The organism is Halomonas citrativorans, assembly GCF_014898005.1.
Taxonomy (GTDB): domain Bacteria; phylum Pseudomonadota; class Gammaproteobacteria; order Pseudomonadales; family Halomonadaceae; genus Vreelandella; species Vreelandella citrativorans.
In genome coordinates, this window is the sequence record NZ_JABUYX010000019.1 from 1 (window position 1) to 57,671 (window position 57,671).

The window sequence follows — 57,671 nt, forward strand, 5'->3', positions numbered from 1 at the left end:
GGACCGGTAGTTCAGTTGGTTAGAATGCCGGCCTGTCACGCCGGAGGTCGCGAGTTCGAGTCTCGTCCGGTCCGCCATTAAGCACCTTCAGTTTATACCGAACGAATTCTAAAACCCCGGATCAATGATCCGGGGTTTTTCGTATGTGCGCTGGTTGGTTACGCCAGTCAGGCAACCGCGCTAACACCTGCCTTGGCAATCTGGACGTCCTGCTCAGGTTTTACACCGGAAATACCTACCGCGCCGATCACTTGCCCATCGACGATCACTGGAACGCCACCAGACAATAAGCCAGGGAAAGGCGCGGAAACAAATGCAGTGCGGCCACCGTTAATCATCTCTTCAAACACCTGCGTTTCCTTGCGGCCAATAGCGGCATTACGCGCTTTATGAGAGGCGATCTCCGCGCTAAAGGGCGCGGCTCCATCCAGGCGACGTAGCGCCAGCAGGTGGCCGCCATCGTCAGTGACCACAATCGTCACCGGCCAGCGGTTGTTGTCCGCTTCTTGTTGCGCGGCATCAAGTATCTTGTTGATATCGGTCAGCGTCAGTACGGCTTTGGTTTGCATGGTATTTCCTGTTGGTTGGTTAATGGATGTTATTGAGCGAGTGCGGCGTCTACCACTTCGACCCAGTGACGAACCGGCGTCCGGTTCGCGCCTGCCAGGTGCGTTTGGCAGCCAATATTAGCCGTTACGATAAGCGCTGGGTTGCCTGCCTCCAGGGCATTGAGCTTATTGTCGCGCAGCTGTGTGGCCAGTTCCGGCTGGGTGACCGAGTAGGTGCCCGCTGAACCGCAGCAGAGATGAGCATCCTGCACCGGGGTCAGCGTAAACCCTAGCGTGGTTAATACGCCTTCAACCGCGCCGTTAAGCTTCTGGGCGTGTTGTAGCGTGCAGGGGCAGTGAAAGGCCAGTCGCTGAGTCTCTTTTACCTGAAGGGCGTCCAGGGGTTCCTCGCGAAGTATCTCAACAATGTCTTTTGCCAGCGCACTGACTCTCTGGGCCTTTTCAGCATAGCGCGGGTCATCCTTGAGCATATAGCCATACTCTTTGATAAATGCCCCGCAGCCACTGGCCGTTTGAACAATGGCTTCCGCTCCTTGCTCAATATGTGGCCACCAGGCATCAATGTTGGCGCGCATGCGTGCTCGTCCGTCATCCTGGGCATTAAGGTGAAAGTCAATGGCCCCGCAGCAGCCCGCTTCTGTGACGGGCGTTAAGCTAATATCCAGTCGGTCCAGCAGCCGCGCTGTGGCGGCGTTGGTATTGGGTGATAATCCAGGCTGCACGCATCCCTCTAGCATCAGCATTTTCCGAGTATGCTGCGTACTGCCCGGCCGTTTTCCGGCATCAACGGGCGCGGCTGGCATTTTATTGCGCAGTTTGCCTGGCACCAGCGGCTTGAAGGTTTGTCCCAGTTTAAGCAGCGCCTTGAAGCGCGTTGGCTCCACCATCATTTTACGCAGCGCGTAGCGCTGGGCACGCTCGGCTGGCGGGCGCGGTACTCGACGCTCAACTTCAGCGCGGCCGATATTTAACAGCTTGTGATACTCGACCCCGGAAGGGCAGGTCGTTTCACAGTTCTGGCAAGTCAGGCAGCGGTCCAGATGCAGCCGGGTTTCCGCGGTGACCTGGTCATCGTCGTCGCGGCTTTCCAGCAGCTCCTTCATCAGGTAGATGCGCCCGCGGGGGCCGTCACGTTCATCGCCCAGCAACTGGTAAGTGGGGCAGGTCGCGTTACAGAAACCGCAGTGTACGCAGGTGCGCAAAATGCGCTCCGCCTCCTGGATATGCGGCTTTTGAAGATCCGCATCGGTAAAATGCGTTTGCATATCAGTTCTCCTGATTAAAGCGCCGCATAAAGACGACCGGGATTAAAAATAGCGTGAGTATCCAGCTCCGCTTTCAGCCTACGGTGATACTTTTCAACCACGCTGTTTAATGGCGTAAAGGGCTCAGCGGCTCCACCTCGCGCCTGCGGGGTGTAGCAGGTAGCGTGCCCGCCGGCGGCCTGGCATGCCTTGCGTAACGTTGTTGCATCCAGTGAGGTTTTTACCCAGCGCTGGCTGCCGCCCCAGTCGTAAAAGATATCTTGCTGGGGAATATCCAACGCAAGCGGGGCAGTGTTCGGAGGGAGTGAAAGGCGCCACAGCGGTGGGTCATCGCGGTACTTAAAGAAGTCATGGGTATGATCACGCAGCGAGGCCCAAAAGCTGGCCTCCAGTGGTTCGCCCCCCAGGCGCTCACGGGTGGCTTTTACCGAGCTTTCGCCCCCCTCCAGGCGAATAAATAACTCGCCTGCGTGCCAGGCGGCGGCAGTGATGGGTAGCGGCTCGCGGCCAAGTTCAGCCAGTTTGTGTAAGGCCTCTTCAAGGCTTAGTGACAGGCGCAGACAGTGGCTTGCGGTGGGAACAGGCAGCACCTTAAAGGAGATATCGGCCAGTACGCCAAGCGTGCCTTGGGCACCGGTCATTAAGCGGGAAAGATCATACCCCGCCACGTTTTTCATCACCTCGCCACCAAAGCGCAGCAGTTTGCCCTCTTGGGTAATAATGCGTGTGCCGAGCACAAAGTCGCGTGCGGCGCCCGCCCAGGGGCGCCGGGGGCCAGAAAGCCCGGTCGCCACAGCGCCGCCAATGGTGCTGTTCTCACCAAAAGAGGGCGGCTCAAAGGGGAGCATTTGATGGTGTTCGGCAAGCGCTGCCTGAAGCACGCTTAATCGTGTGCCCGCCCGCACGGTGACCACCAGCTCTACGGGGTCGTAAGAGACAATTCCGCTGTGCTCTGCCATGTGCAGCGGCTGGCCTTCCACAGGGCGGCCATAAAACGCACGGGTGTTCCCCCCTGCAATACGCAGTGGCGTGCGCGTTTCATACGCGTTACGCACCTGGTCACACAGGCGCTCAGAGATATCGCGGTCTGCGGCGTTAATCGCTAGATCGGTCATGAGTGTTCCTTATGCCATCAAAACCGCGGAAGCTCCGGGTGCGGCAATTCATTGTTATGCACATGCATGGCGCCAAATTCGGCACAGCGAGCAAGCGTAGGGATGTTTTTACCGGGGTTGAGCAGGCGCTTTGCATCAAACGCGGCTTTTAGCGCATGAAAAATGCGGATCTCATCGGCCTGGAACTGGCTGCACATCTGATTGATTTTTTCGCGCCCCACGCCGTGCTCGCCGGTAATGGACCCGCCCGCTTCCACGCAAAGCTCCAGAATCTTGCCGCCAACGTCCTCGGCAAGCGCAAGCTGCCCCTCTTTGTTGGCATCAAACAGAATCAGCGGGTGCATGTTGCCATCGCCTGCGTGAAACACGTTGGCCACGTCCAGGCCACTCTGTTCAGAAAGTGCGGCGATACCCTTGAGTACGCGCGGCAATTCGCGGCGCGGGATCGTACCGTCCATGCAGTAGTAGTCTGGCGACATACGGCCAACCGCAGGGAAGGCATTTTTACGTCCGGCCCAAAACATGGCTCGCTCAGCCTCATCGCGGGCCTGCTGAATCTGTGTGGCGCCTGCCTTTTCGAGTACCCGACGTACCGTTTCACAGTCGTCATCTACATCTGCCTCAACGCCATCCAGCTCACACAGCAAAATGGCTTCAGCATCCATGGGGTAGCCCGCTTTAACAAAATCTTCAGCCGCTTTAATGGCTAGCCTGTCCATCATTTCCAGCCCGCCTGGAATGATGCCTGCGGCAATAATATCGCCCACCGCTCGGCCCGCTTTTTCAATATCGTTGAAGCTTGCCATCAAGACCTTGGCGGTTTCCGGCTTGGGCAACAGCTTAACGGTAATTTCAGTCACCACACCGAGCATGCCCTCTGAACCATTCATCAGTGCTAGAAGATCAAACCCCGGCGCATCCAGCGACTCGGCGCCCAGCGTCATGTGCTCGCCTTCAATAGTAAGCACATCAACACGAAGTACGTTATGCACCGTGAGCCCGTACTTTAAACAGTGCACGCCGCCTGCGTTTTCTGCCACGTTGCCACCAATTGAGCAGGCGATTTGAGATGACGGGTCAGGGGCGTAGTAAAGCCCGTAAGGCGCGGCCGCTTCAGAAATAGCCAGGTTGCGTACCCCCGGCTGCACACGCGCCAGGCGGGCGTCCGGGTCAACGCTTAAAATACGATTAAAACGCGACATTACCAGCAGCACACCTTGTTCCAGCGGAAGTGCGCCGCCGGAAAGGCCGGTGCCCGCACCGCGCGTCACTACGGGTACATCAAGTGCGTGGCAGCGCTTTAGCAGGGCTTCAACCTGCTCAAGGTTCTCAGGCAGCGCCACCAGCATGGGTAGCACCCGGTACGCCGCCAAGCCATCGCACTCAAAAGGGCGCAGGTCTTCTTCCCGGTGCAGCAGGGTCATGGAGGGCACTGCCTGCTGTATATCGCTTAAAACCTCGGCTTTATCGCGGTGGACCAGCTCGCCGTCAAGGCGCTCATCAAAGAGAATATTCATCACAACTTCTCTGGTTTTTTTATCGTTAAAGGTAACCGCACGGTCAATTCGCTATGGCATCAATCTGAGCTTTTTTTGTGCGGCTGTCCAGGGTGTGGTGCAATGGTCAGACCAGTAATTAGTCGATGTTGAAACGCGCTGCCGCCTGCTTGCCAACGGGTAAATCTTACCTTGCCATGGGCGACCAACCAGCGCCTGGATGAGAGAAAACAGATGTCCTTTTCCAATCAAGAACCTGTACTTGGCCTGCGTACGCCTGACCATGTTGCCGCCCGTTTGGAGCGCTTGATTCTGGATGGCGTCTTTCGGCCTGGCCAACTGCTGCCTTCTGAACGGCGCCTCTGCGAGCGGCTTAAAGTATCCAGAGCCTCGCTGCGTGAAGGCCTGCGCATTCTACGTAGCAGAGGCGTGATTGAAACTCGCCAAGGGCATGGCTCAACCGTGGCATCGCTTCTCCCCATGCAGGATAAAAGCCCGTTGATGCACCTGTTCCATGATCACCCGCGCACGCTGTTTGATCTGCTCGAAGTGCGCGCTCTGCTGGAAGGAGAGTCGGCTTTTTTGGCGGCGACGAGAGGTACCTCCATGGACCGCGTGTTGATTACCCGGCGCTACCAGGAGCTGGCGGATTATGCCGAGCACGCCGAGAGCATTGACGTTGAGCGGCTGGCGCGGCTTGACCACGCCTTTCATCTCGCCGTCTCCCAGGCATCGCACAACCCGGTGCTGGTACATACACTGCAAAGCCTGACCGACCTGCTGCTAAGTTCGGTATTTGCCTCGGTTAAGCATCTTTACCACCGTACGGGCCCGCGTGAAATGATCAACCGCCAGCATGCCCGGCTGCATGATGCGGTTGTCGCAGGCGACGCCGAACAGGCCAGGCAGGTGGCGCTGGAGCATCTCACCAGCATTACCGAGCTGCTACGGGAGCTGGAAGTAGAGAGCGAACGTCTGGAGCGCTCAGCCATGCGTATGGAGCCGTGGTAATGCTTTGCTGATGAAAATGCCTGGTTGATGAAAATGCTGGCTTGATAAAGTACCTGGCTAAAAGATTCACGTTGCTCAGCGGCTGACACAGACGCTAGCCTAGGCGATGACAATAATCAAAGGAGAGCGATGTGGCTATTTACCAGTTCGGTGAGCACCAGCCTGATATTCATGACGACGTGTACGTTGCTGAAACCGCAGACGTGATAGGGCAGGTAACCTTAAAAGCACGCTCCAGCGTCTGGTATCAAGCGGTGTTGCGCGGTGACAGCGACCTTTTGGAAATAGGCGAAGAGAGCAATATTCAGGATGGCGCGGTATTGCATGCCGACCCAGGATATCCGCTCAAAGTGGGGCGCGGTGTCACGGTGGGCCACCAGGCCATGCTGCATGGTTGTAGCGTAGGCGATGGCTGTTTGATCGGTATTCAAGCCGTGGTGCTTAACGGCGCGGTGATCGGCGAAAATAGCCTAGTAGGTGCGGGGGCATTTATTAAAGAGGGCGCTGTGTTTCCGCCCAACTCGCTGATTGTGGGCTCACCTGCGCGGGTAGTACGCACGCTTTCTGCTGATGCCATAGAAGGGCTTAAGCTGAACGCGCAAAGCTATGTCATACGCGGCCAGCAGCATGCCACCTCGCTAAAACGCATCGATTAGCACGTCAACTATTACATTAGCGATCACATCAACGAATGCGCGGCTTTCTAACGACGTTCCTTGCGTTTAAAGCACGACACCCCAAGGCAGGCTTGGGGTGTCGTAAAGGGTGACGCTAGTCAGATGTTCTACATAAGTGGGTCCGTAACGCCAAGCACATAGAACGCTACCATCGCAATAATGCCCGCGAAGACAAGATAGTAGATGGTGGGGATAATAGTCTTACGAATGGTCGTACCTTCACGGCCCAACAGGCCAACGGTCGCAGAAGCCGCCACAACATTGTGAATCGCAATCATGTTACCCGCAGCGGCACCGACTGCCTGCAGAGCCACCATCATGGCAGTTGAAACACCCAGCGTTTGGGCGACGTTAAATTGGAACTCTGCCAGCATCAGGTTAGAAACCGCATTGGAACCTGCAATAAAGGCACCCATGGCGCCCACAGTGGGGGCGAAGAAGGGATAAATGTTGCCCATGCCATGAGCAACTGCCTGCGCCATCATTACCGGCATTGACACCAGGTCCGCCCCGTTAACCCCTGAATTGATCAAAATACGTACCATGGGTACGGTGAAAATCAATACAAAGCCTGCGCCCAATATCGTTTTGGTGGATTCTGATACCGCCGCGCTTATTTTGCTCGGATTCATCTTGTGCAGGAAGTAGGTCACGATCACTACCGCCAAAATAATCCCGCCTGGCAGGTAAAGCGGCTGTACACCCCCGCTAACGCCCGTTTCGCCTAGAATATTGTTCCAGTCCAGACTGATAGAGGTGAGCGCCACCCGCAGCGGTTCAATGGTTCGTGAGGCTACCAGGAACAGCGCAAGCAATACGTAGGGAACCCAACCCATAAAGGTAGACATCGGGGCTTTTCCGGCCACATCTTCAAGCTTGATTTGCAGGTTGCCAATCCACTCATCCGGCCAAGAGGTTGATTCTGGAAAGTCCCAGGTATCTTTGGGAAGCAAAAAGCCTTTACGCGCTGCCGGTACAACAATTGCCAAGCCGACCATGGCGCCAATCATGGAGGGAAATTCTGGGCCCAGAAAAACGCCCACCAACATATAAGGAATCACAAACGAAATGCCGGTGAAAAGGGCAAACGGTACAATCGAAAGCCCCTCTTTCCAGGAGCGGTTGGCGCCGAAGAAACGCACCATCACCAGTACCAAAATCAGCGGCATGCAGATGCCGATGATGCCATGCGTAATAGCCACTTCGCTGGTGATCAGTTGGAAAAATGTGCCCCAAGTGGAGCCATCCGCTTCCAATTGTGCCGTTATGCCCGCGCGGTCCAGCCCGCTGCCCACGCCCACGATAATAGGCGTGCCCACGGCGCCGAACGACACCGGGGTAGATTGGATCATCATGCCCACCACGACAGCGGCAAGTGCCGGGAAGCCCAAGGCAACCATTAGCGGTGCGGCCACGGCAGCGGGGGTGCCGAAGCCAGAAGCGCCTTCAATAAAGCAACCAAACAGCCAGGCAACGATCAGTGCCTGAACGCGACGGTCTGGACTGATGCCTGAAAAACCATTGCGAATAGCGGTAATGCCCCCTGAATGCTTCAAGGTGTTGAGCAGCAAAATGGCGCCAAAAATAATCCACAGCAGGCCTGCTGTTTGGATAAGGCCTTGGATAGTCGAGGCGGCCACGCGGCTAAATGACATATCCCAAACCGTCAGCCCAATAGTGGCTGCGGTGAGGAATACAATCGGCATCGCTATTTTGGCCGGTATTTTAAAACCAACGAGTAAAATACCTGCCAGCAGTAATGGCAAAAAAGCCAGAAGAGCAAGTGTTGTTTCGTTCATAAGAAAACTGCCTTTTTATTTATGGGTATGCGCTATCTCTGTCTAATGGTTTAAGTGCTAAGAAGCCTCTGATTAACTATTGCGCTTGGTCATACTGCGTTAAAAATCATCTTAAAATGCTCATTTACAAATTGTAAATTCCGCTTTTTCGTTGATTTTTGCCTTGTCTGACCTGTGCTCATTACGTTAATCAGAGGCTTCCTAAGCGCAACATTGAAAAGATACGGCTCAGAGCAAATAATAACACTATTACGAAACAGGTCTTGCCAAAAGGGGCAAGTTTGTAAGGTCTATATAAGCCCTTGCGTGAATTATAAATGATTGTTTTATATGTGTTGTTAATTGTTTTTAAGCTTCATTGAAGAGGGTCGTTATTAGACTAAAAGACAGTGCTGAGACTCGCTACTTCTCCAGCCAGTGCTTTAAGCTCAATGGCGATGAATGCGCCATTTTTAAATTTCCTCTTTTCATTAACGGTAAGGGCAAAAACATGACACGTACGCTCTATGACCTGTGTGGCCGTGACGAACGACTGCGTTTTTCTCCCTATTGCTGGCGTGTGCGTATGGCGCTTGCTCATAAAGGTCTGGCCTATAACACCATCGCTTGGCGGTTTGAGGACAAGCAGGCGCTGGCGTTCGCCGACTACGATAAAGTCCCGGTGCTGTGCGATGGGGGTCAGGTCATTACCGATAGTTTTAAGATAATGCGCTACCTGGATAAAGCCTATCCCGATGCCCCTGTTTTGGGTGAAGGAGTGGCGTACCAACGCGCGCTGTTTTTTAAATACTATGTCGAGCGCAGCGTAACGCCTGCCCTGTTTCGTAGCGTTGCACTGGATTTATTGGCCGCCATTCACCCTGATGACCGTGATTACTTTCGTAAAACCCGTGAAGCGCGCTTTGGGGCACGCCTGGAAGATGTGCATAACCCCGAGCAGGGCAAGCAGCAGCTTTACCAAGTGCTGGCGCCGGTACGTGAGCAGTTACATGGCAGTCCTTTTCTGGATGGCGAAACACCCAGCGGTATCGATTACTTACTGTTTGGAAGCATGATGTGGGCACACACCGTCTCGCTCGAGCCGATGACCGAACCCGATGATCCGGTCACCGAGTGGTTTACGCGTATGTTGGATGCTCATAATGGGGTTGCGCGCCAGGCAATCACGATTCGTGATTTAAATTAAAAATCGAATAACCTGCTGATTTAAAATCATATTGAGAGCTGTAGAGGCATGTGGCGCACGAGAATATAAAAAACCATGTTGCGATGCACAAAAGGCGCTGCTAGGTTTACGTACAGCAGCGGCAAATGCCAACGCATCAGCAGCGCCTCCACGACTAACGGGCGGCGGCCTGCTAGCTAACTCAAGGAGATGTCGTTATGATGAAGACTGCAGAGAATAACACCCAACAGTTCGAGTCTGCCTTTGTATCACCCATGCGTTCTTACACGCATGCAGCGCTTGATTACTATGAAAAGCTGATGGGTGCTCAACTTGATGCTGCCCGCGCTTACTCAGATATGACCATTTCCCAAGCACGCACCTGGCTGGAAGTTAAAGATGCCGATGGCTTTAAGAAAGCCATGGAAAGCCAGCAGCGCGTTGCCAGTGACTTCATGGAGCGGGTGAAAGGGGATTCTGAAAAAGTCACCTCTATCAGCCAGAGCTTTATGCAGGACAGCGCCAAAATGGCCGAAGAAAATGTCCAGAAGGCGAGCAATACCACGCAGAAAGCGGCTGATAACGTTCAGAAGTCAGCAGAGTCGGCAAAAAAGTAGATCCCTGTTAAGCCATTTGCATGGCGCTGAAAGCGCTGCGGTCCTCTGGACGCAGCGCTTTTTTATTGCTCATCATTAGCCGAACGTCATGTAATATCGCCCACCCAGGCAAGGCCAAGCGCGATATCATGACGCGATGCAAATGTAAGGAGGCGATAGGAGAGCCACATGAGTGATGCGCAGGCGACCGCGAAGCGGGTTGCTCCAGAAAAAGAGGGCGATGAACGTCACGATGCTATATATCGTGCGGTAAGTGATGCGATTGTTGAACAGCGCCTAAAACCCGGTGCCAGGCTGCGTGAAGATGCGCTTGCTGACGTGTTTAGCATTAGCCGTACCGGCATACGCAAGATTTTACAGCGTCTTGCGCTGGAGCAATTGGTAACCCTAACGCCCCGCCGCGGTGCCAGTGTTACCCGACCCACCGCCGATGAAGCCAAGGATGTTTTCGATGCCCGCCAGCTTGTCGAGTGCGGATTAATGCCCGATGTGGCAAAGCGAATCGGTGAAAAAGAAGCTGCTGAACTGCGCGAGATGGCCCGCGAGGAGCGTCACGCGCTGCGCAGTGGTCAACAGAGCACTGCTATTCGCCTGTCAGCAGATTTTCATGTGCGCCTCGCCCAGCTTTCTGGCAACGCCACGCTTGCCGAATTTGTAGAACGCCTCTGCTCGCGCTCATCGCTTATTCTTGCGGTATATGGCCACCGTGGCCACCTGGGCTGCGAATCCCACGACCATGACGACCTGATCGGCTATCTGGAGTCCGGCAACGGCGAGCGCGCCAAAGCCTTTATGAGCCGCCACCTAAAAGCGATTGAAGCCTCGCTCTCCATGGTCGAAGAAGAGGAGAGCGCCCCGGACCTACAGCAGATATTTGGGGACTGAAGTGAGCTTAATCGCTAACGCCGCGAACAGGGCTTACATCAAGCTCCAGAACGCCTCGACCAGCGGGTTTTTCAGGTTCTTCTTCAGGGTAAACAAGCCAATATCGTAGGGTGCTAATTCCGGCGCTACGTCGAGTACTCGAATGCGACCCACCAATGGGCTGTTGTCGAGGACGATTTTAGGCACCACGCCAATACCAAAGCCCAAGCTCACCATGCTGACAATGGCTTCATTACCGGTGACCTGGGCATAAATACGTGGCGAGATGTCTAGCTTGCGAAACCACTCATCTACACGCGCTCTGGAAACGCCGCTTTCCGATAGAATCATAGGCGTGTTCGCCCATTCTGCTGGTGTGAATGGTGTGCCGGTTGGCGCATTCGGCACTTGCTGTTCCAGCGGGGCAATAAACAGCAACGGCGACGTAGCGATGGGCTTAAAGGCCAGGCCTCGCGGTAGATGGGCAGGCTTTGCTGCGATGCTAAGGTCTTCTTTACCATCCAGTACGTGCGCAATGGCGTGTTCCGGGTCACCGGTGCGCAGTTTGATTTCAATGGCCGGGTAGGCGATACGAAAGCGGCGAAGCAGCTCGTGCAAAAAGCTGTAGCTTGCCGTCACCGAGCCATACAAACTGATTTCACCGCTTAATTGGTCAAGATTGTCGGTTAACTCATGACGAATCAAATTCCATTGGCTGCTGGCATCGCGGGCATATTTGAGGAATTTTTGCCCTTCCTGAGTCAACACCACGGTCCGGTTGTCGCGGTTGAACAGCGACACGCCCAGTTCGTCTTCCAAATGGCGGATGTTGCGCGAAAGCGCAGAAATGCTGACGTAGCACTCATCGCTTGCACGGCCGAAATGCAGCGTTTCGGCCAGCGCGAGGAATTGTTTCAAAAGTTTAAAGTTCATAAGCGCCATGATAATAGCGTTTTGTGAAAATAGGGACGTGTTGTTGCAAATATATCAATTTAAGAAATAGTCGTTTTTGGTTAGATTGGATTCACTTACATAGCGCTGGATCCCGTATTGAGCGGCTGTGTCACTTTTTTCGTGTCGGTGTGTCGTGCATCGATAGCGTGATGATACTTAATCAGGATGTAAACGATGGCTAACTATTTCAATACCTTGCCGCTACGCGAACAGCTGGCTCAGCTTGCAAAATGTCGTTTCATGTACAGCTCAGAATTTGCTGATGGTGTCGACGCGCTGAAAGGCAAGAAAATGGTAGTGATTGGCTGTGGCGCGCAAGGTCTCAACCAGGGGTTGAACCTGCGCGACAGCGGCCTGGACGTTTCCTACGCACTGCGTCCTGAAGCCATTGCGCAAAAGCGTCAGTCCTGGAAGAACGCCTCTGAAAACGGTTTCGTGGTGGGTACTTATGAAGAGCTGATCCCGACGGCGGACGTGGTTCTGAACTTGACCCCGGATAAGCAGCACACCGCAGTGGTGAACGCTGTCATGCCGCTTATGAAAGAAGGCGCTTGCCTGTCTTATTCCCACGGTTTCAACATCGTAGAAGAGGGCATGCAGGTGCGTGATGACCTGACCGTCATCATGGTGGCGCCCAAGTGCCCGGGTTCTGAGGTGCGTGCTGAATACGTTCGTGGTTTCGGCGTTCCTACCTTGATCGCTGTGCACGAAGCCAATGATCCCAAAGGCGAAGGGCTTGCGCTAGCGAAAGCCTACGCAGTGGGCACTGGCGGCCACAAAGCGGGCGTGTTGATGTCCTCTTTCATCGCGGAAGTTAAATCCGACCTGATGGGCGAGCAGACGATTCTTTGCGGTATGCTGCAAACCGGTTCTATCCTCTGCTTTGATAAAATGATCGAAGAGGGTATTGAGCCAGGTTATGCCTCCAAACTGATTCAGTACGGCTGGGAAAACATCACCGAGGCGCTTAAGTACGGCGGCGTGACCAACATGCTGGATCGTCTTTCCAACCCGGCCAAGATCAAGGCCTTTGATCTGGCGGAAGAGCTGAAAGACATCATGCGTCCGCTGTACAACAAGCACCAGGACGACATCATGAGCGGCCACTTCTCCCGCACGATGATGGAAGACTGGGCAAACGATGATGCTAACCTTCTGAAATGGCGTGCAGACACTGCCGAAACCAACTTCGAGAAAACGCCTGCTGGCGACGTTGAAATCTCCGAGCAGGAGTTCTTCGACAACGGCATCTTGATGGTCGCCATGGTGAAGGCGGGCGTTGAGCTTGCGTTCGAAACCATGACCGCAGCGGGCATTATCGCCGAGTCTGCCTACTACGAGTCGCTACACGAAACGCCGCTCATCGCGAACACCATCGCGCGCAAGAAATTGTACGAAATGAACGCGACGATCTCTGATACCGCAGAGTACGGTTGCTACCTGTACAACCACGCCTGTGTGCCGCTGTTGGCAGACTTCATGAAGGGCATTAAATCCGATGTCATCGGTAAAGGCCTTGATCTGGACGACAACGGTGTCGATAACGCACGATTGATCGAGGTCAACGATGCGCTTCGCGCTCACCCGGTGGAAGCTGTTGGCGCCGTGCTGCGTGGCCACATGGCGGATATGAAGAAGATCGTTTAACCCACGGGTTAACCGTTAGCTAGTCAATGGAAAGCCGAGATATCCACCACGATATGCTCGGCTTTTTTGTCCCTGGATAAAGACTTTCCAAACCCTGATTTTTTACCAATGTAAGGAACATGTTCATGGAGCCTTCAATCCGCTTGGCGAGCATTCAGCTAAACAATGCGACGATCAGTTTTGATGATCGATTCACTCTAAGCGAGATTGACTGGACCATCGAACCTCACCAGCACTGGGTCATCACCGGCGCTAACGGTTCCGGTAAGTCGGCCCTCGCGGCGGCACTGGCTGGTATTGGCAAGATTGAAGCGGGCACTGTTCAAGGGCTTCCCGAGCGCGTCGGGCTGGTCTCTTTTGAAGCGCAAGCCGAGCTTATCGCAGAAGAGCTGAAAAAAGACGATGCCGACATCATGGATGTCGTGTCGCTCGGCACGCCGGTCAGTGAAATGATTTTCGAGCACTGCGAGGATGCCGAACTGGCTTACGAACTGGTGGAGAAATTCGGGCTGACGAAACTCCTCGACCGCGCCTTTCGCAAACTCTCCACGGGTGAAACCCGCAAAGTCATGCTGATCCGAGCGTTGGCTAACAAGCCCGATTTGCTCATTCTGGACGAGCCGTTCGATGGCCTGGACGTCGACACGCTCGCCATGCTGCAAGCCCATCTTGCCTCTATTATCGAAAGCGTCCCCATGGTGATGGTGCTCAATCGCTTCGACGAAATGCCGGACTTCATCACTCACGTGGCTTACCTGGATAAGGACCGGCCAGACCCGGCGCAAGAGAATAAAAAGCAAGGCAATAGAGCGCGTAGGGAAGGTGGGCGACTGGCGTTTACAGTAGACCGCCAGGATGAGGCCGCCTTCAACGAGCTTTACCAACTGCTGCATTTGAAAACGACTGACTTAAGCGTACCCGAGGCCGACCCTGCCCATCAGTTGCCCGCGCTCGACCCCAACCAGCCGTTAGTGAAGCTTAAACAAGCGACGATTAAATACGGCGATACCGTCATTGTGGACCAGCTCGACTGGACGATCGAACGCGGGCAACACTGGCAACTGAGTGGTCCTAACGGCAGCGGTAAAACCTGCGTATTGTCCTTGATCACGGGAGATCACCCGCAATGCTATACCAACGATATTTTCGTGTTTGGTTTCCAGCGCGGTAACGGCGAAAGTATCTGGCAGATCAAGCAGTTCATCGGCTATGTCTCCACGGCCCTGCAATGGGAGTATCGTGTCAGCACTAGCTGCAGGAACGTCATCATTTCGGGCTTTTTTGATAGTATCGGCGTTTACACAAAATCTACCGATAATCAGCAAAAGATTGCCGACCAATGGCTTGATTTACTGGGTATGAAAACGCGTGCCGACCAGCCGTTCAATAAGCTTTCCTACGGCGACCAGCGGTTGCTACTGATTGCCCGTGCCATGGTGAAGCACCCGCCGCTTCTAATACTCGACGAGCCCTGCCTGGGCCTTGATGACATGAACCGCCAGCTCGTTCTTGCGCTCATCGAGAAAATCTGTGAAGGCAAGGAAACCACGGTGCTCTACGTCAATCACCACACGGAAGACAGGATAAAGGAAATAGACAACCATTTAACGCTTGAGAAAAACCACTAGGCGCTGACGTTTTCGTTGCTGCCTGCACTCTAAAAAAGCGCCATCGGCACAAAGCCGATGGCGCTTTTACATCGTCTAAACTGTCGCATCAAGCCAAAGTAGAACACGCTGCCAGAGCTGAGGAGAATAGCTCCTGCATAGTCTCTCTGCATTAATCGTCAGCACGGCTGCACGTAGGCAGCCGTCGGATTGGGAAGGGTTAGCGTGTAAAACGCTGGCAGGCGGGCCAGTGTTTCATCAGCAGGTAATAGGTCAGGCCGGCGGGAATTAAACTGGCGTACCAGGAGACCGCAGAGAAAAAGAGTGCTGCCAAGATGCCCACCGCGGTCGCAACGAGAGCCGCTTTATTGACGCCTTGATAAGGGCCGGTGGGGTCGTAGAGCTTGCTGATATCCAGCGTGCGGCGGCGGATGATGTAGTAATCCACCACCAGAATGGCAAAGATAGGGCCAAGAAAGGCCGAGTAGGTTTGGACAAACAGCTGTAAACCGGCAGCCGAGCCCGGTTGAACCAGCTTCCAAGGGAAGGTGGCAAACGCTAATAGGCCGACAATGACGGTCGCGACCGGGAACTTGATCTTGAAGATGTCCATTAGTACATAGGTAGGCGGCACCACGTTGTTCAGTACATTGGTCGTGACCTGGGCAAAGGCGATAAACAGCAGAGTGGTCATTAGTAGCGGCGTGTTATCCACGGCATTGGCAAACACCTGAATGGGGTCTGCGGTGCCCGTGGCTTCCGACACCATGTAGCCGATCAGGCCCATAAACAGCGTACAGGGTAGAATCGACATGGCGTAAATGGTGGTAAGCAGGCTCTGGGCCGTACCTTTTTTATGCTCACGCGAGTAGTCGCTGACGTTAAGCATCATGGTGCTGTAGCTGCCTAAAAAGAGCATGGTGGCGCCCCAGAATGGCATGCCCCAAGAGCCTTCCATGGTGAACAGGCTGGCGGATAATTCATCGCCATAGCGCTGCACCGTGGCGTAAAACATGTACATCAGCGATGCCAAAATAAACGCGCTGCCGATATTTTCCAGCCACTTGATGCCTTGAAAGCCCATCACCGAAAGGCCGATTTGCAGGAATTGGAAGGTAATAAAGTAAAACACCAGGTTATCAAAGCCGAACAGGGTCGCTGACACCATGTTGAGTGCGCCTGCGCCAATCCAGCTTTGAAAGCCGTACCACACCACGGCAGGCAACGCGCGAACCAGGCCGGGAATACGCGTACCGGTAAACCCAAATGCGCTGCGCGCCTGCACCATAAACGGAATACCGTATTTGTAGCCCGCTGCACCGTTAATCGCCAGCGCAATGCCGATGACAAAGCACCCGATGGCGATGGCAAGCGTTGCCTGTAGCAGGTTTAACGTACCGACAACGCTTGAGCCCATGGCAAAGGTGCCGATGGAAACGCACCCACCAAACCAGGCCAGAAAGTAGGAGCCTCGCCCCATAATTCGGGTACCCTGGGGGGCCAGGCTTTCCTCCCCCAGGGCTTTGGTGCGCGCTGTAGAAGGGTCTTCTGACGCAAGAGCAGCATTTGAAATGCTCATGATGTCGTCCTCGCAAGATTATGAGTATTGTTGGTTTCTCAGGTTGTAGCCTGAAAGATGCTTGCGGCATGGCGTACTACTGGGCGTTCTGGTTCTTTTACGAATGCACTGATTAACGAATTTCTGACCTTCTGATGAGCGTGCTATTTAAGCGGCAATGGAAGGTTTGATAGGGCGGCAAACTTACCGGTAAAGGGTTTGGGTCGTGGGTAAGCAAGGTCGCCGTGCTTGCTGGTATGCAGTCCCAAGCCGACCAGGGATTCTGCAAGCTTCAAGGCTGCGCTTACACCTTCAACGACGGGAATACCTACTTCGTGGCTGATCTGTTGGGTGAGGTTCGCCATACCACCACAGCCCAGCACGATGGCGCCGATATCATCTTCATCCTTGGCGCGGCAGCACTCCTCGACAATTCGGGTAAACGCCGCATCGGGGTGGTGCTCAAGGTCTAGTACCGGAATTTCAGCGGCCCGAATGCGTCGGCAGTGGTGGCGAAAGCCGTACTGCTCAAGCAGGTGCTCGGCAATAATGCCGGTACGCCCCAGGGTGGTAACAATGGAGAAGCGCGTGCTGATTAGCGTGGCTAAATGGAAGGCTGCCTCAGCAATGCCAATCACCGGGGCGCGGGTTACTTCACGCGCGGCAAGCAGACCAGGGTCGCCAAAGCAGGCCATAATATAGGCATCAATACCGCCTTGTTGCTCACCTTTAAGTACTTCTTCGGCCACGCCTACTGCGCTTACCACTTCATCAAAATGGCTCTCAATGGAAACCGGACCTGATTCAGGTTGAGACGCGCTTATGCGGGTCCCCGGGGAGGCGTAAAGCTCAGCAGCCTGCCCAATGGCTTGGGTCATGGATGCTGTCGTATTGGGGTTAATAATATGTATGTGCACAGCACGCGATCCTGTAGGTAAACGATCCGATGTATCTTGTATACAAAAATAGGGGGCTTTATCGCCAAGAGCAAGGCCTTTACTCTCATTAAAAAGGCTAATAGATTCGTCTACACGCTCAGGTTTGGCGCTTTTTAAGTTATAAGAGATACGATGGGTTGATCAGCCATTCCTGGGAATATTGCCGTGGGCTATTAATATGTTTATTTTGTATACAATAATGGTCAATTAATTGAATTTATACGCTTGGTGATAACCGAAGGGCCCGCTGATGACGCTAACCACTGACCTCTGCTATCCGCGTGACTTAAAAGGCTATGGGCGTACACCGCCGCATGCCAACTGGCCAGGCAAGGCCAAAATCGCCGTACAGTTTGTCCTCAACTATGAAGAGGGTGGGGAGAACTGCGTGCTGCACGGAGATAATGGCTCTGAGCAGTTTTTATCCGAGATCATCGGCGCAGCCAGTTACGCTGACCGCCACTTGAGCATGGAGTCGATCTACGAGTACGGCTCTCGGGCAGGCGTGTGGCGTATTCTTCGCGAATTTGAGCGGCGGGGGCTGCCTTTAACGGTATTTGGTGTGGCGATGGCGCTAGAGCGAAACCCTGATGTCGCCCAGGCATTCAAGGAGTTGGGGCATGAGGTCGCGTGTCACGGCTACCGCTGGATTCACTACCAAGAAGTAGCCGAACACATTGAGCGTGAACACCTGCAAAAAGCCGTGGAGATATTTCAGCGCTTATACGGGGAGAAGCCAGCGGGGTGGTACACCGGGCGCGATAGCCCCAACACCCGTAAGCTGATTATGGATGAAGGCGGTTTTCTTTACGATAGTGACTATTACGGCGACGATCTGCCCTTTTGGACGACCGTTACCGACAGCCAGGGGAGTGATCACGCTCATCTGATTGTGCCCTATACGCTGGACACCAACGATATGCGCTTTGCTGCGCCGCAGGGCTTCAATACGGCGGATCACTTCTTTACGTATCTGCGCGATGCCTTTGATGTGCTGTATGAAGAGGGGGAAGAAGCGCCCAAGATGCTCTCTATCGGCATGCACTGCCGCTTGCTGGGACGCCCGGGACGTTTCCGCGCCCTACAGCGCTTTTTAGACTATATAGAGACCCATGATCGCGTATGGGTCGCTCGACGCGTCGATATCGCCCGCCACTGGGCGAAACACCATCCGCCCGTTACCTCATAAAAGGCCATTCAATGAACAATCCGGTTTACTATGCCCCTCAAGGCGGGCATCCACCGCAAACCCAAATAACGGCGGATCGGGCCGTTTTTACTGAAGCCTACGCGCTAATCCCGAAAGGCGTCATGCGCGATATCGTCACCAGTAACCTGCCGTTTTGGCAGGGTACCCGCGCTTGGGTGCTGGCGCGACCGCTCTCCGGCTTCGCCGAGACCTTCTCCCAGTACATCATGGAAGTGCAGCCCGGCGGCGGAAGCGACAAGCCTGAGCCTGAGGAGGATGCCGAAGGTGTGCTGTTCGTGGTCGAGGGCGAACTGTCGCTGAGTCTGGACGGCGTGCGCCATGCTATGGCCCCGGGCGGCTATGCGTTTATTCCGCCGGGGGTGGAGTGGCGAGTGCGCAATGAATCCCGCGAAGCCGTTCGCTTTCACTGGATTCGCAAGGCCTTCGAGTACGTGGACGGCCTTGATGTACCGGAAGCCTTCGTCACCAACGAGCAGGCGATCACGCCCAGCGAGATGCCCTGCACGGAAGGGCGCTGGTCGACCACCCGTTTTGTCGACCCTAACGATGTGCGCCATGACATGCACGTCACCATCGTCAACTTCCAGCCCGGCGGCGTCATTCCGTTTGATGAAACCCACGTCATGGAGCACGGCCTTTACGTGCTGGAAGGCAAGGCGGTGTATCACCTAAACCAGTAGTGGGTGGAAGTGGAAGCAGGGGATTTCATGTGGTTGCGCGCTTTCTGCCCTCAGGCTTGCTATGCCGGCGGCCCGGGACCGTTTCGCTACCTGCTTTACAAGGATGTCAACCGCCACGCAAAGCTCAAGCTCTTTCGCTGAAGTAAAGGAGAAAGCCATGAGGAGGCCTGCATGCTGACTCTCACCGCCGAGCCGTTGACGCGTGAGGCCTTCGCGCCTTTTGGCGAGGTCATCGACGCGCGCGAGTCACCCTCGTTTGCCATTAACGCCGGGCGTACCCAGCGCCATCACGGCCTGGCGAAGGTGCAAACCCTGGGTGAAAACGCCCACACGCTGATCAATCTGTTTGTGAGTCAGCCCGTTTCCTTACCGCTTGAGTTAACCTTTTTAGAGCGCCATCCACTGGGCAGCCAGGCATTTATGCCGCTGCATCAGGAACGCTTTATTGTGGTGGTCGCACCGCCAGGCGAGACGATTGATCCAAAGACAGTGCGTGCGTTTGTTACCGACGGCCGTCAGGGCGTTAACTACCGAGCAGGCACTTGGCATGCGATACAGTCGGTGCTTGAGCGTGAAGGCGAGTTCTTAGTGGTGGATCGCGGCGGCGAAGGTAATAACTGCGAAGAGTATTCGCTCGAAATTACGGTCGATTTACGCGAATAACTTGTGCACACGCCTTACGGTTGTCATCCTGGTGGTCTTATACTGATAGGCTAATGACAAACCCCGTGATTGTTTAGGAAAACTATGAACGCACAGACACATATCCCGCTTCGCCGTACCAAAATTGTTGCCACCCTGGGGCCCGCCAGTGACCGTGAGGGCGTTTTGGAGGCAATGCTGAAAGCGGGGGTAGATGTCGTACGTTTGAACTTCTCCCACGGCACGCCCGATGATCATCGTCAGCGTCTTTTACGGGTGCGCGAAATTGCTGCCAAGCTGGGGCGCAGTGTGGCAGCACTGGGGGACCTCCAGGGCCCCAAGATTCGCATTGCCCGCTTTAAAGAGGGCATGGTGACCCTGAAAGAGGGGCAGCCGTTTGTGCTGGATATGGCGATGGACAGTGATGCAGGCGACGTTCATCAAGTGGGCTGCGACTACAAAACCCTTGCTCAGGATGTGGGCGCTGGCGACCGCCTGTTGCTGGATGATGGCCGTGTGGTGCTGGACGTTACCCGTGTAGAAGGCCAGCAGGTTCATACCCACGTGGTAGTGGGAGGCAAACTCTCCAACCATAAAGGCATCAACAAACAGGGCGGTGGGCTTTCTGCCCCGGCGCTAACGGATAAAGATAAACAGGATTTGAAAACCGCCGTTGAGATTGGCGTTGATTACCTGGCAATTTCTTTCCCGCGCCATGCCGAAGACATGCTGGAAGCGCGCCGTCTGCTGGGTGAAGAGGGCAAGGAGATTGGCCTAGTGGCCAAGGTTGAGCGTGCCGAGGCTGTGGCCGATGAGGCAACGCTTGACGGCATTATCGAAGCCTCTGAAGCGGTGATGGTGGCCCGAGGCGACTTGGGGGTTGAGATTGGCGACGCCAAACTGGTGGGCGTGCAAAAGCGCATGATCAAACGCGCCCGCTCGCTCAACCGTGCGGTGATTACCGCCACCCAAATGATGGAAAGCATGATCTCGGCGCCGTTACCTACCCGCGCCGAAGTGTTTGATGTGGCTAATGCCGTACTGGATAGCAGCGACGCCGTGATGCTTTCAGCGGAAACTGCCGCAGGCGACTATCCGGTGGAAACCGTGGAAGCCATGGCGCGTGTCTGTTTGGGCGCTGAGCGTGAAAAGGTGGCACAAGAGTCGGGCCACCGGATTCATGAAGGCTTTACTCGCCCCGATGAAACCATTGCCCTTTCTGCTATGTACGCCGCCAACCATATGACCGGTGTGGCCGCGATTGCCTGCATGACCGCCTCCGGTTATACCCCCTTGATTGCCTCGCGCATCCGTTCTGGTTTGCCGATTGTCGGCCTTGCCCATAACCCCATCGCGCAGCGGCGTATGGCGCTATATCGTGGCGTCGTGTCGCTACCGTTTGATACCTCAGAAATGAGCGCGACCGAGCTTAATCGTCGTGCGCTGGAACTGCTGGTGCAACATAAGCTTGCCGAGCCGGGGGATCATGTCATCCTGACACGGGGTGATCACATGAATGCTCATGGTGGTACCAATACGATGAAAGTCATGACGATTGACCAGCTTACCGATTAAAGGACCTGCCTCCATGAACCCGACTCGTCGTCTTATGCTAAAAGCTGCGTTAGGCTTGCCTTTGGTCGCGTTGCTTCCCGGTACGGTTTGGGGCGCGCTCGCCTGGGCTGAGGGCGCTGACCCAGAGAGCGATTTACTGCCTCTGGCTATTCATAGTGACGGAGGCCCACACCGGCTGGAAGTGGAAGTGGCCAAAAGCGCGGCGCAGCGTCAGCGAGGGTTGATGGAGCGTGAATCGCTGCCTGAAAACCGCGGCATGCTGTTTCGTTTCGAGAGCGAGCAGCCTGCTGGCAACACTTTTTGGATGTACCGCACGCGCATTGTGCTGGATATCGCGTTTATCGATCAGGAGGGGCGTATCGTAGCGATTAACACCATGCCTCCCTGTGAGTCCAGTGTTCCGGCCAATTGTCCCTCCTATCCGGCAGGTGCCGCATTTTGGGCGGCCCTTGAAGTCAATGGCGGCTACTTCGCCGAACGCGGCATTAAAGTGGGCGACTGTATTTCGATTCCGGATCAAGCCGGCTTCTGCAAGCCCATCGATCAGTAGGTCTCTTCAAGGCGCGACGGCGCTTGTATCGCCATAAGAATCGGTAAAAAGGAACCACACCACGCTTAGGGCGTGGTGTGGTTCTGGTTGTTGTTGCCGGCGTGTAGGTTGCGAACCTCAGGGAACCTCCATGCGGGCTTGGCTACCCCTGCCTATTGAGCTATACCTTATTAAGCAACCAACCCTTTGACGGGCCAGGCAGGCTTTCGGGAAGTTTGGTTGCTTATCTCATATCCCCTATGCAAAAGAGGCATAGCAATTAACGGTGACTAAACGTTACGCAGCGTTAGAGTCGTGTTTCAATAGGCGCCGCTCGTATCCTTGAAGCCACGTATTGGCTTCGCTAATTAGCGGTTTTTTCGCTAAAGTAGTTAAGGTCGGCACTTCAGGATGTCGAACTATAACAGTTTGTCTTGAAAACGTTTTGGACGAAAAATCACCCGAGGGAACAGATCATCGGTGGTTCCAAAACGCATAACGCTCACAACATCAAGATAGAGGTGTATCCATGAATCGCCATGTGTTTTCTACCGCCACTTTTTCTGGCGCGTTGATCGCAGCAGCTACGTTTGCTGCCCCCGCTGTTGCTCAAGAGCGCTATATTACAATCGGCACAGGCGGCCAGACCGGTGTTTACTACGTCGTAGGCCAGTCGGTCTGCCGTATGGTTAACCGTGGCAGCGAAGAGCACAGTATTCGCTGTAATGCGCCTTCTACAGGCGGCTCTGTTGCCAACGTGAATGGCATGAAAAGCGGTGAGTTGGATATGGGCGTTGTCCAGTCTGACGTTCAATACCGTGCTTACAACGGCGAAGCCAACTTTGAAGAAGAAGGCCCCTGGGGTGACATGCGTGCGGTATTCACCATGCATGGTGAACCTCTTACCGTTGTCGCGCGTGCGGATGCGGGTATCGACAATATCAGCGACTTCCCGGGTAAGCGCGTTAACATCGGTAACCCAGGCTCTGGCCAGCGCAACACCATGGATGTCGTCATGGAAGCGTTTGGTTGGGACGAAGATACGTTCGCGTTGGCATCTCAGTTGGATGCGGCGGAACAGGCTTCAGCTCTGTCTGATAACAACATCGATGCGATGGTCTATGTGGTAGGCCACCCGAATGGCTCCATCCAGGAAGCCACCACCACGATTGATGCGAACCTGGTATCGGTCACTGGTGATGAAATCGATACGCTGATCGAAGAGTATCCTTACTACACGCGTTCTGTGATCCCCGGTGGTCTGTACCGTGGTAACGACGAAGACGTTGAAACCTTCGGTGTAGCAGCCACTTTCGTTTCATCGACTGACGTGGATGAAGAGGTTATTTACGAAACGGTTAAAGCGGTATTCGATAACTTTGATCGCTTCAAGCGCCTGCACCCGGCGTTCGAAAACCTTAACGAAGAAGACATGATTTCTGACGGTCTAACTGCACCGCTGCACGATGGCGCTGCACGTTACTACCGCGAGCGTGGCTGGATCGAATAAGATCCTAGTGTGACGCTATTAGCCAGGATCAATAGTGATTGCTTTTGAAGTTTAAGCGCGGGCACCTCGGGTGTCCGCGCTTCTTGTTGAAAGCGCTGATTGTCAGCGCTGACCATTAGGCAGGGCAAGCGTATGCGTGATGACAAACAACCCTCTAACGCCACTGAGAGCGACCTGGAGGATATGGTCGCCGCCAGTGACACAGGGGCAAGGAAGCCTCACGGCGTACCCGGTAAGTTGCTGGTAAGTATTGCAGCAGCGTGGTCGCTGTTCCAGCTATGGATTGCATCTCCACTCCCTTATATGATCGGCTTCGGTGTTTTTAGTGCCACTGAAGCACGCTCTATTCACTTGGCGTTTGCGCTGTTTTTGGCCTATATGGCCTATCCTGCGTTAAAGCGCTCACCGCGCGACCGTATTCCGCTACAAGACTGGATGTTTGCAGCGGTAGCGGCCTTTTGCGGTGGGTATCTGTTTCTTTTCTATTCAGAGTTGGCGCAGCGCCCCGGGCGCCCTATCACGCAGGACATCGTGGTGGGCATCGTCGGCATTATCATGCTGCTGGAAGCTACTCGGCGTGCGCTTGGCCCACCCCTGATGGTGGTTGCCGCGATATTTATTGGCTACTCCCTGTTTGGCCCGTACATGCCGGGCATTCTTGCCCACCGAGGCGTCAGCCTGGGAGGGTTGATCAACCACCAGTGGTTGGGTACCCAGGGCGTCTTTGGTATCGCGCTAGGTGTATCTACCAGCTTTGTCTTTCTGTTTGTGTTGTTTGGTGCGTTGCTCGATAAGGCCGGTGCCGGTAACTATTTTATAAAAGTCGCATTCTCGATGTTAGGCCATCTTAAAGGCGGCCCTGCAAAAGCGGCCGTTGTGGCATCAGGCATGACCGGGCTAATTTCCGGCTCCTCGATTGCCAATACGGTAACAACGGGCACCTTCACTATTCCCATGATGAAACGGGTGGGGTTTAGCGCTGAGAAAGCCGGTGCCATTGAAGTCTCCTCATCGGTGAATGGGCAAATCATGCCGCCGGTAATGGGCGCGGCTGCGTTTTTGATGGTTGAGTATGTCGGCATCCCGTACGTGGACGTTATTAAACATGCCTTCCTGCCTGCGATTATTTCCTATATTGCGCTGATTTATATCGTTCACCTGGAAGCCCTTAAAGCCAATATGCAAGGGCTGCCTTCCAATAACCCAGCCCGTCCATTACTCAACAAAATCATAGGATTTTTAACCGGCCTGCTGCTGTTAATGGGGCTGTCGGTGGTGGTCTATTACGGCCTTGGGTGGCTCAAGCCCTTGCTGGGTGAGGCAACGCCGTGGGTCATTTCAATCGGCCTGGCGATTATTTATGTAGGGCTTTTGAAAATCGGGTCTCACTATCCTGAGCTGGAAATGGATGACCCTAACGCCAAGGTTATTAAACTGCCGCAGACACGACCCACCGTAATGGTCGGTTTGCACTATATCTTGCCGGTTGTTGTGCTGGTTTGGTGTTTGATGGTCGAGCGGCTCTCGCCTGGGCTTTCCGCTTTTTGGGCCACGGTGTTCATGATCTTTATTATGGTGACGCAGCGTCCCATTATTGCCGTCTTCCGTGGGCGCAGCAAAATGGCCGCCGATATCAAAGAGGGCTTTTTAGACCTGTGGGACGGCCTGGTGACTGGCGCGCGTAACATGATCGGTATCGGTATCGCGACGGCCACAGCGGGTATCGTGGTGGGTGCGGTGTCGCAAACCGGTGTGGGCCTTGTGCTTGCAGATGTGGTTGAAATCCTGTCAGGCGGTAACCTGATGATGATTTTGTTTTTAACCGCCTTGCTGAGCTTGATTCTAGGCATGGGCTTGCCCACGACCGCTAACTATATTGTGGTTTCGGCCTTGATGGCGCCGGTGATTGTGATGCTGGGTCAGCAAAATGGCCTGATTGTGCCGCTGATCGCTGTCCACCTGTTCGTGTTCTATTTCGGCATTATGGCGGATGTTACGCCGCCCGTGGGGCTGGCCTCTTTTGCGGCTGCTGCTGTGTCCGGAGGGGACCCGATTCGGACAGGCTTCCAGGCGTTCTACTACAGCCTGCGTACGGCAGCGCTTCCGTTTCTGTTTATCTTTAATACGGACCTGCTGCTCATTGATGTTACCCCGATGCAGGGCGTGGTGGTGTTTATTGTGGCCACCGTGGCGATGCTGATTTTCGCCGCAGGCACGCAAGGCTACATGCTGACGCGCAATCGTTGGTATGAGTCGCTGCTGCTGCTATTGGTCGCTTTCACGCTCTTCCGCCCAGGCTTCTGGATGGACAAGATACATGACCCGTATGCGTCAGTGCCGCCTGCCCAGTTTGCTGATGCCCTTGAGCGTGTCGAGGATGGCAGTAACCTGCGGGTACAAATCGCTGGTGAAGATGCTTTTGGCTCGCCAATGACGACCTACGTACTGGTCCCGGTGCCCCGCGGTGATACGGGCCAGGAGCGCCTGGAAAACCTCGGTATGGAGCTGTATGTAGACGGTGATCAAACGCTAGTCGATTTCGTCGCCTTCGGCAGCCAGGCCGCCGACCTGGGGTTTGACTTCGACCAGGAGATTATCGAAGTACTGGCCCCTGTAGACCGCTGGACGAAAGAGTGGATGTGGCTACCGGCGTTGGCAATATTTGGTTTTGTTGTGCTCATGCAGCGTCGCCGGCGTAGTAAAAAGTCTGATCATGATGGCGCGGCAGTGGCCTAGGGAGGTTGTCATGTACCAAAAAATATTACTGCCCGTGGACTTGAATGAAGAGGGTTCCTGGAAGAAAGCGTTGCCCACGGCGGTAACGCTTTGCCAGACCTTCGGTGCGTCGTTGCACATTGTCACTGTGCTGCCAGAACTCAAAATGCCGATGGTAGGGGCTTACTTCCCCAAGAATTTTTCTGCAAAAGCGCATGAAGCCATGAAAGAGGCGCAGCATACGTTTATTCAGGACAATATTCCGCAGGATGTTAAAACCCAAAGCATTATTGTCGATGGCTCCCCCTGGGAGGCCATCATTAAGGTGGGTAAAAAGCTGGACGTGGACCTGATCGTGATGGCTTCTCATACTCGGCATAAGTTTGTCGACTATGTACTGGGCCCGAATGCTGAGCATGTTGTTCATCACTCAAAGGTGTCCGTCATGATCGTTCGCTAGGCGCTTTTTAAAAGGTATCAGGCACTATGAAAACTCCAGCTCATATGAGCTGGAGTTTTTTTATAACCCCACGGTAATGTTTAGTAAAATAGTAGTCTTTAAGTAGCTGTGTAGGTGTATCTAATTGTAATTAATATAGAAAGTCGCTTTTTTTCCTGACCTGGGTAAGCCGATCGCGATACTCTACGGGTGTTTGTATCGAAAGTTGAATAGAAAACTATAGAGCAAAGTTATATGAGGATGTCATCGTGAGAACATTATTACTGGGGTGGGTTCTGCTGGTGCTAGGGTCTCCCTTGGCTGGATTTGCCGATGTGTCCACCCCCTTGGAAGCACCAGATGGTAACGTTTTGCTGGAAGTAAGAGGCAATATTGTAAATGTGAATACCGAAGCGGGTGCCGACTTTGATATTGACATGTTAGAGGGGCTGCCACAGCACGCGTTTGAAACGAGTACGCCCTGGACAAGTGGCGTCAGTCAATATTCAGGCCCGTTGTTACGTGATGTGCTTGAGCACGTAGGTGCCAAGGGTGATGCGATAGAGGTATCGGCCCTTAACGGCTATGTGGCTGACATACCGATCAAGGATTTTTATGATTACGACGTCATTCTGGCACTTAAACGAAATAACCAGCACATCCCTATTCGCGAGTTTGGGCCTCTTTGGGTGCTTTATCCGTTTGATCAGGACGAGACGCTGCTAAGTGAAAAAGTGCGCTTTAGAGCTGTTTGGCAGGTTAGGCGTATAGATGTTCTTTAACCGAGCCAAAGTGCGCTCGCCCCGCCTGCTGCGTTATCCTCGCCGCCTTAAACTGGTGGCCATTATTACCGTGCTGCTGTTTGCATCGGCGCTGGTAGTCGCTGCTCTGGCCTCTTGGCGGCAGGACAACCTCACACAAAGTTTGCGCGAAGATACCTCATGGGTCGCCTATAAACTCGATCGTGATGCAGTACAGCTGCTTAACCACTTGCTTTCAGCATCCCGTGCAGAGATGCCCCCGGTGGTACAAAACGAGCTGAATATGCGTTTTGAACTTTTGTATAGCCGTCTTATGTTGCTTCAAGAAGGGGAAGTCAACTCACTGATTACTGACATTGAAGGGGCGAGGCAGTTGCTAACGCAAATAGGCCAGCAGATGGAACCGCTGGACCTCTTGTTTGCACCTCATGAGGTGCTGGATCAACTGCCCATTGTGTTAATTGAAGCAGAGCTTGAAGCACTCACCCAGCTAACCGAGCGGTTTGTCATCACCATCAATGGTTACCTGGCGGAGTCTGCCACTGAAGAGCGCCGTGTGTTAAGCGCGCTCTATAAATTATTAATGACGCTGCTGGTCGGTATGAGCCTGGCTGTGTTGTTGGTCATTGCGTTCCTGATCCGAGAAATGCGTGAAAGTGCGACAGCCCGGCGTCGACAGGAGCAACTAAGCCAACAATTGGAAGTGACCGCCGAGCAGGCGCAGGCTGCTAATCATGCCAAGTCCGACTTCCTGGCCATGGTCAGTCATGAGATTCGTACCCCGCTTAATGGCGTGATCGGCATGAGCGAGCTGCTCAGTGAGCCAGCAAGCTCGGCCCAGGTAGAAGATTACGCGCGCACGATTCATGAGAGCGCCAACCAGCTGTTGGCCATGATCAACGAGATTCTCGATTTCTCCAAAATCGAAGCAGGCCATTTAACACTTGAAGCGTCACCTACTGAATTAAGGCCCTTGGTTGATAGCGTAGTAGCGCTATTTGAACCGCGTTCGAGGGCCAAAGGGGTGGCGTTAAGCATGCATATCGACCCGCTGGTGCCGCGTTGGGTGATGGCTGATGCGGGTCGTCTGAGACAGATTTTGCTTAACCTTGTGGCGAACGCGACCAAGTTTACCGATCACGGAGCGATCACTGTTCGGGTCTCTTCAACGGTGGAGCACCTGCTACTGGAAGTTAGCGACACCGGGTGCGGGATTAGTGAAGAGCAGCAAACGGCGTTATTTGAACCTTTTCAGCAAGCGGGGGCATCGGTCGCTCGCCGCTACGGGGGGACGGGGCTTGGGCTTGCTATCTGTAAGCGCCTAAGTGAAGCCATGAACGGGCAGTTGGGTGTGCAGAGTAGGCTGGGACAGGGAAGTACATTTTGGTGCAAACTGCCGCTGGTTAAAGCGATGCCCGTCGAGGCAGTGCTTCCTAATGAGCAGACGAGAAACTTTGCGGGTACAGCACTGCTGTTAGTGGAGGATAACGCCATTAATCGCAAAGTCGCGACCGGGCTTTTGTCACGCTTGGGGTGCGAGGTCGTGTGTGCCGAGAATGGGCAGGATGCGCTAGACATGGCGGCGTCCTTGCCGGTGCACTTAATCTTTATGGATATACAGCTGCCTGATATGGACGGTTTGATGGTGACGCGGCACCTGCGTGAGCAAGGAGGCTGGTTGGCGGACGTGCCCATTATTGCCATGACAGCGGGAGGCAATGACCGCCAGCGCTGCCTGGCTGCCGGAATGAACGACTACATTACCAAGCCGCTTTCGCTTCTGGCGCTTGGTGACGTGCTTGCTCTGCATTTATCGCCGTCAGCGCTAGCCCGTAAGACAGCGGTGCCCGCGCAGGAGCAGGGCGATACGTTTGAGCATGATGTTTTTGAACGCGATGTTTTTGAACACAATGTACTGAATGCTGACACGCTCACCATGCTTCAGGAGAGTTTGGGCGATGAGCACTTGATAAACCTGGTTGCTTTGTATCATCAGCAGATCAGCGACTATGTGTCCCAACTGAGCGCATACCTTGCCACGCCGGAAGCGTCTTTTAGCGAACAGGCTCGGCAGCAGATAGCCAGATTGGCACATCAGCTTCGTGGGGAGTCGCTGAGTATGGGCGCAGAGGCGCTGGCGGAGAAGGCCAAAAGCCTTGAAGTGTTAGCTCGTGAGGAGGGAAATACAAAAAGCCAGCTTGATGAATCACTTGGTGTAGTGCGCCACACCGCTGCACGAACCCACAGCGCACTCAAACGTTGGCGGCAGAGGCAGTCTTCTACCAAGGGATAAGGGCTAACCCTAGCATCAAGCTATATCGTCATTGGCAATAATAAACAATACTGTTAGGGCACGTTTAATAATCATAATCCTCAGGAGCCTTCTCATGATTTATGCCAATCCGGGTGATAATGGGTCCGTCGTCTCGTTTGAAAAACGCTATGGCAATTACATCGGAGGTGAGTTTGTACCGCCCGTTAATGGGCAGTATTTCGATAACATTAGCCCTGTCAATGGCCAGGTCTTCTGCGAAATTCCGCGCTCTACTGCTGACGATATCGATAAAGCCCTGGATGCCGCCCATAAGGCTGCACCTGCTTGGGGGAAAACCTCTGCCGCTGAGCGCAGCAATACCCTGCTAAAAATTGCTGATCGCATTGAACAGAACATTGAAAAGCTGGCCGTGGCAGAAACCTGGGATAACGGCAAGGCCGTGCGTGAAACCCTGAATGCTGATATTCCTTTGGCGGTTGATCACTTCCGCTACTTTGCGGGCTGCATTCGGGCGCAGGAAGGCTCCGCTGCCGATATTGACGCCAACACCGTGTCTTATCATTTTCATGAGCCGCTGGGCGTGGTGGGTCAGATCATCCCCTGGAACTTCCCTATTTTAATGGCTGTTTGGAAGTTGGCCCCCGCGCTTGCCGCCGGTAATTGCGTAGTACTTAAACCCGCCGAACAAACGCCCGCATCTGTGCTGGTGCTGATGGGGTTGATTGGTGACTTGCTGCCGCCGGGTGTGGTTAATATCGTCAATGGTTTCGGTGCAGAAGCCGGCCAGGCACTGGCCAGTAACAAACGTATCGCCAAAATCGCCTTTACCGGTTCCACGCCGGTGGGGTCACATATTCTTAAGTGCGCCGCTGAAAACATTATTCCTTCCACCGTGGAGCTGGGCGGTAAATCACCCAATATCTACTTTGCCGATATCATGAGCGCCGAGCCGACGTTTATCGATAAAGCGGTAGAGGGCCTAGTGCTGGCCTTCTTTAACCAGGGCGAAGTGTGCACCTGCCCCTCACGTGCACTGATTCAAGAGAGCATGTACGAAGAATTTATGGCCAAGGTGCTTGAGCGCACCAGGACTATTAAGCGCGGCAACCCCTTGGATACCGATGTGCAAGTAGGCGCTCAAGCCTCTCAAGAGCAGTACGACAAGATCATGTCGTACATGGATATCGCCCGTGAGGAAGGCGCTGAATTTCTGACCGGTGGAGATAAAGAAAGCTTCGACCCCAGCTACGACAAGGGTTACTACATCCAGCCGACGCTACTGAAAGGCGACAATAAGATGCGCGTCTTCCAAGAGGAGATCTTTGGCCCGGTGGTGGCGGTCACCACCTTTAAGGATGAAGAAGAAGCGCTGGCGATCGCCAACGACACCGAGTTTGGCTTGGGTGCAGGTGTATGGAGCCGGGATATTAACGTTGCCTTTCGCATGGGGCGGGGCATTCAGGCTGGTCGCGTATGGACCAACTGCTACCACCAATATCCCGCCCATGCGGCATTTGGTGGCTACAAGAAGTCCGGCGTTGGCCGTGAAACCCACAAGGTGGCGCTTGAGCACTATCAGCAAACCAAGAACCTACTGGTCAGTTACGACATCAATCCGCTCGGTTTTTTCTAATCCGCGCTCGCTCCCCCGCTCGGCATGGTGCCGAGCGGTATTATCTGCCCCTCTGACGACAGCCCGCTTGCGACGAATAATGGGTTACACCCTCTCTGCTGTTGATTCTCAGCCTTGAGGCGCGAGGCTCGAACGATTAGGCACAAAAATCCCGGCACATAGGCCGGGATTCGTCTTTTGGGTAAATGCGATCACAGTTACAGCTGAGCATTCTCCGGCGGTTCGCCGATGCTGCCAGGCATGGGTTGTACGGTGCCGCGTTCCTGGCCTGCCAGGGTCAAAAAGTGCAGGTGGCGCTCGTACTCGCCTACCAGGTCGCCAATCGCTTGGCCGCGGGTATAACCGTTCAGGTCTTTATCCAGCCCGCCTTCAGCCAGATAGACATCCAGGCGCACATAGAAGTCATCGTCGGCTTCAATAAAGCTCGGTGTGCGCATCCGGTGTGGATACACCTGATAGACAAAGCTGGTGGCATCGCCAAAATCCACCTGCAGCGTTAGCCTGGGGAGCGGCTCGCCTTCCAACTGCTCTTCACTCACATTGGCGGGCTGGCCACGGCTTTCAAGCTCTTGGGCAAACTGAGTCATGGCTGGGCGAATCGAGTGCTTGATGGTTGCAGCAGCGCCAGCTCGGTTGGATGTGTCCAGGGCGCGGTCCAGGCGCTCCTTCCAATCGCCGCCTGGAGCGCTGCCGGTAATGGCGCGGCGTGCATCGGCCTTGTTGCCTTCAAGTTTTAGCGCCTTGTACATCCCCACCATGACCGCAAAAATTACCACCGAGAAGGGTAGCGCGGTAATCACTACTGCGCTTTGCAGAGCGTTAAGCCCACCGGCCATCAGTAGAGCAATGGTGATCAAGCCAATCACCGCTGACCAGAAAATGCGCAGCTTGATGGGCGCATCGTGGTTAACGTCACTTAAGATAGACGTAAAGTTAGCCAGCACCAGCGCGCCGGAGTCAGCGGAGGTAATAAAGAACACAACGCCCAGGATCGTGACAACCGCTGCCGTGATGGCTGCGTAAGGATAGTACTCAAGTAGGGTGTAAATCGTAGTTTGCGGTGTATTAAGCGCCTGCTCGCCGAGTGCTGCCACGCCCTGGTTGGCGACCAGCTCAATACCGCTATTACCCAATACCGACATCCATACCATAATGAAGGCAAGCGGTATAAACAGCGCACCGGCGACAAACTGGCGAATGGTGCGACCACGAGAAATACGCGCCAGGAAAAGACCCACAAACGGTGTCCAGGCGATCCACCAACCCCAGAAGAAGATCGTCCAGCCCATCTTCCACTCCTGGGCGCCATCATCGGTAAAGGCGTGCGTGTCAAAGCTTGCCGCCACAAAGCCGGAAAGATAGTCACCGGCGTTGTTAACTACCTTATCGAGCAGTGTCAGCGTGTCGCCTGAAAACAGTATGAACAGCATCAGGCAGAGTGCCAGCAGCATATTAAACTCGGATAAGCGGCGGATACCCTTTTCGACCCCGGTAACCACGGAAATGGTTGCCAGTATGACCACCAGGACAATCAAAAGAATTTGTACCGTAATCGTTTCCGGTACATCGAACATGTAGGCCAGCCCGTAGTTAAGCTGAATGACCCCAATGCCGAGGCTGGTGGCAATACCAAATACGGTAGAAACCACCGCCGTGATATCCACCGCGTTACCGATAGGCCCATAAATACGCTTGCCCAGAAGCGGGTAGAGCGCGCTGCGAATGGCTAGCGGCAAACGGTGGCGATAGCTGAAGTAGGCCAGCGCCATACCCATCAACACGTACAGCCCCCAGCCGGAGAGCCCCCAGTGCAGATAGGTTTGAACGACGGCGTTACGCATCGCAGCCTGGCTTTCGGGTGTCAGGTCGGGCGGTGCCAGGTAGTGAGAAATCGGTTCAGCCACGCTGAAAAACAGCAAATCAATGCCGATACCTGCAGCGAACAACATCGCCGACCAGGAAAGCAATGAAAATTCAGGCCGCGAATGATCGGGGCCCAAGCGAATACTGCCAAACCGCGACATACCAATCACCACGACAAAGACCAGATAGGCCACAATCGCCAGCATGTAGTACCAGCCAAAGGTGGTACTGACCCAGGCAAGCGCTGCATTAAAAAATGCACCGGCTTGTTGGGTAAACAGCAGGGTGAGCACCAGAAATATCAATATGCCGGCCATACTGCCATGAAAAACCACGGGGTTGAGGCGGTCGCGAGAGGGCAGGGAGGGGTTGTCTTTCGCCATGCAGGCGGACTCCATTGGTTGAGACAAGTGATGAAACATTTTATTTTGAATGAACGTTCAATATAAAATACGCTGTTTAAGCGCTTACTACAAATCAGTCTTGATAGTGATAGGAAATGGTAGGTGAGGTTTTGGCAAGGCGCGCATACAAAAACGCCCGGCAAAAGCCGGGCGTCTTGACAAGACTTAACAGTAAAAAAGCGCTTACTCGCTAGCGGTTTCCGTAGCGTCTTCATGCTGAACGCGCGGGCCGTGTCTACCGTGGCCTCTACCATCCCTGTGGTGCTCGTCACGCATTTCTTTCATGGCGTTCTTTAAAGATTCACGCTCCTCTTCGGAAAGAATATCCGCAACTTTATCCTGGTGCTCTTTACGCAACGCCTGCATGGCTTGGAAGTGCTCTGCGTTTAGCTCGTTGAGGGCCGTTTGCTGCTCCTCGTTCAAACCGGCGCGGTCGTACACTTCATGGCGGCGCTCTTCCATGCGCTGCGAGAAGGTTTCGCGGTCAGCGCCTGAATGACGACCTTCATGCTGGTCTGCCTGTGCAACCACAGCAAGTGGGGTTAGCGCGATAGCCAGCAGAGCCGGGGCAAACACTTGGCGTAATGACATTTTCATAACGTACCTCCTGGTAAGTTGACAATGTCAGTATCGAGCGGGGGAGTGCAAACCGTATGCACGGAGTGTGCAATAACGGTGATGATGCAGGCGGGGGGATATCTGACGTATAGCAGTTATATGGTTAGACTTTAGTTGGCTTTTTTCGTCATGCAAGGTTGGTGAAAGGTTTGTGGGATAGCTTTGTCCTCCGCAGGCAGTAGCCTGTTTGAAGACTTTATAATTCTATAAAAAAGAGAACTCGCTATGCCCAAGAAAATCTGTGCTCCGTTTAGCTTCAATATGAAATCACTACTCGCTGGTGCCACGGTTGTTGCCGCGTCACTCGCGTTAATCATGCCTACCGCTGCGGCAGATGATTATCCTGAACGCCCGGTCAATATGGTCGTCGGCTTTGGTACCGGCGGTAGTGCTGACCGTTTGGCGCGTATTATGTCAGGCTATATCGCTGAAGAGATTGGCGTGCCAGTGCAAGTGACTAACCGTCCAGGCGCAGGAACTCAGGTCGCATCCAACTACGTGCTGAACATGCCGGACGATGGATACACCACCTATGCCTCAACCTTTGCTCCTTACCTGGCCAACTCGATTCTGACCGGTGGTGCCAACTTTAGTGTTGATGATTTTTCGTATATCAACTTTCAGTGGTTCGACCTGGATCTGATCGCCGCCAATAAAGATAGCGGATACGAAGATCTTCCTTCGTTGCTGGAAGCGATTCGCGAAGAGCGCGGCCAGGTGCGTGGCGCGGTGGTTCAAGGCTCAGCCGGTCACCTGATGATCCGTCTGCTGCTGGAAGAAGCTGGTATTCCTCAAGAAAACCTTAACCTGGTGACGTACAACAGCGGCGGTGAAGCCCGCTCAGCGGTGGCTGGTGGTCAGGTGGATTTCGTTTCTATCAGTGCCCAGGGCAGTGAGGGAATTCGTGAGTTCTTGACGCCGCTTGCTATCGTGAGTGACGAGCGCATCGACCAGTGGGATGCCCCCACGATCAACGAAGCGCTGGCACCGATGGACGTAGAAGTTCCGGTACTGCAGGGCTCGATGCGTGGTTTTGCGGTCACTAGCGAAGTTGAGCGTCAGCATCCTGAGCGCTTTGAAGCACTTGCTTCAGCCATCCAGAGCGCGCTGGCCCGTAAAGACGTTCAAGAGCACCTCGAGCGTAATGAAATGGGGGGTGTTTGGATTGGGCCCGAGCGCGCCAACGAGCTGATGCGCGAAAACTACGCTGTGTTTGAAAAGTACGCACACCTGCTTAACTGATCTTCCTGTCATGGCTGGCCACTTTTCATGTGGCCAGCCTGGAGTTGAACCATGCCTGCACAGAAACGCGACTATGGGGACTTTCTGGTTCTCATCGGTCTGGCTTCCTTTACGCTGTGGTATTTGCTGGACGCGATCAGCGTCTCGGCACAACCCCAGAATTTACTGCTGATACTGCCACTTTCAGTCATTGTCCTGTCGATTATCGCCATCGAGCTGTTGCTACGCCTAAAGCAGGGGACACTGTTTAGCATCGCTGCCGACGAGGAGCCGTTACATCAAACGCTGCCCGTCGTAGTTCTGTTTGGTGCCTATGTGTTATCGCTTGAAACGCTCGGTTTTGATGTGGCGACCGTGCTGTTCATCGCGCTCTTTTTGATCCTCAAAGGTGAGCGTAACTGGTTAGCGGTGATGGGCTTTAGCGCAGCGTTCGGGTTCGCCGTGGCGTTCTTCTTCTCTCAGATGCTGCCCTATCCCATGACGCTGCTACTGCTACCCAGTTAAGGAGGCAATATGATTGATTTTGGCACAGTACAGCAGGGTCTGGACCTGCTCTTTTCTAATTTTGGCCCCTGGCTCGTGGTAATACCCGGTATTGTGCTGGGGCTAATCTTTGGCGCAACGCCGGGGCTGCAGATTTCCATGGCCATGGCGATCTTCCTGCCCATGACCATGTACATGGATTTCATTCAGGCCATGCTGTTCTTAACCGCTATTTTTACCGGCGGTTCGTTCGGCGCGGGTATTCCTGCCATTTTGATGAATATCCCGGGCACTTCATCGGCCATTGCCACCGCCTTTGATGGCTACCCGATGTCGCGCAAGGGGCAGCACAACCAGGCGCTGGGCGTGGCGTTGGCCGCCTCCGTGGTGGGCGCGCTGATGGGTTATCTCGTTCTGTTTTTCATGATTCAGCCGCTCTCCTATCTGGTGCTGAGGCTCGGCCCTTCCGAAATGTTTGTGGTCATCCTGTGGGGCATGACGCTGATTGCGAGCCTGAAGGGCGAGCAGGTACTTAAAGGCTTGGTGGCGGGCTTTGTCGGCCTCTTGGTGGGAACCATTGGGTTTAGTGAAATTGGTCTGGCGCGTGGCACCATGGGGAAAACGTATCTGCTTGATGGTATTCCGGTTATTCCTGCCATGATGGGCATGTTTGCGGCCTCAGAACTTTTCAAGCTTGCCAACAAAGGCTTCATCGTTGAATCCGCCGATTCGCGTAAGGTGAAAATCAGCGAGATATTTGAAGGCTGTAAGATGGCAATGCGCTATCCGGTTGTGATGATTCGTGGTGGTTTGATAGGTGTGTTAGTAGGGGCCGTGCCTGGCGTTGGCTCCTCGGTTTCCAACTTGCTTTCCTATATTGAAACCAAGCGTCGTGATAAAGATCCTGACTCGTTTGGCAAGGGTAACCCGAAGGGCGTGGTGGCATCAGAAGCCGCTAACAGCAGCTCTGAAGGCGGCTCAATGGCTACTCTGCTGGCGCTTGGCATTCCCGGCGGTGGTGCAACGGCGGTAATGTTGGCTGCGTTTGCCATGCATAACATCACCGGCGGGCCGCAGTTTATTCGTCAGCAAACCGATGTGGTCTACGCGATCATTTTTGCCAACTTCGCCCAAGTATTTCTTCTGGTGGTCGTGGGTCTGCTGTTTATCCCGCTGTTGGCCAGCATCGTCAAAGTACCCATGCGCTACCTGATTCCCTCGGTACTGGTACTCGCGGTTATGGGATCGTTTGGCTTGACCGGCAATATGACAGGTCCCGCCACTGTGCTGGTATTTGCAGTGATTGGTTGGATCTTTCGCCATTATGGCTACTCGGTGCCTGCCGCCGTTATCGGTATGCTGCTGGGCTCGCTGGCGGAGAAATCACTGCTCCATTCGTATCAAATCAGCGGCGGGGATATCACCTATGTCTTCGAGCGCCCGGTGACCTTGGGGATTCTAGGACTTCTATTGATTTCACTGTTTAGCCAGCCGTTAATGGCGCGCTTTAGTGCCTGGCGTGCGGCCAAACAGGCGTAACATAATGGCAAAAAAAACGCTGAAAACGTTAGTCTTGGGTTGCTTGGGTGGCGTTATTGCCACCCTTTTTTCATTGCCCCTGGCCTGGATGCTGGGCGCACTTTTTATGGTAATGGCGGTATCGCTTGGCGGTGTTAAAACCGGCGTTGATAAGCGCTTGCACCGTGTGGCTATTGCCCTGCTGGGACTCTTTATCGGGAGCCGCATTCAGGCCAGTGAACTGGTCAGTCTGGTGCAGTGGTACCCAAGTGTATTGGCAATGCTGGTCTATATGGGGCTTATGCTGGTGGGCGGGTACTTTATCTTTACCCGCGCCAACGTAGGGCCCATGGATGCGATGTTCTGCGCCTACCCAGGGAGCATGAATTCAGCCCTAGTGCTTGCTGAGCGCGCCAATGGCGATGTGCGCTGGATCGCTATCGCGCACTCGCTGCGTCTGGTCACCGTGGTGTCCGGGGCGGCACTATTGGCAAGCTTCTTTGTGGATGATGTCACGCTGCAAAGCTCGCCCGTATCGCTCTCGCTGATGGATGCGCTGCCGCTGTTATTGGTCCCGCTTTGCTGGTGGCTTGCCCGCTTGCTGCGCATTCCCATTCCGGAGTTTTTAGGCCCGATGGCCGCAGGCGCCATCATCGCGAACCTGGGGATGGATTACTCGCTGCCCACCTGGACGGTGTTCACGGCCTTTTTGGTGCTCGGCTCTTCGGTCGGCGCGCGTTTCTCAGGAACCCACTGGTCTCAGGTAGTCAGCGTGGGGCGGTTTGGGATGGTGTATGCACTGTTTGCCCTGATTGTCGCAGCGCTCATAGCTTGGCTGGTCGCCAGCATGACCCAGCTTTCTTTTGTGGCGGTGTTGCTGGCGCTGATTCCCGGCGGCGTCGGGGAGATGGCCGTCATCGCCATGGTGATGGATATCGACCCGGTGTATGTAGTGTCGCACCATGTCTTGCGCCTGTTACTGCTGATCTTTATGACCCCGCTGGTCATTCGTATTGCAAAGCAGGCGGCTGCATAGCGGGAAACGCCACCGTCACGGCGAAACCGCCTTGTGGTCGGTTATTAAAAGAGAGGAGAGCGGCGTGGGCGGTGGCGATCTGCTCCACAATAGCCAAGCCTAAACCGCTACCGGGCGCGTGCGGATTGTGGCGGGAAAAGCGCTCGGTCAGCTTGCCAAGTTGCGCCTCTTCCACGCCGACTCCCTGGTCGCTCACCGTCAATATTACCTGTTGCTGCTGCGTTGTTAGGGCGATATCGATTGGACCCTGATAGGCTTCAGCGCCTCCCGCGTGCAGGCTGGCATTCTCAATCAGGTTAATCACCAGCCAGAGCAGCATGATCGGATCGCCCAGCACTTTGGAAATGGTATGAGGCTGATCGAACGACAGCTCCTGGCCTTTCTGATAGATGCTGGTTGCTGTTTGCGCGCAGCCATCCTGGCATATTGCCACCAGATCGACGGCTTCAAGATGGGCCTCATCCATCAGCTCGCTGCGGGTCTTGGCATATTTCAAAAGCTGTTGGACCGTATGGCTGGCATGTTCCGAGATACGCTGTATTTCAATAAGGTTGGCTCGAACGGCCGATTCCTGGGTCGTTTTTAGCGAGATTTCGGTTAGCGCACGTATTTCAGAAATGGGCGTTCGCAACTGATGGGACACATCGGCATTTAATTGCTGTGTACTCTCAATGCTGCGACGGATACGTAGCATCAGCTGGTTAATGCTGAGAATCAGTGGGCGAATCTCTTTTGGAGCGTCGTCTTCAAGCGGCTGAAGGTCATGAGAAGAGCGGCGGCGAAGCGCTTGGCTTACGGTATTAAGCGGGGCTAATCCACGATAGATCGCCAGTAGAGCGATGGTGATAGCAAGAATTCCGGCAACAATCGTCAACCCGGTGAGTGTCACCATAAAGTCATTGGTAAGCGTGTAGCGCGCCTCTTTGGACTCCGCAACGATCACTTCAATATTGATGTTCTCGCGGCCCCGGCTAAAAGGAAACGTCAGGGCGACGGCGCGTAGCTCGTTGCCCGCGTACGTCACGTCGTAAAAAACCGGCTCAGAGAGGTCAGTAGGCGGGTCGCCCAAGCCTTGAAAGCCAGCAATCATATCGCCGTCTACTTCCTGCATCCGATAGAATATTTTGCCTTCACCACGACTACCTAGGGTGCTAATACTAAAATAGTGCATATTAATGCGTAGCGCGCCGTCTACCGTGTAGATGCGTCTTTCCAAGCGCTCGGCGGCATTGAGCAGCATATCGTCGAAGGTTTCGTTAATCTGGCGTGTCAGCAATAGATAGCTCGAAAGAAGCGCCAGAAATGCCAGGGCAGTAAACGGTAAACCAATCCACAGCAGCAGGCGGCTTTTTATCGATTTGATAGCAAGCATATCAAGCGTCGGATTCCTGGTTGGGGGCTTCTTTGGGGGCCAGGTAATAGCCTAAACCGCGGACCGTTTTCAAGCCGAAGTCGTAGCCAATTTTCTTGCGGATGCGTGAAATATAAGTCTCCACCGCTGCATAACTGACCGGCTCGCCCATAGTGGAAAGTCGATCAATAATCTGGTCCTTACTGACGAGTCGATTTTGATTAATCATCAGATATTCCATTACTTCCAGCTCTCGACGGTGCAGCGTTACAGGCTGGCCATCAATTCTTAGCTCCATTGCGTCGGGTAAAAATGCCAGACGGCCACAGCTAAGTGTTTCACCACCAAAATGCTTGGCACGCCGGACCAGTGCCCGGGCTCGGGCTACTACTTCATCAAGTGAGAAGGGCTTGCAAAGGTAGTCATCTGCGCCCTCTTCAAGCCCTAAAATGCGTTGGTCCAGCGTGTCTCTGGCGGAAATAATCAGCACGGGGATAGTGTTCTGCTGATGGCGCAGTTTGCGTAGAAGGCTAATGCCATCCAATTCAGGCAGGCCCAAATCCAATACCATCAGATCGAAACCACCCTGCACGAGCATTGGGAGTGCGTGTGCGCCGTCGTTAGCGACGGTGATGTTGAATCCTGCCTCGCTAAGTGCTGTGGCCATCGAGCGCGCTAAATTGTCGTTATCTTCTACTATAAGCGCCTTCATGTTTAATCCTGCGGGTTAGCCCTCGGGCTGATATTTATACCCTACTCCATACACCGAACGAATGATCTCCTGCTCGGGGAGGGCTTCAGTGATTTTTTTGCGCAGCTTTTTAATATGGCTGTCGACGGTGCGTTCAGAAACAATCCGGTTGTCTCGGTACATATGGTCCATTAGCTGCTCACGGCTAAAGATTCGTCCAGGTGACTGCATCATTACTCGCAGCAGCTGAAATTCAACCGCGGTGAGGCCCAAGTCATGGCCGTTGGCTAGTGCCTGCCAGCCATCGTCATTCAGGGTCACCGGGGTTGAAACCGCTGCCTCAGGGGTGTGGGCCTGTTCGGCAAGTGCTTGGCTGCGGCGTAGTACCGCTTTCACGCGGGCGACTACTTCGCGGGGGCTGAAAGGTTTGCAGATATAGTCATCGGCGCCCAACTCCAACCCTAGCAGTCGGTCTACTTCCTCCACCTTGGCGGTCACCATAATAATTGCGATAGCAGGCCACGTCTGACGTATTTCCCGGCAGAGCATCAAACCATCTTTGCCGGGCAGCATGACATCCAAAAGCACCAACGTGGTGGGGTGCTGCTGCAACCAGGGTATTACATCGTCGCCATGACCCAGCGTTGCAACATTAAAACCGTGGGAGCTTAAATAATCATCCATGAGGCGGGCAATTTTTGGCTCGTCCTCAACAATCAATAGCGGGGCGTCTTGGAACATGGCGGACTCGCTTGTCATTAATGGGAAGTCAGTAACGGAAAACGTAAGGTCCAGCAAAGCCCGCCTAGCGGCGCATTGGATGCCTCAAGCGTTGCACCGTGCGCAATCACCAAGGCGCTTGCAATGGATAGCCCTAGGCCACTACCGCCGCTTGCCCGATTGCGTGACCCTTCAACACGGTAAAGGCGCTCGGTAAGCCGGGAAAGCTCACTTTCCGGAACGCCCGGTGCGCTATCCTGCCAAACAATCACCGCCTGGGCACGCTCAATGTTGAGCGTTACTTGAAGTTTGCCCGGTGCATCGGTGTAGGCGCAGCTGTTATCCAACAGATTATTCCACAGCTGATGCAGTCGCTGGGCATCACCTCGAATCATTACGCCGGGGGCTATGTGCGTCGTCAGCGTAAGGCCGCTGCCATTGAGCCAGCGGTCCGCATCTTCAAGGCGGCTGGCCAGGCTGTCGCTAAGGTTCATGGGGGCCAGATGAATATCAAGCGCGCCAGCATCGCTTTGCGAAAGTAGGCGTAAATCGGCGACCAAGTGCTCAAGCTGGGCAACTTCCTGCGCCAGCGAGCTGAGGTTTTCCTGATTCAGTGGGCGAATGCCGTCCTGCATGGCTTCAATTTCACCACGTAGCACGGCCAAGGGCGTGCGCAGTTCGTGGGCGGTGTCGGAGACCCAGCGTGCACGGGCGTCACGGTTGGCTTCCAATGTGGCGGCCAGTACGTTGAAGTCCCGCGCCAAACGGGCAAGCTCATCCCGACCACGTTCAGGTAGGCGAGTATGGTAGTTGCCTTCGGTAAGCCGCCGCGTGGCGATAGCCAGTGCCCGCGTACGTCGGCTTAACCACCACGAGAGCCCGGCGGCCAGCAGCAGCGATGCTAGCCCAATCGAGATAACAATAATGACCAGGTTGCGCTGTTGCAGCTCTAGAAAGCGATTTTCCATGCGCTCCATCATCTGCTGAGGAGGGCGAAACCCTAACGAGCCAATGGCCTCGCTGTCGCTGTGAAGCGTGAGCCAGCGCCAATCGCCGGGGCCCATACGGCCATTCATGGGTGGAATCACAAACTCACCGTTTGGCGCACGCAGCGCAAAATCCTGCGCTTCGCCCAAGGGGGAGGGGCGTTCACGATGCTCCTGACCCAGTTCAAAACGCACGATATGCGGCCAGCGTTCCGGGTTGTGTTCAAGCCAGCGCCAGTCCTGCTGGGTTTCCCAGCGGGTAATCAAACCATCGGCCAGCAGCATGGCACGGCGTTCCTGGGCCTGGTTTAAATAGTCGATAAAACCACGGTCGATACTGTAGGAAACGGCTAGAAACATGGTGGCGGAAATGGCCACGTTAACGCTGAGTATGGCCGAGAACAGCTTTAGTCCTAGCCGGGAAGGACGCCAAGTGGGCAAGGTAACGGCCATCAGGAAGTGCCCTCCTGAAGAGGTTGCCGAGGCATGCTAAGTCGCTCGCGCCAGTTCTCCAGACCCAGGTAAAGGCAGGGCACCAGTATCAGCAAAATGACCGTCGCGAAGATCATGCCAAAACCCAGCGAGATTGCCATGGGAATCATAAAGCGTGCCTGCCGCGAGGTTTCCAGAATCATGGGCGCCAGGCCCAGAAAGGTGGTAAGTGTGGTCATCATGATAGGCCGCAGGCGCCGGGTAGCAGCCGCCACAATGGCAGCGCGTGGCGCCACCCCTTCGCGCCGCTTGCGGTTGGCGTAATCAATCAGTACCAGCGCATCGTTAATCACCACGCCGGAAAGCGCCAGCATGCCCAGCAGGCTGATAATCGAAAGCCCAAACCCCATAATCATGTGGCCCACCACAGCACCAACAACGCCAAACGGAATGGCCGCAAGCACCAATAAGGGCTGCAAATAGCTTCTGAAGGGAATCGCCAACAGTGCGTAAAGGGCGGCCAGCATAAGCCACATGGCGGTGCGAAGGGCGGCCAGATTGTCGGCGGTATCTTGCTGGCGGCCGCCCAGGCTGACCTCAAGCCCCGGCCAGGAGTTTGTAAGCGTTGGGAACACGTCTTCTTGAAGGGTGGCCAGTACCTGGTTAATGGTTTGGTCGCCCTCTGAATCCGCCGTCACGGTGATAATGCGCCTGCCATCTATGCGCTGCAGGCTGCTTGAGGCTTGGCTTAAGGTAATGTCTGCCACGCGAGAAAGCGGCACGCTAAGCCCGTCGGGCGTGCGTACGGGCATGCGGTAAAGTTCGTTTAAGCTCGCGCGGTCGGTTTCGGGCAGGCGTACCTCTACGCTGATCTCGCTACGCCCCACAAACTGTTCAACCGCCGTGGCACCTTGTAAAGGTCCGCGCAGTGCCTGGGCCAGGTCGCTGCCGGTCAGGCCTAGCGCTCGGCCTTCTGCGGAAAGGCGCATTTCAAGCTGAGGTTTGCCATCGCCAATCCCGCTGTCAATATCGGTTAGCTCATACTCACCAAGCACTTCGGCCAACCGGGCGGCGGCGGCTTCCAGCACTTGGGTGTCGGGGTGAGATAAGCGCAAGCTAAGCGCAGCGCCGCTGCCGGGGCCGCCAAAATCTGACTCAAAACGTACCGACTGAGCGCCAATTAAATCCCCCGCCAGCTCGCGCCATTCACCTGCAATACGTGAAGGCGGCCAGGCGTCCAGGCTGCTACTTGCGATATCGAGCCGTACCTGCAGCTCTTCGCCATCCAAGCGGCTGCGCGTGCTGCTAAAGGCTAGCGTCTCTTCGCGCTCGCTCAGCTGCTGGGCGGCGTCCAGTAGCTGTTGGCTAAGCTCTCGGCTAACGCTGATGTTGGTGCCAATCGGCAGCGTTACCGTTGCCTGAACCTGATCGGATTCGGCACGCGGCATGAGTGAAAAGCCCAACCGTCCACTCATGGACCATGCCAGCACTACCACCAGCACCGCAACACCGATGGAGACACTCAGTAAGCGTTGATTAAGTGCGCGTTGTAGAAACGGCTCAAACTGATGGTATGTGAAGTGATGCAGCCCGCCCTGCAGGCGCTGGCGCAACGCTTCCAGCGGCCGCTGCCAAGCCGGTGTTTCACGCGGTTTACGGCTATGTGCCAAGTGGGAGGGGAGGATAAACAGCGCTTCGGCCCAGGAGATCAAAAACACCGTGACGACCACCACGGGCAGAGTGGCAAACAGCATGCCCAAAAAGCCGGGTAAAAACAGCAGGGGCAGAAACGCCACGATATTCGACAAAATGGCAAAGGTGAGCGGAACGGCAATTTCACCTGCCCCTTTGACCGCCGCATCGCGCAGCGAGTAGCCTTCCTCACGATAGCTGTAGATGTTTTCGCCCACCATGATCGCATCATCCACCACGATCCCCAGCGCGATAATGAAAGCGAACATCGACATCATATTCAGCGAGACGCCGATCCAGGGCAGAAACAGCATGGCGCCCAAAAAGGCCGTAGGAATACCCAGCGTGACCCAAAATGCTAGCCGCGCTTCAAGAAACAGCGCCATGAGTACCATCACCAGCGCCAGACCCATCCAGGCATTCTTTAACAGCAGGCTTAAGCGGTCCTCGTATATTTCCGAGCTGTCGCGTGCAACGTCCAGGCTAACGCCCGGCGGTAGCCCCGCTCGCAAGCGCTCCAGTTCGCCGTAGACCGCCTCGGAAATGCTGGTCGGGGTTTGGTGGCCAATTTGATAAATGTTGACCGATAGGCCCGGCTCGCCATTGTAAAACTCTTCACGATCCGTTTCGGCAAAGCCGTTGCTCACGCGGGCGATATCACCCAGCAAAATGGGCGTGCCCTGGGCAGTGGTAAGGATTGGCAGGTCGGCAAACTCGGCGGCGCTGTTGCGTCGGCCTTGGTAGCGCACCAGCCACTCGCCTTCAGCCGTGGTGAGTTGGCCACTTGCCAGGTCCAGCGCTTCAGCCCCAATGCGGCTGGCAAGCTGCTGATGATCAAGCCCGTAGCGCTCAATAGCTTCTTCATCCAGATGAATCTGGATCTCGCGCTCGCGATTACCCGAAAGCTCGGCGCGCGAAATACCCTCAGCGGCCTGCAGTTCAGCGCGCACATCCTCGGCGGCGTCGTGAAGAGCGGCAAGCCCAACCGAGCCGTAAACCTGAAGGCTGACCACACTGCGCGAGCCGCCCGCTAGTGTGAAGCGGGGCGGGTCGGCGGCACTGGGTAGGGTAGTGATGGCGTTGACCGCCTGCTGAATATCCTGATAAACGCGCATCACATCGACGCCGTCAATCAGCGTCGCGCTGACCATACCGCTGCCTTCACCAGCGCTGGAGGTCAGCTCATCAATACCTTCTACATTCGATACCGCCGCTTCAACGGGAAGCAATAGGCTCTGCTCGACATCTTCTGGCGTGGCGCCGGGGTAGCTGATGCTGACCTGAACAATTTCAATTTCAAACTCAGGAAAGACCTCTTTTTTAATCGCGAGCGATGCCATAAGGCCCCCCACGATAAACAGCAGCATCAGCAGATTAGGCGCAACGCCATGGTCAATCATCCAGGCAAGCGGACCGCGACGCATTAGCTGCTCTCCTCATCACGGGTGGGGGCATCGTTGCGCGAGCGAACGCGAACCTGTTGTCCTTCCTGGGGCTGGGCAAGTCCTGAAGTAACAACGCGCTGGCCAGCCTCCAGGCCGCTGCGCACCAGCGCTTCATTTTCACCCCGATAGGCAAGCGACACCGTTGTACTGTGTAGGCGGTCTTCATCGTCCACCCACCAAACGCGCTCACCTGGGCGTAGCGCCGCTGAGGGCAGGGCAATCAGGTCTTCCTGCGCCTGAGTTTGAAAGGCTATTCGCATTACATCGCCCAAGCGCAGCGCGGGGCCATCGGTATCCAGCGCCAATGGGTCATTCACCGCAATCAACAGCTGTGCCTGAAGTCCGCTCTCTTCCAGATTAGGTAAGATCGATATCAGTGCGCCTTCCCGCGAAGCGCCTTCTGGCCAGCCCCGGCTGGTAATCGTGACCTGACTACCCGGCGCCAGCCATTCAAGTGCATCGCCGGGCAATGAGGCGCGCACCCAGAATTGCTCAACACCGACCAGATTAATCACCTCGGTTCCTTGGCTTAGCAGGCTGCCAGCGCCCACCAAGCGCTCTTGCACCATCGCCTTCCACGGGGCGGTCAACGTTGCGCGCTCAAGGTTGAGCGCTGCCTGGTCGCGTATTACACGTGCCTGAGTCAGTTGAGCCTGGGCCTGGCGAAGTTGAGGCTCGCGCAGGACCAGCGAGCGTCGCTCGGCGGAAAGCTGGCGCCCAAACGACTCGTACTCACTACGGGCGCGCTGCTGTTCGGCATTTTCAAGCGCCACCTGCGCTTGGGCGTTGCTTAGCTGGGCCTCGGCGTCCTCCAGGGCAAGGCGCAAATCGGCTTGGTCGATATATGCAACGGGCGCGCCTTCCTCAACGACCTGGCCTGGAAAAACGCCCTCTCCAAAGCGTTCCAACTGACCTGCCACGCGGCTGGCCAGCTGGGTTGTCTGCTCAGCTTCTACTCGCCCAAAGCCGCTCAGTAGAGGCGATAGGGCGCTCTGTTCGACCGTCATGACATTGACGACAGGCGGCGTGGGTGGCGGGGGAGCACGCCGCTCAATACGCGGTGGCTGGCTGATAATCCACCAGGCGCAGGCTAAGCCGATGGCAAACACCAACAGGGCCAGCACGGCGCCTAAACGGACACGGCCTTGTTGCATCGAGGAGAAAGAGTCATGAGGTTTTATTAACACGGAGTACCCGTTGCAAGAGCGAAAACGTAGTAAAAGCGAAAATTCCGGTATAAGAAGCGTATCATGCTAGCATCACGCACTGGCTCGCAGAGATTAGGTAAGCATTATGAAAATAGCGTGCAACTCTTCGTTAACCTAAACACCTGCGACTTATCACGACACCTATTTCTCATAAATACCGCCCGGCCGATGAGTCTTGTGCAAGCGTATGAAAAACACCGCCACCCGCGATAAGTTAATTGATACTGGTGCTGAGCTGATTACCCAACAAGGGTATAACGCAACGGGCATCAATGCCGTACTTAACGCCTGCGGCGTGCCCAAGGGGTCGTTTTACCATTACTTTTCCAGTAAGGAAGATTTTGGCCTGGCGGTGATTGAGCGGTTTGCCAACGACTATGATGCTAGTCTGGTCGCTCTGCTTGAAGATCCGATGACACCCCCTCTTGACCGCCTGAAGCGCTACTTTGCCACCAGCCGCGCTTACATGAGCGAGCGCGACCATGCGGCCGGTTGCTTGATTGGCAATTTAGGTCAGGAGATGGCGGGGCAGAGTGTTCGCTTTCGCGAGGCGCTTAATCACGCGTTCCTGCGTTGGGAAGCACGCTTTGCTCACTGCCTGCAGGCAGCCCAGGCCCAGGGGGCTCTCACTCAAGCACTGGACCCGCATCAGTTGGCAAGCTTTATTCTTTCAGGCTGGGAAGGGGCAATTTTGCGTGCCAAGACGCTGAAGTCAGACGCGCCTATGGAAGTGTTTGAAAAGCTGCTGTTCGAGCAGGTGCTGACGTCGCCAGTGACTGATTAACCCTTCAAACGCCCCTGCTTTGATGCACTAAGCGAGTGGCATGAGTGGAAGGCAAAGCGCTGCCTCGCGGCCACTATGTTGCTAAAGCCTTCCCTGAGGTGCTGCTATGCGAAGCATGGGCGTTTCTGCTCAGTGCTGAATAAGCGCTTAACGAGACTTACCAAGACGAAGCGGGTCAAAAACTGGATAATGGGTGGCAATTCGCCGAGGGCTCTGTTTTCAACCGCCCAGGCACACTCATTGCTCTGGATGCCCGCTCATGGAAATCAAAGTCAACTATCTCGATAACCTCCGCCTCGAGGCCAAGTTCGACGACTTCACCGTTATTTCAGACCAGCCGATTCGCTATAAGGGCGACGGCTCGGCGCCTGGCCCGTTTGACTACTTCCTGGCGTCATCCGCCATGTGTGCCGCCTACTTTGTGAAGGTGTACTGCAACGCGCGGGATATCCCTACCGAAAACATCCGCCTCTCGCAGAACAATATCGTCGACCCCGAAGACCGCTATAAGCAGATCTTCAAGATTCAGGTCGAGCTTCCCGAAGATATTTCCGAGAAAGATCGCCAGGGCATTCTGCGCTCGATTGATCGCTGCACGGTCAAGAAGGTCGTTCAAACCGGCCCCGAGTTTCAGGTCGAAACCGTCGAGAATATCGATGAGGATTCCCAGGCGCTGTTGATGGGTGCCCCGGAAGGCAGCGAGCGCACCTATATCGAGGGAAAGGATTTACCCCTTGAAGATACCATCGCCAATATAAGCGCGCTGCTGGCTGATCTTGGCATGAAGATCGAGATCGCCTCCTGGCGTAATATCGTGCCTCATGTCTGGTCGCTGCATATTCGCGATGCGGCCTCGCCCATGTGCTTTACCAACGGCAAAGGTGCCACCAAAGAGAGCGCACTGTGCTCGGCGCTGGGCGAGTTTATTGAGCGCTTGAGCTGCAATTTCTTCTACAACGACCAATTCTTCGGTGAAGAAATCGCCAATAGCGACTTCGTGCACTACCCCAATGAGAAGTGGTTTAAGCCCGGGCCCAACGATGAGCTGCCCACTGAAATTCTCGATGAGCACTGCCTGGCGATCTACAACCCGGAAGGCGAGCTGTGCGGCTCGAATCTGGTTGACACCAACTCCGGCAATGAGGCGCGCGGCATTGTCTCGCTGCCCTTTGTGCGTCAGTCGGATGGCGAGACGATCTACTTCCCCTCCAACCTGATCGAAAACCTGTTCTTGAGCAACGGCATGAGCGCGGGCAACACGCTGGTGGAAGCTCAGGTGCAGTGCCTGTCAGAAATTTTCGAGCGAGCGGTCAAACGAGAAATTCTGGAGCAGGAAATGACCCTGCCAGATGTACCGCAAGATGTGCTGGCGAAGTACCCAAATATTGTTGAAGGCATTAAGGCGCTTGAGGCTCAGGGCTTCCCTGTGCTGGTAAAGGACGCCTCCATGGGCGGTCAGTTCCCGGTGATGTGTGTGACCTTGATGAACCCGCGCACCGGCGGCGTGTTCGCCTCCTTCGGCGCCCACCCAAGCTTTGAAGTGGCGATAGAGCGCAGCCTGACCGAGCTTTTACAGGGGCGCAGCTTTGAAGGCCTGAACGATCTGCCGCTGCCAACGTTTAACTCGCAGACCGTGTCCGAGCCCAACAACTTTGTTGAACACTTTATCGACTCCTTTGGTGTGGTTTCCTGGCGCTTCTTCAGTGCCAAGGCGGATTTCGAGTTCAGCGAGTGGGATTTCTCCGGCACCAACGAAGAAGAGGCCGAAACGCTATTCGGTATCTTCGAGGAGTTGGGGGCCGAGGTATACATGGCGGTCCATGAGGATCTCGGTGCGCCGGTGTGCCGTATTCTGGTGCCGGGCTACTCTGAGGTGTATCCGATTGAAGACTTGATCTGGGATAACACCAACAAGGCACTTGATTACCGTGAGGATATTCTCAATCTGCATCAATTAGAGGATGACCAGCTCACCGATTTGGTCGAGCGCCTCGAAGAGAGCCAGATGGATGACCACGTCGATATCACCACCCTGATCGGCATTGAGTTTGATGAAAACACGGTATGGGGCCAGCTCACCATTCTGGAGCTTAAGCTTCTGGTCTACTTGGCGCTTGGCCGTCATGAAGAAGCACTTGATTGCGTACAGATGCTGCTGCAGTACAACGACAACACCGTTGAACGTGGTCTCTTCTACCAGGCGATGAACGCGACGCTGGAAATTGCCCTGGACGACGAGCTTGAAATCGACGACTACCTGCCTAACTTCCAGCGCATGTTTGGCGAAGAGACCATGGCGGCGGTTGTCGGCTCGGTGGAAGGCAGCGCGCGCTTTTACGGTCTGACGCCCACCAACATGCAGCTTGATGGTTTGGAGCGTCATCAACGTTTGATTGAAAGTTACAAGAAGCTTCACGTCGCGCGGGCGGCAAAAGCGGGCGCTTAATCGCCTCCCGTTTTCACTTATTCAATGGAAATGCATGACACCGATGATATTCAGCACTCCCTTGATGACCGCAGCGCTAACGTTCGTATGCACCTAAACAGCAAGCTGGAGAGCTACAGCACGTATTAAACGGGAGTAGTTTTAAAACGCTGTGGGGGTAGCTCACAGCGTTTTTTTAGCGTGCAATAAAGCGTCAAAGCGAGAGAAAAAACAGAATCAAAGGGGGCGAGAGCAGCGAAAGAATAAACCCGCTAACCACCGCGATGGGCACGCAGGCGACGCCGCCGTGCTGTTGAATTACAGGCAGGGTAAAGTCCATTGACGTGGCACCGCCGTAGCCAATGGCAAGGGCGGTGTGGCGGTGGATCACTAGCGGAATCAAAATAAACGCCAGAAGTTCCCGGGAAAGGTCGTTAAAAAACGCCACGCCGCCCATTAGCGGCCCTAGCTGGTCGCCAATTAAAATGGCTGAAAGCGAATACCAGCCGAAGCCAGACGCCATGGCGAGTCCTTCATTCCAGCTAAGCGAGAGCAAGGGGGCGGCAGCCAATCCCGCCAGTAGCGAGCTAACGGCCAGCGTTATCGCAATAGCAAGCCCTAGCCGGTTGAGCAGAATTTGCTTAAGCGGCATGCCGGAGTTGCGTAGCTGACAGCCGATCAGTACTAGCAACGCGTAAAGTACCCATTCAGCTAACAGGTCTGCGGCGGTAAAAAGCGTCTCGCCTAGCCTTGGGCCCAGCAGCAGGCCTGTTATAACGCCGCCCACCACTACTGCTAGCAAGAGTAACGAGCCTTGCATGGCGGCCAGCTTACTGGTCGGTGCGTTTTTAACGACAGGTGAATCCCCCGTTTGTAGGGCTACCCGGCGAGACAGCCACCATAAAGCGGCCAGGTTAAACGCCGTGGTAATACTAAACAGCAGCAATGCATTGCCCCCCAGCCGCGAAAGCTGGCTGGTTAGATTTTCAAGCCCGGCAAGACTTACCCCCATGAAGAGCAAAATAAGATAAACCGAGCCGCTAACGGCACGGTTGATCAATTGCTGGAGGTAAGGAGAGTGAATGCGTAATAAATAGCCCACTATCAGAGGCAGAAGAACAATCAATAATCCAGACAGCATGTAGGGTGTGGCGCCTTAAGGGTTAAATTGAGTAAGCCTGATGCGGGTTTGGCGGCGACCCTCTTTTTGATAATCCGCCGAGACAATCAGGCCGGGCCAGTCTGGGTGAAAGTTGATTTCCAGATGGCGGTCGGGTTTTTCGATATCCGTCAAAATGACCTGCTGTACCTCAAACTCACCAGCGGGCACGTTGACGATGTGTGTGGCTGGTGTGGCGTAGTACTGGAGGTGCTCATCTCGGCCGCGGTGGTCAACAAAATCGAGATCACAGGGTGCGCTTTGTGTACATGTTTCATGGCCTGCACGCCGAGAGAGATCAACCAGCGCGGCTTGACGATCAAGTGCTGCAATATCGCTATCGGTTAATCGATAGCTGTCGCCTACGCCCAGAAGCGAGTAGCTGCTGCTAAAAAGCAGTGAACGGACGGCGTCATCAGCCACTGAAAAGCGGCTGTACTCCTGACCGCTGACTATGGCCAATGAAAAGCGCATATCGCTTAGCCAATGCTGGCCTTCCTGGCTGAGCGTATGGGTAATCGTTGCACTGGGCCAGTTGCGGGTTTCCAGCCGGTATTGCGCTTCAAATGGCACTATGTCTGCAAGAGTGCTGGCGGCTTCTTCGCTTGCATTGACTGGTACAGCGCTGAGTAATAGCCAAGCGGTGCACAGTCGTATACAAGCCGATACAACATTTAAACGGGCGAGTCGCATCCTGATTCTCCTTATGAGCAAGCAGTCCCCGCTAGCTAGCGCTGTTTGCAAATAAACCCAATAAGCTGAGTCGTCTTGGGTTCAAAGACCTGCTTGCATATCTGTCATGCATTTCCATGGCCTGGCATATATTTCGAGCGCCTTTAGTGGGTATCTTAACATTTGATGCGCACGTGATGCGGTCGGTGTATCACTATGAAAGAAGCGCCACCCGTTGCGTGCAGACAGCGGCGCCCATGCTGGTTTTAACGGACTTAGTATCCTTGTGTGGGGTTAACCGTAGGCAGGTCTTCACCCGCCTCAAAGGCATGCAGGTAGGCAATGACCTGGTCAATCGCATCGTTCACCGGGGTGGGCGCTGCCATGTGGGGGGTGACGATGACGCGGGGGTGCTGCCATAAGGGGTTTTTAGCGGGCAGCGGCTCTTCACAAAAAACATCCAACAACGCGCCGCGCAAGTGGCCTGGCGTAGCGTTATCACCCAGTGCCTCAAGAAGCGCCTGTTCATCAATCAAGCTGCCTCGGCCTGGGTTGATCACGCTGGCGCCCTTGGGTAGTTTGGCGAGCCGCTCGGCGTTAAGAATACTCCGTATGGCGGGGGTATCGGGCAGGATAGTCACCACGCTCTGCACTTGGCCAAGAAGCTCGTCCAGTCCTTCCTCACCATGTAGGCACTGTACACCTGTGATGGTTTTGGGTGAACGACTCCAGCCCAGCACAGGAAATCCCGCTTGCTGCAAGACGCTGGCAACCTGCGACCCGATAGCGCCCAGGCCGAGTACACCTACTGGCCAATCAGCTTTATCTACCAAGCGTTGCGGCTGCCATTCAGCGTTGGCTTGCTGAGCGGTGTAACGGTCCATACTGCGGTAAAAATGTAAGACGCCATACAGTACGTAGTCGGCCATTGGCTCGCTCATGCCCGCATCGCGCAGCTTCACGATGGGGACATTGGCGGGCAGCCCTGGCGTGCCGAGTAAGTAATCTACTCCTGCGCCCAGGTTGATGATGCCTTTAAGCCGAGTCTGCTCTTTCAAGAGATACGCAGGGGCTTTCCATACCGCAAGATAGTCAGCATCTTGTCGTGCCTCTTCGGGAGCGTCGCTGGTCACGACCGTTGCGTTAGGAAGCGCTTTGGAAAGGGCGTCGCGCCATTGAGTGGCATCATCGGTGTGCACAACAATCTTCATTTCGGCTCCTGCGTGGTGAATGGGTGTCTCTCACTCTATTTATTTATCATGGGGAGGTTGTCTGCACGCTGCAAGTCGTAACATGCCACGGCGTTTGGCCTACATTGATCTCCGTGTGGTGGAGAGCTACCGGGATGGCCGTACATGGGAGCATTTTCGCCAGCTGGTTGAAAACAAACTTGAAAATAAGCCGTTGATTGGCCCCGATGATCGCGCGGTGCTGAAGCTTTTGCGTGGCCGGTTAAGAGAGCCGGCAACATGAGTTAAATAAAGGCTTTGACCCGCAACCACGGGGTGGTGCTAGTATCGGGCTAAGACGACATTGGCAAGCCTTCCATGGCGGTAGCCTGGTCGCCCTTGTGCCCCGTTGCTTGGCGTAAAAAACGCGCACCGGTTCTTGGTGATCTTTGATGGTGAGTTGCCCGATGACTCAGGTTTCCCTGCCCTTCACGCGTGAAGAGTATGCACAGCGCTTGTGGAAGGTGCGTGCTGAAATGGCCGGCCGCGGCATTGATGTATTGATCGTCAGTGATCCGTCGAATATGGCATGGCTGACCGGCTACGACGGCTGGTCATTCTACGTCCACCAATGTGTACTGGTTGGCCTGGAAGGCGAGCCGGTATGGTTTGGGCGTCGTATGGACGCTAACGGCGCGCTGCGCACCTGTTGGATTGACCCCGTTAATATTACTTATTATCCGGATTACTACGTTCAAAATCCGGATATGCACCCGATGGATTATCTGGCGCAGTCGATCCTGCCTGATCGCGGCTGGCATACCGGCGTAGTGGGTATGGAGATGGATAACTACTATTTCACCGCCAAAGCCTACCAGAGCCTGCTACGCGAGCTGCCCCACGCGCGCTTTATTGACGCCAATGCGCTGGTGAACTGGTGCCGGGCAATCAAGTCGCCTCAGGAAATCGCCTATATGCGCATTGCCGGCAAGATTGTTGAAGGCATGCACTCGCGTATTCTGGAAGTCATCGAACCGGGGCTTCCCAAAAGCAAGCTGGTCTCGGAAATTTACCGGGTGGGGATAGAAGGCTTTTTCGATGAAAATGGGAAAGTGTATGGCGGCGATTACCCCGCCATTGTCCCCATGCTGCCAACCGGTAAAGATGCCGCTGCTCCACACTTGACCTGGGACGATACGCCGTTTCGTGAAGGCGAGGGCACGTTCTTTGAGATTGCCGGAGTATTCAAGCGCTATCACGCGCCCATGTCGCGCACCGTATTTCTGGGACGACCGCCGACCGACTTTATTCGCGCTGAATCAGCCCTTCTGGAAGGTATCGAAAACGGCCTGGACGTTGCTAAGCCGGGAAATAGAACGGCGGATATCGCCATGGCGCTGGGGGCGGCGATGGATAAATACGGTTTTGACCGCGGTGGCGCACGCTGCGGTTACCCTATCGGTATTTCGTACCCACCGGACTGGGGCGAGCGCACCATGAGTTTGCGTCCTTCGGATGAGACCATCCTGCAACCCGGTATGACCTTTCATTTTATGCCTGGGCTTTGGGTGGAGGATTGGGGGCTGGAAATTACCGAAAGCATCCTGATTACTGAAACAGGCTGCGAGACGCTGGCCAACTTTCCACGGCAGTTATTTGTTAAATGATGATAAGTCGTTAAAGAATAAGCCGTTATAACTGATTAAGGAGTCGTTATGACCCTGCGACCAAGCCCGATTTCCGCGACTGTCGACTTTGATGCTGACGGCGTGCAGCACGGTTTTTTAAAGCTGCCCATCTCCACCGATATCTCGGCCTGGGGGGCGGTAATGATCCCGATTACCGTGGTGAAAAATGGCGAAGGCCCCACAGCGCTATTAACCGGGGGCAACCATGGCGATGAATACGAGGGGATTACTTCGCTGCTCAAGCTTGCCAATGCGCTCACCGCAGAGGACGTCAGTGGGCGGGTGATTATTGTGCCGTGCATGAATACGCCCGCCGTTATGGCCGGCAAGCGGACATCGCCGATGGATAAGGGCAATCTTAACCGCAGTTTCCCCGGTGACCCCAACGGCAGCGTAACGCTGCAAATTGCCGACTACTTTACCCGCGTTTTGGTGCCCATGAGCGATGTGGTACTGGACCTACACTCCGGTGGCCGCACGCTGGATATTCTGCCGTTTGGTGCTTCTCATGTGCTGGATGATAAAGCCCAGCAACAGGCCGCGCTGGAAGGCGCCAAAGCGTTTGGTGCGCCTTACGCCATGGTGATGTTTGAGCTGGATGCCGAAAAACTCTTCGATACTGCTTGCGAGCGCCAAGGCAAGGTGTTTGTGGCCACAGAGCTTGGCGGTGGTGGCACCTCCACGCCACAAAGTATGGCGATTACCGAGCGCGGCGTACGTAACTTTCTGACCCATTACGGCCTGCTAGAGGGCGAGGTGGATATGCCGCAAGGCGGCCAGGTCTATCTCGATATGCCTGACGCCAGCTGCTACGTACAGAGCCAGCACTCCGGCGTACTTGAGCTTTGCGTGGCGCTGGGCGATGCCGTGACCAAAGGGCAGGTGTTGGCTTACGTGTACGATATGACCCGTACCGGTAGCGAGCCGGTTGCCTACCGCGCCGAACGCGATGGCATTTTGATGGCCCGGCGCGCCCCGGCCCTGGTCAATATGGGGGACACCATTGCGGTGATTGCCGATGTCGTCGACCGCCTGGAGGCATAGCCCAAGGCATGATAAAACTCGACCGTTTTGATCTTAAAATTCTCGATATCCTTTCCCGTGATGGGCGGATCACCAAATCCAAACTGGCCGAGGCGATTAATCTCTCGGTCAGCCCCTGCTGGGAGCGGGTTAAACGCCTGGAAAAAGCCGGGGTCATCCAGGGCTATACCGCGCGCATCAATGCCGATGTACTGGTGCCGCGCAACCCTGTGTGGGTGCAAATTGAGCTTACAGCCCACAACGCCGCAAGCTTTGCGCGCTTTGAAGCTTTGGTCATGGATACGCCAGAGGTCACCGAATGTGTCGCCGTCGGCGGTGGGGTTGATTATCTGGTGAAGTTTGAAGCTCGCACGATTGATAGCTACCAGCGGCTCATGGATAAGTGGCTGGTGTCTGAGGCGGGCATTGAGCGTTACTTCACCTATATCGTGACCAAAACGGTTAAGCGTCAGCCGATGGGTATTGATGTTGACAACGTTCTTTAACGGCGTTTCTTGGCCCTCACGCGTTCCCTCCAAAAAAACACGCTGCTAAACGTCCATAGACAAAAAAAGTCGCACGATAAGCCCTGGTTTTCAAAAACACTTCGTGCGTCTTCTCCCTTACGCTAGGCACATCGAAAGGATCGGCCAAAAGCCGATCTCTTCAATCGTCAACGTGTAACGGTTTGTCGCCGGTTAATGGCTTCAGCCAGGGGAGGTGCCCATGACCACACTATCGACCACGCTGGTGAAACGGCTAGAAGATCCGCGCCTGTTTCGCCAGTACGCTTATGTGAATGGCAAGTGGACGCATGGGGAAGGTGGCCGTGAAGAAGCGGTGTATGACCCGGCAACCAACGAAGCGATCGGGCATATCCCTTTACTTGAAGCCGAGCAGATTACCGTGGCGGTGGATGCCGCTGAGGCAGCCTTTGTTCACTGGCGCGCACTGCGTGTCGATGAACGCTGCGAGCGCTTGCTGGCCTGGTACGATTTGATTCAGGCCAACCGCGAAGACCTGGCGACCATCATGACCCTGGAGCAGGGCAAACCGCTGCCCGATGCGCGGGGCGAAGTAGAGTACGGAGCAAGTTTCGTGCGCTGGTTTGCGGAAGAGGGTAAGCGCACTTATGGGGAAACGATCCCCAGCCATATTCCTAATGCCTCGCTGGGGACTATTAAAGAGCCAGTTGGCATTGCCGCGATGATTACGCCGTGGAATTTTCCGCTGGCCATGATTACCCGTAAAGCGGCGGCCGCGCTGGCTGCTGGCTGCCCGGTGATTGTGAAACCGGCCAATGAAACGCCTTTTTCAGCGCTGGCGCTGGCAGAATTAGCCGAGCGGGCAGGCATACCGGACGGTATCTTTAACGTTGTTTTGGGTGAGCCTGCCGAGGTTTCAAAAATACTGTGCAGCGAGCCACGCATCCGGGCGCTGTCGTTTACCGGCTCCACCCGCGTTGGCCGCCTGTTAATGGAGCAAAGTGCGGGAACTGTTAAGCGCCTTTCACTGGAGTTGGGCGGTAATGCGCCGTTTATCGTCGGGCCGGATATGGACCCCAAAGAGGCGGCTTACGCGGCGGTAGATGCCAAGTTTCAAACGGCAGGGCAGGACTGTTTGGCGGCCAACCGGATTCTGGTGCACGAATCCATTCATGACGCCTTTGTTGAGCAGTTTACCGAGCGCATGGCGGCATTAACCGTCGGCAATGGTTTGCAGGGCGAGATCGATCTTGGCCCGCTGATTCACCGCCAGGCGGTAGAGAAGGCCGCCTCGATTGTCGATGACGCGATTTCTCGGGGCGCCAC

At 54.9% G+C, this 57,671-nt stretch carries 47 protein-coding genes, 1 tRNA gene and 1 pseudogene (1 of these 49 running past the window's edge); 30 read left to right on the forward strand and 19 right to left on the reverse strand.

Annotated features, from left to right (window positions below):
• Positions 1-77 (forward strand) — tRNA-Asp (locus tag INT20_RS14110).
• Between the two features lie 90 nt (positions 78-167).
• Here INT20_RS14110 and INT20_RS14115 read toward each other — a convergent pair.
• From INT20_RS14115 to glcD, 4 genes are read right to left on the reverse strand one after another with little or no spacing between them, the layout of a single operon-like run.
• Positions 168-569, reverse strand: a complete 402-nt coding sequence (locus tag INT20_RS14115) for a GlcG/HbpS family heme-binding protein (RefSeq protein ID WP_087111863.1) — start codon at positions 567-569, stop codon at positions 168-170.
• Positions 570-598: 29 nt separating this feature from the next.
• A complete protein-coding gene (gene glcF / locus INT20_RS14120; RefSeq protein ID WP_193054546.1) occupies positions 599-1,834 on the reverse strand; it encodes a glycolate oxidase subunit GlcF in 1,236 nt (411 codons plus the stop codon).
• Between the two features lie 14 nt (positions 1,835-1,848).
• Positions 1,849-2,949, reverse strand: coding sequence for a glycolate oxidase subunit GlcE (glcE, locus tag INT20_RS14125; RefSeq protein WP_193057143.1), 1,101 nt, complete (start codon positions 2,947-2,949; stop codon positions 1,849-1,851).
• A 17-nt stretch (positions 2,950-2,966) separates the two neighbouring features.
• The gene (glcD, locus tag INT20_RS14130) at positions 2,967-4,466 is read right to left on the reverse strand and encodes a glycolate oxidase subunit GlcD (protein WP_193054548.1); all 1,500 of its coding nucleotides are present in this window, start codon (positions 4,464-4,466) and stop codon (positions 2,967-2,969) included.
• 213 nt (positions 4,467-4,679) lie between these two features.
• On the opposite strand from glcD, the gene glcC reads away from it, so the two are divergent.
• Together glcC and INT20_RS14140 are read left to right on the forward strand one after the other, a co-directional pair.
• A complete protein-coding gene (gene glcC, locus INT20_RS14135) occupies positions 4,680-5,456 on the forward strand; it encodes a transcriptional regulator GlcC (RefSeq protein ID WP_193057144.1) in 777 nt (258 codons plus the stop codon).
• Positions 5,457-5,587: 131 nt separating this feature from the next.
• Positions 5,588-6,112, forward strand: coding sequence for a gamma carbonic anhydrase family protein (locus tag INT20_RS14140; RefSeq protein ID WP_172117437.1), 525 nt, complete (start codon positions 5,588-5,590; stop codon positions 6,110-6,112).
• 128 nt (positions 6,113-6,240) lie between these two features.
• Here the strand turns inward: INT20_RS14140 and INT20_RS14145 are convergent, their stop codons facing one another.
• Positions 6,241-7,932, reverse strand: coding sequence for an L-lactate permease (locus INT20_RS14145; protein ID WP_193057145.1), 1,692 nt, complete (start codon positions 7,930-7,932; stop codon positions 6,241-6,243).
• 490 nt (positions 7,933-8,422) lie between these two features.
• Between INT20_RS14145 and INT20_RS14150 the strand changes: the two genes are divergently transcribed.
• The 3 genes from INT20_RS14150 (at position 8,423) to INT20_RS14160 (ending at position 10,599) form a co-directional block, all read left to right on the forward strand.
• Complete coding sequence (locus tag INT20_RS14150) at positions 8,423-9,118, forward strand: glutathione S-transferase family protein (RefSeq protein ID WP_193057146.1); 696 nt, start codon at positions 8,423-8,425, stop codon at positions 9,116-9,118.
• Positions 9,119-9,315: 197 nt separating this feature from the next.
• The gene (locus INT20_RS14155) at positions 9,316-9,714 is read left to right on the forward strand and encodes a phasin family protein (RefSeq protein ID WP_193057147.1); all 399 of its coding nucleotides are present in this window, start codon (positions 9,316-9,318) and stop codon (positions 9,712-9,714) included.
• Positions 9,715-9,882: 168 nt separating this feature from the next.
• On the forward strand, positions 9,883-10,599 hold the full coding sequence (locus tag INT20_RS14160; protein ID WP_087111895.1) for a GntR family transcriptional regulator: 717 nt from the start codon (positions 9,883-9,885) through the stop codon (positions 10,597-10,599).
• A gap of 33 nt (positions 10,600-10,632) precedes the next feature.
• On the opposite strand, the gene ilvY is transcribed toward INT20_RS14160, so the two are convergent.
• Positions 10,633-11,511, reverse strand: a complete 879-nt coding sequence (ilvY, locus tag INT20_RS14165) for an HTH-type transcriptional activator IlvY (RefSeq protein ID WP_172117441.1) — start codon at positions 11,509-11,511, stop codon at positions 10,633-10,635.
• A 195-nt stretch (positions 11,512-11,706) separates the two neighbouring features.
• On the opposite strand from ilvY, the gene ilvC reads away from it, so the two are divergent.
• The gene (gene ilvC / locus INT20_RS14170; protein WP_172117442.1) at positions 11,707-13,179 is read left to right on the forward strand and encodes a ketol-acid reductoisomerase; all 1,473 of its coding nucleotides are present in this window, start codon (positions 11,707-11,709) and stop codon (positions 13,177-13,179) included.
• Positions 13,180-13,304: 125 nt separating this feature from the next.
• Positions 13,305-14,807: a molybdate ABC transporter ATP-binding protein ModF gene (gene modF, locus INT20_RS14175; RefSeq protein WP_193057148.1), complete on the forward strand. Its 1,503-nt coding sequence runs from the start codon at positions 13,305-13,307 to the stop codon at positions 14,805-14,807.
• A gap of 199 nt (positions 14,808-15,006) precedes the next feature.
• On the opposite strand, the gene INT20_RS14180 is transcribed toward modF, so the two are convergent.
• Both INT20_RS14180 and INT20_RS14185 read right to left on the reverse strand, forming a co-directional pair.
• On the reverse strand, positions 15,007-16,365 hold the full coding sequence (locus INT20_RS14180; protein WP_193057149.1) for an NCS1 family transporter: 1,359 nt from the start codon (positions 16,363-16,365) through the stop codon (positions 15,007-15,009).
• 143 nt (positions 16,366-16,508) lie between these two features.
• Entirely contained in the window at positions 16,509-17,261 is a 753-nt protein-coding gene (locus tag INT20_RS14185; RefSeq protein WP_193057150.1) for an aspartate/glutamate racemase family protein, read from the reverse strand.
• 271 nt (positions 17,262-17,532) lie between these two features.
• Between INT20_RS14185 and puuE the strand changes: the two genes are divergently transcribed.
• The 11 genes and pseudogenes from puuE to exaC all read left to right on the forward strand — a co-directional run bounded on the left by puuE (position 17,533) and on the right by exaC (position 31,251).
• Positions 17,533-18,471: an allantoinase PuuE gene (puuE, locus tag INT20_RS14190; protein WP_172117446.1), complete on the forward strand. Its 939-nt coding sequence runs from the start codon at positions 17,533-17,535 to the stop codon at positions 18,469-18,471.
• Positions 18,472-18,482: 11 nt separating this feature from the next.
• A pseudogene (locus INT20_RS14195) lies at positions 18,483-19,313 on the forward strand (bifunctional allantoicase/(S)-ureidoglycine aminohydrolase).
• A gap of 30 nt (positions 19,314-19,343) precedes the next feature.
• The gene (locus tag INT20_RS14200; RefSeq protein ID WP_172117448.1) at positions 19,344-19,835 is read left to right on the forward strand and encodes an ureidoglycolate lyase; all 492 of its coding nucleotides are present in this window, start codon (positions 19,344-19,346) and stop codon (positions 19,833-19,835) included.
• A gap of 84 nt (positions 19,836-19,919) precedes the next feature.
• Positions 19,920-21,389 carry a pyruvate kinase gene (gene pyk / locus INT20_RS14205; RefSeq protein ID WP_193057151.1) on the forward strand — a complete coding sequence of 490 codons (1,470 nt, stop codon included), beginning with the start codon at positions 19,920-19,922 and terminating at the stop codon, positions 21,387-21,389.
• Positions 21,390-21,402: 13 nt separating this feature from the next.
• Positions 21,403-21,939, forward strand: coding sequence for a DUF192 domain-containing protein (locus INT20_RS14210; protein WP_172117450.1), 537 nt, complete (start codon positions 21,403-21,405; stop codon positions 21,937-21,939).
• Positions 21,940-22,447: 508 nt separating this feature from the next.
• On the forward strand, positions 22,448-23,428 hold the full coding sequence (locus INT20_RS14215; RefSeq protein ID WP_193054408.1) for a TAXI family TRAP transporter solute-binding subunit: 981 nt from the start codon (positions 22,448-22,450) through the stop codon (positions 23,426-23,428).
• A gap of 132 nt (positions 23,429-23,560) precedes the next feature.
• Complete coding sequence (locus INT20_RS14220; RefSeq protein ID WP_193057152.1) at positions 23,561-26,164, forward strand: TRAP transporter permease; 2,604 nt, start codon at positions 23,561-23,563, stop codon at positions 26,162-26,164.
• 10 nt (positions 26,165-26,174) lie between these two features.
• Complete coding sequence (locus INT20_RS14225; protein WP_087111921.1) at positions 26,175-26,603, forward strand: universal stress protein; 429 nt, start codon at positions 26,175-26,177, stop codon at positions 26,601-26,603.
• A 248-nt stretch (positions 26,604-26,851) separates the two neighbouring features.
• Complete coding sequence (locus tag INT20_RS14230; RefSeq protein ID WP_172117453.1) at positions 26,852-27,364, forward strand: molybdopterin-dependent oxidoreductase; 513 nt, start codon at positions 26,852-26,854, stop codon at positions 27,362-27,364.
• Positions 27,354-29,636, forward strand: coding sequence for an ATP-binding protein (locus INT20_RS14235; RefSeq protein ID WP_193057153.1), 2,283 nt, complete (start codon positions 27,354-27,356; stop codon positions 29,634-29,636). The genes INT20_RS14230 and INT20_RS14235 overlap by 11 nt, the downstream gene beginning before the upstream one ends.
• 94 nt (positions 29,637-29,730) lie before the next feature.
• On the forward strand, positions 29,731-31,251 hold the full coding sequence (exaC, locus tag INT20_RS14240) for an acetaldehyde dehydrogenase ExaC (protein WP_193057154.1): 1,521 nt from the start codon (positions 29,731-29,733) through the stop codon (positions 31,249-31,251).
• Positions 31,252-31,448: 197 nt separating this feature from the next.
• Here the strand turns inward: exaC and betT are convergent, their stop codons facing one another.
• Together betT and INT20_RS14250 are read right to left on the reverse strand one after the other, a co-directional pair.
• Positions 31,449-33,497 (reverse strand): choline BCCT transporter BetT, encoded by a 2,049-nt coding sequence (betT, locus tag INT20_RS14245; protein ID WP_193057155.1) that lies wholly within the window; start codon positions 33,495-33,497, stop codon positions 31,449-31,451.
• 204 nt (positions 33,498-33,701) lie between these two features.
• On the reverse strand, positions 33,702-34,115 hold the full coding sequence (locus INT20_RS14250) for a hypothetical protein (protein ID WP_193057156.1): 414 nt from the start codon (positions 34,113-34,115) through the stop codon (positions 33,702-33,704).
• 246 nt (positions 34,116-34,361) lie between these two features.
• Between INT20_RS14250 and INT20_RS14255 the strand changes: the two genes are divergently transcribed.
• From INT20_RS14255 to INT20_RS14270, 4 genes are read left to right on the forward strand one after another with little or no spacing between them, the layout of a single operon-like run.
• Positions 34,362-35,378, forward strand: a complete 1,017-nt coding sequence (locus INT20_RS14255; protein WP_193057157.1) for a Bug family tripartite tricarboxylate transporter substrate binding protein — start codon at positions 34,362-34,364, stop codon at positions 35,376-35,378.
• 51 nt (positions 35,379-35,429) lie between these two features.
• Positions 35,430-35,882 carry a tripartite tricarboxylate transporter TctB family protein gene (locus tag INT20_RS14260; protein WP_193057158.1) on the forward strand — a complete coding sequence of 151 codons (453 nt, stop codon included), beginning with the start codon at positions 35,430-35,432 and terminating at the stop codon, positions 35,880-35,882.
• A 9-nt stretch (positions 35,883-35,891) separates the two neighbouring features.
• Positions 35,892-37,400 (forward strand): tripartite tricarboxylate transporter permease, encoded by a 1,509-nt coding sequence (locus tag INT20_RS14265; protein WP_193057159.1) that lies wholly within the window; start codon positions 35,892-35,894, stop codon positions 37,398-37,400.
• A gap of 4 nt (positions 37,401-37,404) precedes the next feature.
• Positions 37,405-38,415 (forward strand): AbrB family transcriptional regulator, encoded by a 1,011-nt coding sequence (locus INT20_RS14270; RefSeq protein WP_193057160.1) that lies wholly within the window; start codon positions 37,405-37,407, stop codon positions 38,413-38,415.
• Here the strand turns inward: INT20_RS14270 and INT20_RS14275 are convergent.
• The 6 genes from INT20_RS14275 to INT20_RS14300 are packed head-to-tail and all read right to left on the reverse strand — an operon-like array spanning position 38,384 to position 46,886.
• Positions 38,384-39,787 carry a sensor histidine kinase gene (locus INT20_RS14275; RefSeq protein ID WP_193057161.1) on the reverse strand — a complete coding sequence of 468 codons (1,404 nt, stop codon included), beginning with the start codon at positions 39,785-39,787 and terminating at the stop codon, positions 38,384-38,386. The genes INT20_RS14270 and INT20_RS14275 overlap by 32 nt on opposite strands.
• Position 39,788: 1 nt before the next feature.
• On the reverse strand, positions 39,789-40,478 hold the full coding sequence (locus INT20_RS14280) for a response regulator transcription factor (RefSeq protein WP_193057162.1): 690 nt from the start codon (positions 40,476-40,478) through the stop codon (positions 39,789-39,791).
• A gap of 15 nt (positions 40,479-40,493) precedes the next feature.
• Positions 40,494-41,198 carry a response regulator gene (locus tag INT20_RS14285; RefSeq protein ID WP_193057163.1) on the reverse strand — a complete coding sequence of 235 codons (705 nt, stop codon included), beginning with the start codon at positions 41,196-41,198 and terminating at the stop codon, positions 40,494-40,496.
• A gap of 17 nt (positions 41,199-41,215) precedes the next feature.
• On the reverse strand, positions 41,216-42,616 hold the full coding sequence (locus tag INT20_RS14290) for an ATP-binding protein (protein ID WP_193057164.1): 1,401 nt from the start codon (positions 42,614-42,616) through the stop codon (positions 41,216-41,218).
• The gene (locus INT20_RS14295; RefSeq protein WP_193057165.1) at positions 42,616-45,711 is read right to left on the reverse strand and encodes an efflux RND transporter permease subunit; all 3,096 of its coding nucleotides are present in this window, start codon (positions 45,709-45,711) and stop codon (positions 42,616-42,618) included. Before INT20_RS14295 ends, INT20_RS14290 begins: the two co-directional genes overlap by 1 nt.
• The gene (locus INT20_RS14300) at positions 45,711-46,886 is read right to left on the reverse strand and encodes an efflux RND transporter periplasmic adaptor subunit (RefSeq protein WP_172117569.1); all 1,176 of its coding nucleotides are present in this window, start codon (positions 46,884-46,886) and stop codon (positions 45,711-45,713) included. The genes INT20_RS14295 and INT20_RS14300 overlap by 1 nt, the downstream gene beginning before the upstream one ends.
• Positions 46,887-47,127: 241 nt before the next feature.
• On the opposite strand from INT20_RS14300, the gene INT20_RS14305 reads away from it, so the two are divergent.
• On the forward strand, positions 47,128-47,724 hold the full coding sequence (locus INT20_RS14305) for a TetR/AcrR family transcriptional regulator (RefSeq protein ID WP_172117467.1): 597 nt from the start codon (positions 47,128-47,130) through the stop codon (positions 47,722-47,724).
• A 259-nt stretch (positions 47,725-47,983) separates the two neighbouring features.
• Entirely contained in the window at positions 47,984-50,170 is a 2,187-nt protein-coding gene (locus INT20_RS14310; RefSeq protein ID WP_193057166.1) for an OsmC domain/YcaO domain-containing protein, read from the forward strand.
• A gap of 193 nt (positions 50,171-50,363) precedes the next feature.
• On the opposite strand, the gene INT20_RS14315 is transcribed toward INT20_RS14310, so the two are convergent.
• From INT20_RS14315 to INT20_RS14325, 3 genes are all read right to left on the reverse strand, one after another.
• Complete coding sequence (locus tag INT20_RS14315; RefSeq protein ID WP_193057167.1) at positions 50,364-51,290, reverse strand: lysine exporter LysO family protein; 927 nt, start codon at positions 51,288-51,290, stop codon at positions 50,364-50,366.
• Between the two features lie 15 nt (positions 51,291-51,305).
• On the reverse strand, positions 51,306-52,001 hold the full coding sequence (locus tag INT20_RS14320; RefSeq protein ID WP_193057168.1) for a hypothetical protein: 696 nt from the start codon (positions 51,999-52,001) through the stop codon (positions 51,306-51,308).
• A gap of 254 nt (positions 52,002-52,255) precedes the next feature.
• Positions 52,256-53,191 (reverse strand): 2-hydroxyacid dehydrogenase, encoded by a 936-nt coding sequence (locus INT20_RS14325; protein ID WP_193057169.1) that lies wholly within the window; start codon positions 53,189-53,191, stop codon positions 52,256-52,258.
• Between the two features lie 82 nt (positions 53,192-53,273).
• On the opposite strand from INT20_RS14325, the gene INT20_RS14330 reads away from it, so the two are divergent.
• From INT20_RS14330 to INT20_RS14350, 5 genes are all read left to right on the forward strand, one after another.
• Positions 53,274-53,453, forward strand: a complete 180-nt coding sequence (locus INT20_RS14330; protein WP_193057170.1) for a hypothetical protein — start codon at positions 53,274-53,276, stop codon at positions 53,451-53,453.
• A gap of 163 nt (positions 53,454-53,616) precedes the next feature.
• Positions 53,617-54,816: an ectoine hydrolase DoeA gene (gene doeA / locus INT20_RS14335; RefSeq protein WP_172117472.1), complete on the forward strand. Its 1,200-nt coding sequence runs from the start codon at positions 53,617-53,619 to the stop codon at positions 54,814-54,816.
• Between the two features lie 48 nt (positions 54,817-54,864).
• The gene (doeB, locus tag INT20_RS14340) at positions 54,865-55,881 is read left to right on the forward strand and encodes a N(2)-acetyl-L-2,4-diaminobutanoate deacetylase DoeB (protein ID WP_193057171.1); all 1,017 of its coding nucleotides are present in this window, start codon (positions 54,865-54,867) and stop codon (positions 55,879-55,881) included.
• A gap of 8 nt (positions 55,882-55,889) precedes the next feature.
• Complete coding sequence (locus INT20_RS14345; protein ID WP_193057172.1) at positions 55,890-56,366, forward strand: Lrp/AsnC family transcriptional regulator; 477 nt, start codon at positions 55,890-55,892, stop codon at positions 56,364-56,366.
• Between the two features lie 220 nt (positions 56,367-56,586).
• Positions 56,587-57,671, forward strand: the 5' portion of a protein-coding gene (locus tag INT20_RS14350) for an NAD-dependent succinate-semialdehyde dehydrogenase (protein WP_193057173.1). Its footprint extends 412 nt past the window's final position; 1,085 of the gene's 1,497 nt are visible here — the first part of the coding sequence; its start codon is at positions 56,587-56,589; its stop codon lies beyond the right edge, outside the window.

Coding starts and splice junctions, on each gene's coding strand:
- INT20_RS14145 (WP_193057145.1), bottom strand. CDS start 7,932: ATGAACGAAACAACACTTGCTCTTCTGGCTTTTTTGCCATTACTGCTG.
- INT20_RS14235 (WP_193057153.1), top strand. CDS start 27,354: ATGTTCTTTAACCGAGCCAAAGTGCGCTCGCCCCGCCTGCTGCGTTAT.
- INT20_RS14155 (WP_193057147.1), top strand. CDS start 9,316: ATGATGAAGACTGCAGAGAATAACACCCAACAGTTCGAGTCTGCCTTT.
- INT20_RS14225 (WP_087111921.1), top strand. CDS start 26,175: ATGTACCAAAAAATATTACTGCCCGTGGACTTGAATGAAGAGGGTTCC.
- INT20_RS14300 (WP_172117569.1), bottom strand. CDS start 46,886: ATGCAACAAGGCCGTGTCCGTTTAGGCGCCGTGCTGGCCCTGTTGGTG.
- glcD (WP_193054548.1), bottom strand. CDS start 4,466: ATGAATATTCTCTTTGATGAGCGCCTTGACGGCGAGCTGGTCCACCGC.
- INT20_RS14275 (WP_193057161.1), bottom strand. CDS start 39,787: ATGCTTGCTATCAAATCGATAAAAAGCCGCCTGCTGCTGTGGATTGGT.
- INT20_RS14250 (WP_193057156.1), bottom strand. CDS start 34,115: ATGAAAATGTCATTACGCCAAGTGTTTGCCCCGGCTCTGCTGGCTATC.
- INT20_RS14215 (WP_193054408.1), top strand. CDS start 22,448: ATGAATCGCCATGTGTTTTCTACCGCCACTTTTTCTGGCGCGTTGATC.
- INT20_RS14160 (WP_087111895.1), top strand. CDS start 9,883: ATGAGTGATGCGCAGGCGACCGCGAAGCGGGTTGCTCCAGAAAAAGAG.
- doeB (WP_193057171.1), top strand. CDS start 54,865: ATGACCCTGCGACCAAGCCCGATTTCCGCGACTGTCGACTTTGATGCT.
- INT20_RS14280 (WP_193057162.1), bottom strand. CDS start 40,478: ATGAAGGCGCTTATAGTAGAAGATAACGACAATTTAGCGCGCTCGATG.
- INT20_RS14180 (WP_193057149.1), bottom strand. CDS start 16,365: ATGAGCATTTCAAATGCTGCTCTTGCGTCAGAAGACCCTTCTACAGCG.
- INT20_RS14220 (WP_193057152.1), top strand. CDS start 23,561: ATGCGTGATGACAAACAACCCTCTAACGCCACTGAGAGCGACCTGGAG.
- ilvC (WP_172117442.1), top strand. CDS start 11,707: ATGGCTAACTATTTCAATACCTTGCCGCTACGCGAACAGCTGGCTCAG.
- modF (WP_193057148.1), top strand. CDS start 13,305: ATGGAGCCTTCAATCCGCTTGGCGAGCATTCAGCTAAACAATGCGACG.
- INT20_RS14310 (WP_193057166.1), top strand. CDS start 47,984: ATGGAAATCAAAGTCAACTATCTCGATAACCTCCGCCTCGAGGCCAAG.
- INT20_RS14200 (WP_172117448.1), top strand. CDS start 19,344: ATGCTGACTCTCACCGCCGAGCCGTTGACGCGTGAGGCCTTCGCGCCT.
- INT20_RS14115 (WP_087111863.1), bottom strand. CDS start 569: ATGCAAACCAAAGCCGTACTGACGCTGACCGATATCAACAAGATACTT.
- INT20_RS14270 (WP_193057160.1), top strand. CDS start 37,405: ATGGCAAAAAAAACGCTGAAAACGTTAGTCTTGGGTTGCTTGGGTGGC.
- INT20_RS14315 (WP_193057167.1), bottom strand. CDS start 51,290: ATGCTGTCTGGATTATTGATTGTTCTTCTGCCTCTGATAGTGGGCTAT.
- INT20_RS14325 (WP_193057169.1), bottom strand. CDS start 53,191: ATGAAGATTGTTGTGCACACCGATGATGCCACTCAATGGCGCGACGCC.
- INT20_RS14330 (WP_193057170.1), top strand. CDS start 53,274: ATGCCACGGCGTTTGGCCTACATTGATCTCCGTGTGGTGGAGAGCTAC.
- ilvY (WP_172117441.1), bottom strand. CDS start 11,511: ATGAACTTTAAACTTTTGAAACAATTCCTCGCGCTGGCCGAAACGCTG.
- glcE (WP_193057143.1), bottom strand. CDS start 2,949: ATGACCGATCTAGCGATTAACGCCGCAGACCGCGATATCTCTGAGCGC.
- INT20_RS14255 (WP_193057157.1), top strand. CDS start 34,362: ATGCCCAAGAAAATCTGTGCTCCGTTTAGCTTCAATATGAAATCACTA.
- pyk (WP_193057151.1), top strand. CDS start 19,920: ATGAACGCACAGACACATATCCCGCTTCGCCGTACCAAAATTGTTGCC.
- INT20_RS14345 (WP_193057172.1), top strand. CDS start 55,890: ATGATAAAACTCGACCGTTTTGATCTTAAAATTCTCGATATCCTTTCC.
- INT20_RS14320 (WP_193057168.1), bottom strand. CDS start 52,001: ATGCGACTCGCCCGTTTAAATGTTGTATCGGCTTGTATACGACTGTGC.
- INT20_RS14285 (WP_193057163.1), bottom strand. CDS start 41,198: ATGTTCCAAGACGCCCCGCTATTGATTGTTGAGGACGAGCCAAAAATT.
- INT20_RS14150 (WP_193057146.1), top strand. CDS start 8,423: ATGACACGTACGCTCTATGACCTGTGTGGCCGTGACGAACGACTGCGT.
- INT20_RS14295 (WP_193057165.1), bottom strand. CDS start 45,711: ATGCGTCGCGGTCCGCTTGCCTGGATGATTGACCATGGCGTTGCGCCT.
- exaC (WP_193057154.1), top strand. CDS start 29,731: ATGATTTATGCCAATCCGGGTGATAATGGGTCCGTCGTCTCGTTTGAA.
- INT20_RS14290 (WP_193057164.1), bottom strand. CDS start 42,616: ATGGCCGTTACCTTGCCCACTTGGCGTCCTTCCCGGCTAGGACTAAAG.
- glcF (WP_193054546.1), bottom strand. CDS start 1,834: ATGCAAACGCATTTTACCGATGCGGATCTTCAAAAGCCGCATATCCAG.
- INT20_RS14210 (WP_172117450.1), top strand. CDS start 21,403: ATGAACCCGACTCGTCGTCTTATGCTAAAAGCTGCGTTAGGCTTGCCT.
- glcC (WP_193057144.1), top strand. CDS start 4,680: ATGTCCTTTTCCAATCAAGAACCTGTACTTGGCCTGCGTACGCCTGAC.
- INT20_RS14265 (WP_193057159.1), top strand. CDS start 35,892: ATGATTGATTTTGGCACAGTACAGCAGGGTCTGGACCTGCTCTTTTCT.
- puuE (WP_172117446.1), top strand. CDS start 17,533: ATGACGCTAACCACTGACCTCTGCTATCCGCGTGACTTAAAAGGCTAT.
- INT20_RS14260 (WP_193057158.1), top strand. CDS start 35,430: ATGCCTGCACAGAAACGCGACTATGGGGACTTTCTGGTTCTCATCGGT.
- betT (WP_193057155.1), bottom strand. CDS start 33,497: ATGGCGAAAGACAACCCCTCCCTGCCCTCTCGCGACCGCCTCAACCCC.
- INT20_RS14305 (WP_172117467.1), top strand. CDS start 47,128: ATGAAAAACACCGCCACCCGCGATAAGTTAATTGATACTGGTGCTGAG.
- doeA (WP_172117472.1), top strand. CDS start 53,617: ATGACTCAGGTTTCCCTGCCCTTCACGCGTGAAGAGTATGCACAGCGC.